The 56,969-nt window shown below is 29.8% G+C and carries 63 protein-coding genes (1 of these 63 running past the window's edge); 35 read left to right on the top strand and 28 right to left on the bottom strand.

Annotated features, from left to right (window positions below; genetic code table 11):
* The 8 genes from L1S33_RS12710 to L1S33_RS12675 form a co-directional block, all read left to right on the top strand.
* A protein-coding gene (locus tag L1S33_RS12710; protein ID WP_240552533.1) for a DUF1573 domain-containing protein crosses the window boundary here: on the top strand, positions 1–42 show its final stretch. The gene continues 432 nt to the left of window position 1, outside the view; the window shows 42 of its 474 coding nt (coding positions 433–474); its start codon lies beyond the left edge, outside the window; it ends in the stop codon at positions 40–42.
* Entirely contained in the window at positions 42–356 is a 315-nt protein-coding gene (yajC, locus tag L1S33_RS12705) for a preprotein translocase subunit YajC (RefSeq protein WP_072554625.1), read from the top strand. The genes L1S33_RS12710 and yajC overlap by 1 nt, the downstream gene beginning before the upstream one ends.
* Before the next feature lie 71 nt (positions 357–427).
* Positions 428–1,366, top strand: coding sequence for a CdaR family protein (locus L1S33_RS12700; protein WP_240552532.1), 939 nt, complete (start codon positions 428–430; stop codon positions 1,364–1,366).
* Complete coding sequence (gene coaE, locus L1S33_RS12695; protein WP_262914360.1) at positions 1,366–1,956, top strand: dephospho-CoA kinase; 591 nt, start codon at positions 1,366–1,368, stop codon at positions 1,954–1,956. The genes L1S33_RS12700 and coaE overlap by 1 nt, the downstream gene beginning before the upstream one ends.
* A gap of 109 nt (positions 1,957–2,065) precedes the next feature.
* Positions 2,066–3,637 (top strand): sensor histidine kinase, encoded by a 1,572-nt coding sequence (locus L1S33_RS12690; protein WP_240562607.1) that lies wholly within the window; start codon positions 2,066–2,068, stop codon positions 3,635–3,637.
* 9 nt (positions 3,638–3,646) lie between these two features.
* Positions 3,647–4,348 (top strand): response regulator transcription factor, encoded by a 702-nt coding sequence (locus L1S33_RS12685; RefSeq protein ID WP_240552530.1) that lies wholly within the window; start codon positions 3,647–3,649, stop codon positions 4,346–4,348.
* Positions 4,349–4,517: 169 nt separating this feature from the next.
* Positions 4,518–5,138 carry an L-threonylcarbamoyladenylate synthase gene (locus L1S33_RS12680; RefSeq protein ID WP_240552529.1) on the top strand — a complete coding sequence of 207 codons (621 nt, stop codon included), beginning with the start codon at positions 4,518–4,520 and terminating at the stop codon, positions 5,136–5,138.
* A complete protein-coding gene (locus L1S33_RS12675; protein WP_240562606.1) occupies positions 5,138–5,617 on the top strand; it encodes an SRPBCC family protein in 480 nt (159 codons plus the stop codon). Before L1S33_RS12680 ends, L1S33_RS12675 begins: the two co-directional genes overlap by 1 nt.
* Here the strand turns inward: L1S33_RS12675 and L1S33_RS12670 are convergent, their stop codons facing one another.
* Together L1S33_RS12670 and L1S33_RS12665 are read right to left on the bottom strand one after the other, a co-directional pair.
* Positions 5,618–6,616 (bottom strand): glycosyltransferase family 2 protein, encoded by a 999-nt coding sequence (locus L1S33_RS12670; RefSeq protein WP_240562605.1) that lies wholly within the window; start codon positions 6,614–6,616, stop codon positions 5,618–5,620.
* Positions 6,617–6,927: 311 nt separating this feature from the next.
* Positions 6,928–7,371 carry a type I restriction enzyme HsdR N-terminal domain-containing protein gene (locus tag L1S33_RS12665; RefSeq protein WP_240562604.1) on the bottom strand — a complete coding sequence of 148 codons (444 nt, stop codon included), beginning with the start codon at positions 7,369–7,371 and terminating at the stop codon, positions 6,928–6,930.
* 26 nt (positions 7,372–7,397) lie between these two features.
* Between L1S33_RS12665 and L1S33_RS12660 the strand changes: the two genes are divergently transcribed.
* Both L1S33_RS12660 and holA read left to right on the top strand, forming a co-directional pair.
* A complete protein-coding gene (locus L1S33_RS12660) occupies positions 7,398–7,886 on the top strand; it encodes an AAA family ATPase (RefSeq protein ID WP_240562603.1) in 489 nt (162 codons plus the stop codon).
* The gene (holA, locus tag L1S33_RS12655; RefSeq protein ID WP_240562602.1) at positions 7,886–8,887 is read left to right on the top strand and encodes a DNA polymerase III subunit delta; all 1,002 of its coding nucleotides are present in this window, start codon (positions 7,886–7,888) and stop codon (positions 8,885–8,887) included. Before L1S33_RS12660 ends, holA begins: the two co-directional genes overlap by 1 nt.
* 200 nt (positions 8,888–9,087) lie before the next feature.
* Here the strand turns inward: holA and L1S33_RS12650 are convergent, their stop codons facing one another.
* The 10 genes from L1S33_RS12650 to rlmH form a co-directional block, all read right to left on the bottom strand.
* The gene (locus tag L1S33_RS12650; RefSeq protein WP_240562601.1) at positions 9,088–9,456 is read right to left on the bottom strand and encodes a hypothetical protein; all 369 of its coding nucleotides are present in this window, start codon (positions 9,454–9,456) and stop codon (positions 9,088–9,090) included.
* On the bottom strand, positions 9,446–9,811 hold the full coding sequence (locus L1S33_RS12645; RefSeq protein WP_240562600.1) for a DUF6864 domain-containing function: 366 nt from the start codon (positions 9,809–9,811) through the stop codon (positions 9,446–9,448). Before L1S33_RS12645 ends, L1S33_RS12650 begins: the two co-directional genes overlap by 11 nt.
* A gap of 184 nt (positions 9,812–9,995) precedes the next feature.
* Positions 9,996–11,036 carry a M28 family metallopeptidase gene (locus L1S33_RS12640; protein ID WP_240552523.1) on the bottom strand — a complete coding sequence of 347 codons (1,041 nt, stop codon included), beginning with the start codon at positions 11,034–11,036 and terminating at the stop codon, positions 9,996–9,998.
* 68 nt (positions 11,037–11,104) lie between these two features.
* Positions 11,105–11,902: an ABC transporter ATP-binding protein gene (locus L1S33_RS12635; RefSeq protein ID WP_240562616.1), complete on the bottom strand. Its 798-nt coding sequence runs from the start codon at positions 11,900–11,902 to the stop codon at positions 11,105–11,107.
* Between the two features lie 17 nt (positions 11,903–11,919).
* A complete protein-coding gene (locus L1S33_RS12630; protein ID WP_240562599.1) occupies positions 11,920–12,948 on the bottom strand; it encodes a FecCD family ABC transporter permease in 1,029 nt (342 codons plus the stop codon).
* Between the two features lie 72 nt (positions 12,949–13,020).
* A complete protein-coding gene (locus L1S33_RS12625) occupies positions 13,021–13,602 on the bottom strand; it encodes a non-canonical purine NTP diphosphatase (RefSeq protein WP_240562598.1) in 582 nt (193 codons plus the stop codon).
* A gap of 2 nt (positions 13,603–13,604) precedes the next feature.
* A complete protein-coding gene (locus tag L1S33_RS12620) occupies positions 13,605–15,929 on the bottom strand; it encodes a type IA DNA topoisomerase (protein ID WP_240562597.1) in 2,325 nt (774 codons plus the stop codon).
* A gap of 170 nt (positions 15,930–16,099) precedes the next feature.
* Complete coding sequence (locus L1S33_RS12615) at positions 16,100–16,246, bottom strand: hypothetical protein (RefSeq protein ID WP_240552519.1); 147 nt, start codon at positions 16,244–16,246, stop codon at positions 16,100–16,102.
* Between the two features lie 25 nt (positions 16,247–16,271).
* Positions 16,272–18,395, bottom strand: coding sequence for a Tex family protein (locus tag L1S33_RS12610; protein WP_240552518.1), 2,124 nt, complete (start codon positions 18,393–18,395; stop codon positions 16,272–16,274).
* 13 nt (positions 18,396–18,408) lie between these two features.
* Complete coding sequence (gene rlmH, locus L1S33_RS12605; protein WP_240552517.1) at positions 18,409–18,882, bottom strand: 23S rRNA (pseudouridine(1915)-N(3))-methyltransferase RlmH; 474 nt, start codon at positions 18,880–18,882, stop codon at positions 18,409–18,411.
* A gap of 64 nt (positions 18,883–18,946) precedes the next feature.
* On the opposite strand from rlmH, the gene nadC reads away from it, so the two are divergent.
* The 8 genes from nadC (at position 18,947) to L1S33_RS12565 (ending at position 26,561) form a co-directional block, all read left to right on the top strand.
* On the top strand, positions 18,947–19,807 hold the full coding sequence (nadC, locus tag L1S33_RS12600; RefSeq protein WP_240552516.1) for a carboxylating nicotinate-nucleotide diphosphorylase: 861 nt from the start codon (positions 18,947–18,949) through the stop codon (positions 19,805–19,807).
* Between the two features lie 22 nt (positions 19,808–19,829).
* On the top strand, positions 19,830–21,929 hold the full coding sequence (locus L1S33_RS12595; RefSeq protein WP_240552515.1) for a M3 family metallopeptidase: 2,100 nt from the start codon (positions 19,830–19,832) through the stop codon (positions 21,927–21,929).
* Positions 21,930–22,502 carry a pentapeptide repeat-containing protein gene (locus L1S33_RS12590; RefSeq protein WP_240552514.1) on the top strand — a complete coding sequence of 191 codons (573 nt, stop codon included), beginning with the start codon at positions 21,930–21,932 and terminating at the stop codon, positions 22,500–22,502.
* Between the two features lie 10 nt (positions 22,503–22,512).
* Positions 22,513–23,460, top strand: a complete 948-nt coding sequence (locus tag L1S33_RS12585; RefSeq protein WP_240552513.1) for a YihY/virulence factor BrkB family protein — start codon at positions 22,513–22,515, stop codon at positions 23,458–23,460.
* 110 nt (positions 23,461–23,570) lie between these two features.
* Positions 23,571–24,929 (top strand): histidine--tRNA ligase, encoded by a 1,359-nt coding sequence (gene hisS, locus L1S33_RS12580; protein WP_240552512.1) that lies wholly within the window; start codon positions 23,571–23,573, stop codon positions 24,927–24,929.
* Positions 24,930–25,171: 242 nt separating this feature from the next.
* Positions 25,172–25,864: a GTP cyclohydrolase I FolE gene (gene folE / locus L1S33_RS12575; RefSeq protein WP_240552511.1), complete on the top strand. Its 693-nt coding sequence runs from the start codon at positions 25,172–25,174 to the stop codon at positions 25,862–25,864.
* A 204-nt stretch (positions 25,865–26,068) separates the two neighbouring features.
* Positions 26,069–26,260, top strand: coding sequence for a cold-shock protein (locus L1S33_RS12570; RefSeq protein ID WP_091892668.1), 192 nt, complete (start codon positions 26,069–26,071; stop codon positions 26,258–26,260).
* A 97-nt stretch (positions 26,261–26,357) separates the two neighbouring features.
* Positions 26,358–26,561, top strand: coding sequence for a YwbE family protein (locus tag L1S33_RS12565; RefSeq protein ID WP_240552510.1), 204 nt, complete (start codon positions 26,358–26,360; stop codon positions 26,559–26,561).
* A 202-nt stretch (positions 26,562–26,763) separates the two neighbouring features.
* On the opposite strand, the gene L1S33_RS12560 is transcribed toward L1S33_RS12565, so the two are convergent.
* From L1S33_RS12560 to mtaB, 4 genes are read right to left on the bottom strand one after another with little or no spacing between them, the layout of a single operon-like run.
* Positions 26,764–27,672, bottom strand: coding sequence for a lytic transglycosylase domain-containing protein (locus L1S33_RS12560; RefSeq protein ID WP_240552509.1), 909 nt, complete (start codon positions 27,670–27,672; stop codon positions 26,764–26,766).
* 51 nt (positions 27,673–27,723) lie between these two features.
* Positions 27,724–28,380, bottom strand: a complete 657-nt coding sequence (locus L1S33_RS12555; protein WP_240552508.1) for an alpha/beta hydrolase family protein — start codon at positions 28,378–28,380, stop codon at positions 27,724–27,726.
* Complete coding sequence (locus L1S33_RS12550) at positions 28,370–29,110, bottom strand: DUF6438 domain-containing protein (RefSeq protein ID WP_240552507.1); 741 nt, start codon at positions 29,108–29,110, stop codon at positions 28,370–28,372. The genes L1S33_RS12555 and L1S33_RS12550 overlap by 11 nt, the downstream gene beginning before the upstream one ends.
* 35 nt (positions 29,111–29,145) lie before the next feature.
* Entirely contained in the window at positions 29,146–30,480 is a 1,335-nt protein-coding gene (mtaB, locus tag L1S33_RS12545; RefSeq protein ID WP_240562596.1) for a tRNA (N(6)-L-threonylcarbamoyladenosine(37)-C(2))-methylthiotransferase MtaB, read from the bottom strand.
* Positions 30,481–30,518: 38 nt separating this feature from the next.
* On the opposite strand from mtaB, the gene L1S33_RS12540 reads away from it, so the two are divergent.
* From L1S33_RS12540 to L1S33_RS12530, 3 genes are read left to right on the top strand one after another with little or no spacing between them, the layout of a single operon-like run.
* Positions 30,519–31,016, top strand: a complete 498-nt coding sequence (locus L1S33_RS12540) for a GNAT family N-acetyltransferase (RefSeq protein ID WP_240552506.1) — start codon at positions 30,519–30,521, stop codon at positions 31,014–31,016.
* Positions 31,013–31,330 (top strand): antibiotic biosynthesis monooxygenase family protein, encoded by a 318-nt coding sequence (locus L1S33_RS12535; protein ID WP_240552505.1) that lies wholly within the window; start codon positions 31,013–31,015, stop codon positions 31,328–31,330. Before L1S33_RS12540 ends, L1S33_RS12535 begins: the two co-directional genes overlap by 4 nt.
* Complete coding sequence (locus L1S33_RS12530) at positions 31,314–32,933, top strand: ABC transporter substrate-binding protein (RefSeq protein WP_240562595.1); 1,620 nt, start codon at positions 31,314–31,316, stop codon at positions 32,931–32,933. Before L1S33_RS12535 ends, L1S33_RS12530 begins: the two co-directional genes overlap by 17 nt.
* Positions 32,934–32,939: 6 nt before the next feature.
* On the opposite strand, the gene L1S33_RS12525 is transcribed toward L1S33_RS12530, so the two are convergent.
* The 7 genes from L1S33_RS12525 to L1S33_RS12495 all read right to left on the bottom strand — a co-directional run bounded on the left by L1S33_RS12525 (position 32,940) and on the right by L1S33_RS12495 (position 39,133).
* On the bottom strand, positions 32,940–33,956 hold the full coding sequence (locus tag L1S33_RS12525) for an endonuclease/exonuclease/phosphatase family protein (RefSeq protein WP_240562594.1): 1,017 nt from the start codon (positions 33,954–33,956) through the stop codon (positions 32,940–32,942).
* Positions 33,957–34,817: a rhomboid family intramembrane serine protease gene (locus L1S33_RS12520; protein WP_240562593.1), complete on the bottom strand. Its 861-nt coding sequence runs from the start codon at positions 34,815–34,817 to the stop codon at positions 33,957–33,959. It abuts the gene before it with no gap.
* Complete coding sequence (locus tag L1S33_RS12515) at positions 34,817–35,542, bottom strand: rhomboid family intramembrane serine protease (RefSeq protein WP_240562615.1); 726 nt, start codon at positions 35,540–35,542, stop codon at positions 34,817–34,819. The genes L1S33_RS12520 and L1S33_RS12515 overlap by 1 nt, the downstream gene beginning before the upstream one ends.
* A 13-nt stretch (positions 35,543–35,555) precedes the next feature.
* The gene (gene mutL, locus L1S33_RS12510) at positions 35,556–37,379 is read right to left on the bottom strand and encodes a DNA mismatch repair endonuclease MutL (protein WP_240562592.1); all 1,824 of its coding nucleotides are present in this window, start codon (positions 37,377–37,379) and stop codon (positions 35,556–35,558) included.
* Complete coding sequence (locus L1S33_RS12505; protein ID WP_240552500.1) at positions 37,379–37,660, bottom strand: riboflavin synthase subunit beta; 282 nt, start codon at positions 37,658–37,660, stop codon at positions 37,379–37,381. The genes mutL and L1S33_RS12505 overlap by 1 nt, the downstream gene beginning before the upstream one ends.
* Before the next feature lie 126 nt (positions 37,661–37,786).
* Positions 37,787–38,293 carry a 6,7-dimethyl-8-ribityllumazine synthase gene (ribH, locus tag L1S33_RS12500; protein WP_072554665.1) on the bottom strand — a complete coding sequence of 169 codons (507 nt, stop codon included), beginning with the start codon at positions 38,291–38,293 and terminating at the stop codon, positions 37,787–37,789.
* Between the two features lie 72 nt (positions 38,294–38,365).
* Complete coding sequence (locus tag L1S33_RS12495) at positions 38,366–39,133, bottom strand: tetratricopeptide repeat protein (protein ID WP_240562591.1); 768 nt, start codon at positions 39,131–39,133, stop codon at positions 38,366–38,368.
* 114 nt (positions 39,134–39,247) lie between these two features.
* Here L1S33_RS12495 and recF point away from each other — a divergent pair, with 114 nt between their 5' ends.
* Both recF and L1S33_RS12485 read left to right on the top strand, forming a co-directional pair.
* Positions 39,248–40,327, top strand: coding sequence for a DNA replication/repair protein RecF (gene recF, locus L1S33_RS12490; protein ID WP_240562590.1), 1,080 nt, complete (start codon positions 39,248–39,250; stop codon positions 40,325–40,327).
* Positions 40,327–40,623 carry a DUF721 domain-containing protein gene (locus L1S33_RS12485; protein WP_072554668.1) on the top strand — a complete coding sequence of 99 codons (297 nt, stop codon included), beginning with the start codon at positions 40,327–40,329 and terminating at the stop codon, positions 40,621–40,623. Before recF ends, L1S33_RS12485 begins: the two co-directional genes overlap by 1 nt.
* A gap of 22 nt (positions 40,624–40,645) precedes the next feature.
* Here the strand turns inward: L1S33_RS12485 and L1S33_RS12480 are convergent, their stop codons facing one another.
* The 3 genes from L1S33_RS12480 to L1S33_RS12470 form a co-directional block, all read right to left on the bottom strand.
* Entirely contained in the window at positions 40,646–41,497 is an 852-nt protein-coding gene (locus L1S33_RS12480) for a hypothetical protein (RefSeq protein WP_240562589.1), read from the bottom strand.
* A gap of 2 nt (positions 41,498–41,499) precedes the next feature.
* The gene (locus L1S33_RS12475; RefSeq protein ID WP_240562588.1) at positions 41,500–42,936 is read right to left on the bottom strand and encodes an MBOAT family O-acyltransferase; all 1,437 of its coding nucleotides are present in this window, start codon (positions 42,934–42,936) and stop codon (positions 41,500–41,502) included.
* A gap of 176 nt (positions 42,937–43,112) precedes the next feature.
* The gene (locus L1S33_RS12470) at positions 43,113–43,532 is read right to left on the bottom strand and encodes a nucleoside-diphosphate kinase (protein WP_072554671.1); all 420 of its coding nucleotides are present in this window, start codon (positions 43,530–43,532) and stop codon (positions 43,113–43,115) included.
* Positions 43,533–43,631: 99 nt separating this feature from the next.
* Between L1S33_RS12470 and L1S33_RS12465 the strand changes: the two genes are divergently transcribed.
* Genes L1S33_RS12465 through L1S33_RS12445 form a run of 5 tightly spaced genes read left to right on the top strand, consistent with a single transcriptional unit; the run spans position 43,632 to position 47,526 of the window.
* Positions 43,632–44,660, top strand: a complete 1,029-nt coding sequence (locus L1S33_RS12465; protein WP_240562587.1) for a DHH family phosphoesterase — start codon at positions 43,632–43,634, stop codon at positions 44,658–44,660.
* Positions 44,650–45,180: a gliding motility-associated peptidyl-prolyl isomerase GldI gene (gldI, locus tag L1S33_RS12460; RefSeq protein ID WP_240562586.1), complete on the top strand. Its 531-nt coding sequence runs from the start codon at positions 44,650–44,652 to the stop codon at positions 45,178–45,180. The genes L1S33_RS12465 and gldI overlap by 11 nt, the downstream gene beginning before the upstream one ends.
* Before the next feature lies 1 nt (position 45,181).
* Positions 45,182–45,907 carry an FKBP-type peptidyl-prolyl cis-trans isomerase gene (locus L1S33_RS12455; RefSeq protein ID WP_240562585.1) on the top strand — a complete coding sequence of 242 codons (726 nt, stop codon included), beginning with the start codon at positions 45,182–45,184 and terminating at the stop codon, positions 45,905–45,907.
* 4 nt (positions 45,908–45,911) lie between these two features.
* Positions 45,912–46,949 carry a peptidylprolyl isomerase gene (locus tag L1S33_RS12450; RefSeq protein ID WP_240562584.1) on the top strand — a complete coding sequence of 346 codons (1,038 nt, stop codon included), beginning with the start codon at positions 45,912–45,914 and terminating at the stop codon, positions 46,947–46,949.
* Between the two features lie 4 nt (positions 46,950–46,953).
* Positions 46,954–47,526 carry a phosphatase PAP2 family protein gene (locus tag L1S33_RS12445; protein ID WP_240562583.1) on the top strand — a complete coding sequence of 191 codons (573 nt, stop codon included), beginning with the start codon at positions 46,954–46,956 and terminating at the stop codon, positions 47,524–47,526.
* Here L1S33_RS12445 and L1S33_RS12440 read toward each other — a convergent pair.
* On the bottom strand, positions 47,518–49,203 hold the full coding sequence (locus L1S33_RS12440; RefSeq protein WP_240562582.1) for an ArnT family glycosyltransferase: 1,686 nt from the start codon (positions 49,201–49,203) through the stop codon (positions 47,518–47,520). The two genes, L1S33_RS12445 and L1S33_RS12440, sit on opposite strands and share 9 nt — an antisense overlap.
* Entirely contained in the window at positions 49,200–50,270 is a 1,071-nt protein-coding gene (meaB, locus tag L1S33_RS12435) for a methylmalonyl Co-A mutase-associated GTPase MeaB (protein WP_240552490.1), read from the bottom strand. The genes L1S33_RS12440 and meaB overlap by 4 nt, the downstream gene beginning before the upstream one ends.
* 186 nt (positions 50,271–50,456) lie before the next feature.
* Between meaB and L1S33_RS12430 the strand changes: the two genes are divergently transcribed.
* The 7 genes from L1S33_RS12430 (at position 50,457) to L1S33_RS12400 (ending at position 56,694) form a co-directional block, all read left to right on the top strand.
* Positions 50,457–50,906, top strand: coding sequence for an RNA polymerase sigma factor (locus L1S33_RS12430; protein ID WP_394801775.1), 450 nt, complete (start codon positions 50,457–50,459; stop codon positions 50,904–50,906).
* Complete coding sequence (locus L1S33_RS12425; protein ID WP_240562580.1) at positions 50,899–51,444, top strand: DUF3379 domain-containing protein; 546 nt, start codon at positions 50,899–50,901, stop codon at positions 51,442–51,444. Before L1S33_RS12430 ends, L1S33_RS12425 begins: the two co-directional genes overlap by 8 nt.
* Positions 51,425–52,891 (top strand): hypothetical protein, encoded by a 1,467-nt coding sequence (locus L1S33_RS12420; RefSeq protein ID WP_240562579.1) that lies wholly within the window; start codon positions 51,425–51,427, stop codon positions 52,889–52,891. Before L1S33_RS12425 ends, L1S33_RS12420 begins: the two co-directional genes overlap by 20 nt.
* Before the next feature lie 98 nt (positions 52,892–52,989).
* Complete coding sequence (gene cysS, locus L1S33_RS12415; RefSeq protein WP_240562578.1) at positions 52,990–54,468, top strand: cysteine--tRNA ligase; 1,479 nt, start codon at positions 52,990–52,992, stop codon at positions 54,466–54,468.
* Positions 54,469–54,591: 123 nt separating this feature from the next.
* Positions 54,592–54,834 carry a membrane protein insertion efficiency factor YidD gene (yidD, locus tag L1S33_RS12410; protein WP_240562577.1) on the top strand — a complete coding sequence of 81 codons (243 nt, stop codon included), beginning with the start codon at positions 54,592–54,594 and terminating at the stop codon, positions 54,832–54,834.
* Between the two features lie 152 nt (positions 54,835–54,986).
* A complete protein-coding gene (gene lgt / locus L1S33_RS12405; RefSeq protein WP_240562576.1) occupies positions 54,987–55,817 on the top strand; it encodes a prolipoprotein diacylglyceryl transferase in 831 nt (276 codons plus the stop codon).
* Positions 55,818–55,944: 127 nt separating this feature from the next.
* Positions 55,945–56,694, top strand: a complete 750-nt coding sequence (locus L1S33_RS12400; RefSeq protein ID WP_240562575.1) for a DUF4294 domain-containing protein — start codon at positions 55,945–55,947, stop codon at positions 56,692–56,694.
* Positions 56,695–56,969: the final 275 nt, after the last annotated feature.

Raw genomic sequence — 56,969 nt, 5'->3', positions numbered from 1 at the left:
GTAGGAATGGTTACACCTAAAGCTAAAACACCAAGCGTATAATGATAGCAAGTATATTTTTACAAGCAAATGGTGGTTTAATGAGTATGTTGCCATTTGTAGCAATGATTGGTGTTTTATATTTCTTTATGATTCGTCCACAGATGAATAAAGCAAAAAAAGAGAAAACATTTCAAGCAGAAATAAGAAGAGGAGCTAAAGTTGTAACTTCTAGTGGAATTCACGGTAAAATAGTGGATTTAAACGACGCAGAAGGTACAGTAACTATAGAAACTGGAGCAGGGAAAATTAAGTTTGAACGTTCAGCAATTTCTATGGAATTAAGCAAACGCTTTTCTGGAGCTGTTAAAAAATAAATCAATTTTTAAATTGATAAAAAAGTGAGCTTTTTGCTCACTTTTTTGTTTTTATGTAGATTGCACTATAAATGGAAAATTTAAGAAACATACCCAAAGCATTTTTTGGATTTTTAGTAGCTTCATTATTAATTTGGCTTCTTATTAACATGTCTAAAGAATACAGTTCTTCAGTTTCTTATAATGTAATTTACCAAGAATTACCTCAAAACAAATTGCTAGAAGAACAACCACAAGAAAACATAAATCTAGCAGTTAAAGCAACAGGTTTTAAATTATTTTCCGCAAATATTTCATCAAAAAAGATAGTACTTAAGACCGATAAGTTGCGTCAAAAAAATGCAACAGATTTTTATCTTTTACCTGAGAGTCAAAAGTTAGCGATACAAAAACAATTGGCTTCTGGCCTTACTTTAGAAGGTGTTTTACAAGACACAATATTTTTAAGAATTGGAAGTCTAGCCACAAAGAAAGTTCCGGTTATAGCAAATTTAAATTTGCAATTTTTACCAGGTTATAATTTGTCTGAAAAAGTGGAAATTAAACCTGATAGTATTTCTGTTTCTGGACCAGAATTTCAGTTAAAGAGTATTCAGGATATTGCAATAAATTCATTTGAAATAGAAAATTTAAATACAGATTTTTCTAAAAAGGTATCGTTAAAATTACCTACAAACGTTGTAAATACTAAATTTAGTGCTACATCAGTTACTATATCTGGAAAAGTAGATAAATTTACTGAAGGTAGTTTTGAAGTTCCTTTTAAAGTTGAAAATGTTCCGTTTGGCACTACATTAAATACATTTCCCAAAACAGTAAAAGTTACTTATATAGTTGGACTTAAAAACTTTGGAAAAGTAACAGCAAGTTCCTTTGAAGTTGTTTGTGATTATAAACAAGCAATAGAAAATGAGCTATCTTATTTAATTCCGAAGGTCCATATAAAATCAAGTGAAGTTTCTTCGGTAAAAGTTACGCCAGATAAAATTGAATATCTAATACATAAATAATGGTAGTTGGTATAACAGGCGGAATTGGAAGTGGTAAATCTACCGTTTTAAAACTTTTTAAAGAGTTAGGTAACATTGCAACCTATATTGCAGACAAAGAAGCTAAAGACTTAATGAACACTTCCAAAGTGATACAAGAAAAACTTGTTTTAGAATTTGGAGAAGAAGTTTATCTAAATAATAAATTAAACAGACCTTTTTTAGCTAATATTGTTTTTAAGAACAAAGAAAAATTAGCAGTTTTAAATGAAATTGTACATCCGGTTGTATACAATCATTTAGAAAATTTCATTAAAAATAATATAGACAAAGATTATATTTTATATGAAAATGCAATTCTTTTTGAAAATGGAAGCGATGTATTTTGCGATAAAATAATTACAGTAACTGCGCCAGAAGAAGTAAAGATAAATCGAGTTATTTCTAGAGATAAAACTTCTGAAAAAGAAGTGAGAAATAGAATGAAAAATCAATGGAAAGACAGTAAGAAAATACTACAATCAAATTACATTATTTGTAATGTTTCTTTAGAAGAAACTAAAGGAAAAGTCTTAAAAATCCATAATAAATTAACACAAAACCTACTTTAGGTTAGAAAATATGTATTTTTTTTGTTAAAATACTCTTAAAACTACAGTATTTTTGTTAATCAACGTTAAAAACCATTTTTGTTAATTTTTAATGCCCTAATTTTGAATAATGAGTAAGAAAATCTTCATTCTTATTGTTGCTTTAATGAGCATATCTTTAATAGGTATTATTGCTGTCCAGGTTTATTGGATTAATGATGCAATTGCTAGTAAGCAAAAGCAATTTAAGAGTGATGTTACAGTTGCTTTGGCAGGAGTTTCTGAAAGTATAAAAGAAAGGGAAGAGTCATTATTTATTCAGGAAAATAATATGCTTCTTAAAAACTATAAGTTTTTTACCGATGCAGAAATGAAAAGTTTTCTATTTGAAAAAATAGATACAATGGGTCGAGAAAAAATTACTTTTGGAGCTACAATTTTAGAAGAGAATTTTAAAATACCAGCAGGTTTTTTAGGAGATGATGAAGTAATTTTAAAAAGATATTCTGGCAAAGAAGATACATTTCATTCTAAATTGGTTAAAAGTGAAAACGGTAAAGAGTTTAAACCTATATTAGATGAGAAGAGGTTTAGTGTATTTAAAGATTATTCAAGTTTACAAAGACAACAATTTGTAAATATTTTTAGTCAAATGAAGAATCTAAAGCCTATTCATCAAAGGATAAGAAATAGGGAACTTAATACAATTATTCAAGAAGAATTAGCAAAACGTAATATATTACAAGGATTTAAGTATGGAGTTTATGATAATGGTTTAGCAACACCTTTAAAATCAGGTTATTTTAAAATTCAGCCAAATGAAGGTTTTTATTATCCACTTTTTGAAGATGAAAATGGAAACAGTAACTATAAGTTATACGTAACGTTTCCAGAAGGTAAGAAAGAGTTGTTATCTGGCTTAATGTCAATTTTATTGCTCTCAATATTTTTTATATTTATTATTATAGTAGCATTTTCAAGTTCATTATATCAATTAATACGTCAAAAGAAAATATCAGAAATAAAAACTGATTTTATAAATAACATGACGCATGAGTTTAAAACACCTATTGCAACCATAAATTTAGCATTAGACGCCATTAAAAATCCAAAGATTATTAATGACGAAGACAAGGTTAAAAGGTATGTTAACATGATTCGTGAAGAGAACAAAAGAATGCACGGTCAGGTAGAAAGCGTTTTAAGAATATCTAGATTAGAAAAAAATCAGTTAGATATTAGTAAGGAAGCAGTAGATGTAACAGACATAATAGAAGACGCAATAGAGCATGTAAATTTATTATTGCAAGATAGAAAAGGTTCAATTAAAACAACATTCAAAGCCATATCAACAGAAGCGTTGGGTAACGAATTTCATTTAACAAATGTTGTAGTAAATATGTTAGAGAATGCATTAAAATATTCCGAAGACAAACCTAAAATAGAAGTAATAACAGAAAGCACTAATAAATTCTTTATTTTTAAAATAAAAGATGAAGGAATAGGAATGAGTAAACAAGCACAAAAAAATGTGTTTAATAAATTTTATAGAGAACAAAAAGGTAATATACACGACGTAAAAGGCCATGGTTTAGGTTTAGCCTACGTAAAAGAAATAGTAGAAAACCATCACGGAACAGTTTTTGTGGAAAGTGAGAAAGGAAAAGGAAGCACGTTTACAGTAAAACTACCATTAATTTAAACAAATATTATGGGCATTAAAAAAATATTATTAGTAGAAGACGATCCAAACTTTGGAACAGTTTTAAAAGATTATTTAGCATTAAATGATTACAATGTAACACATGCTAAAGATGGTATTGAAGGATTAATTATGTTTAAAAACTCAGATTACGATTTGTGTATTTTAGATGTAATGATGCCTCGTAAAGATGGTTTTTCATTAGCAAAAGACATTAGAGTAACCAATAAAGAAGTGCCAATTATTTTCTTAACTGCAAAAACGCTAAAAGAAGATGTACTAAAAGGTTACCAAGCAGGAGCAGACGATTATTTAAATAAACCGTTCGATTCTGAAGTTTTATTACACAAAATTAAAGCAATTTTACAACGTAAAGAAAACGAAACAAGTACAGATACTGAGCAGTTTGAGTTCAATATTGGTAAATTTTTCTTTAATTCTAAATTGCGTCATTTATCTGTTGGAGAAACTGCAGAACCGCAAAAACTATCACCAAAAGAAAGTAAATTGTTACGTATGTTGGCAATCCATAAAAACGATTTAATGCCAAGAGAATTAGCATTAACAAAGATTTGGAGAGATGATAACTACTTTACTTCTAGGAGTATGGATGTTTACATTGCTAAACTACGTAAGTATTTAAAACTAGACGAAAATGTGGAGATTTTAAACATTCACGGAGAAGGATTTAGATTAGTAGAAAAAGCTTAAAACACTTTTTTTAGAAGCTATTTCCCGCTTTTCGTTATATCTTTTGCAAAAAAAGCAAAAGGATGCCACTACAATCGGGGCTAAGCAATTTTACTGTCAATAATAATAAAAGAAACTTTCAGCTTGTATATAAGGCTGAAAGTTTTTACTTTTAACTAAAACCTAGAACTTGGCAGAATTTATAAAAATATACAACGACAATCCTAACCCTAAGGAAATAGAAAAAGTAGTAAAAGTGCTACAAAAAGGCGGATTAGTAATTTATCCAACCGATACGGTTTACGGTTTAGGTTGCGATATTACAAGTACAAAAGCCTTAGAAAAGATTGCTAAAATTAAAGGAGTAAAGCTAGAAAAAGCAAACTTTTCATTTATTTGCAACGATTTAAGTCACCTTTCAGACTACGTAAAGCAAATAGATACAGCAACGTATAAAATTTTAAAACGTGCCTTACCTGGACCTTATACTTTTATTTTACCAGGAAGTAATTCGTTGCCAAAAGTATTCAAAAAAAGAAAAACAGTAGGAATTAGAATTCCAGATAATAACATTGCACGTGCAATTGTTGAAGCTTTAGGAAACCCAATTGTATCAACATCTATACATGATGAAGATGAAGTGTTGGAATACACAACAGATCCAGAATTAATTTTCGAAAAATGGCAAAAGCAAGTAGATTTGGTTGTTGATGGTGGTTTTGGAGATAATTACGCATCTACAGTTATAGATTTAACTACAGATGAACCCGAAGTTATAAGAGAAGGAAAGGGTAGTTTAGATATTTTATAATGCCAAAGATTGAATTAGAAACGTTAATAAAAACTGATAATATCGAAGTTGTTTTCGATTTAATTAGAAGTATAGATTTACATAAAATATCAACTAAAAATTCTAATGAGCAAGCAATAGCAGGTAAAACATCTGGTTTAATTTCTTTAGGCGAAACAGTTACTTGGAGAGCAAAACATTTAGGTGTTACTCAAGAATTAACATCTATTATTACAGATTATCAATCACCAACTTTTTTTGCAGATGAAATGGTTAAAGGAGCTTTTAAAAGTTTTAGACATGAACATTATTTAAAAATAGTTGATAGTAATGTAATAGTTAAAGATGTCTTTGAATACAAATCACCTTTTGGTTTTTTAGGAAAACTAGCCGATTTTCTATTTCTAAAAAAATACATGACAAATTTTTTAATTGAAAGAAACGAGGTAATAAAAGAATTTGCGGAAACTGAAAAGTGGAAATTAGTTTTAAAAGAATAATTACTTTAAATCTTTAAATTTCTTTCTTCCCAATCCAAAGTATTGCCAAACCACAGAAGTATGTAAGTTATACTCATAACGACGTTGTAATTTTCTACGTTTATTAAAGAATTTAAAAAAGTTTTTGTAGAAACTAAAATGCGCTTTTATAATTGCCCAAGTGTGTATTGGTCTTAGTTCAAATAAGAATTTTATTCCTGCAATTCCGTCTAAAATTAAACGAGAAAAAACCACAAATAAAAACCATTGTGTAGGTACATTTTTTACAACAGTTAGTAAACTATTTCTGAAATTTAAGTAGGTTTTATGCGGATTACTTTCTTGTAAAGTTGCGCCACCAACATGATAAACACTTGAAGTTCCAACATATTTAATGTTAAAACCTTCGTTTTGTGTACGCCAACATAAATCAATTTCTTCTTGGTGTGCAAAATAATCTTCATCGAAACCACCTAATTGATGATATACTTTAGAGCGTATGAAAAAACAAGCTCCAGAAGCCCAGAAAATTTCTGAAACATCATTGAATTGTCCGTTGTCGGTTTCTAAATCATTAAAAACTCTACCACGACAATACGGATAACCATATAAATCTACAAAACCGCCACCTGCGCCAGCATATTCAAATTTAGATTTGTCTTTAAAATCTAATAATTTTGGCTGAATAATAGCCGTTTTTTCTTCTTCTTTAAAAACTTGTAGAATAGGAGCAAGCCAATTTTTGGTAACTTCTACATCTGAGTTTATTAAGCAATAAATATCTGCATCTATATGTTGTAAAGCATCGTTGTAACCTTTTGCATAACCTGTATTTGTTGGGTTTTGTACAATTTTTACGGTTGGGTAATTTTCTCTTACAAAAGAAATTGAATTATCGGTAGATGCATTGTCGGCAACATAAATAGTAGCTTCTGGTGAATTAAAATTCACAATTGAAGGTAAAAACTGTTCTAGTAGTTTTTCTCCATTCCAATTTAATATGACTATTGCTGTTTTCAAGGTTGCAAAATTAAGCTTTTAAGTCGGTTTAAAAGTTTAAATTTTTCATAATAATTGAATAGCTTTTTAGCGTATGTAATTGCTGTGGAGGTAGTAATCTTTATTAGAATTCTTTAGGTAAAAAGAAATAGTACCAAGCAATTGCAAGTACACGCGTTAGCGATTGAAACGGCATCCTTTTTATGCTAAACTTGTTTAAATGTCTATCATAAATAATAAAAACACCTATAAATAATAACAGATACTGAAATAAATTCGGCATAAAAAGATATAGTGGAAAGCGCGACCCTTGTGGTAACGCCCAAAAAAAATTATTTGTAATTAGGTATTTCCTTTAGAAAGATATAAGTTTCGTTTTCAAAATCCATTTTGCAGTAAAAATGCTCCAATCCGTTGGTTACAATTAAGTAATTGGCATTTAATTTTAAGTTATAACGCGCAATTTGATCAAAAGTATCTTGTGTTATTTTAATTTTTGGCGCCTTGCATTCTACAATAATATCTGGTTTTCCTTGGGCATTAAAAATTAAAATATCGGTTCTTTTTTTACGATTGTTAATGGTTAACTGTTTTTCTATGGCAATTAAAGAAATTGGATACTTCTTTTCTTCAATTAGATACATAACAAAATGTTGACGCACCCATTCTTCTGGAGTTAAAACCACATTTTTTTTTCTCAATTTATCAAAAATAAGCGTCTTATTTTCGTTACTTTTGAGCTTAAACGGATATGTAGGAAGATTGAGTTTTTGCATTAATCAAAAGTACTTAAAAATCAGTTATGATACATTTATTAGTTGGCAATACTGGCGCAGGTAAATCTACGTATGCCAATGCGTTAAAACTTGAAATAAATGGCGTGGTTTTTACTTTAGATAAATGGAATAAAATATTGTTTTTTCCTGATAAAACGGATAAAGATGGTTTGGAATGGTTTTTAGAACGAATTGATAGAGCAGAGTTTTTAATGCAAGATTTAATTTTACAGTTAGAAAGAACTGGTGTAGATGCTATTTTAGATGTTGGTCTTTCTAAATTTAAACATAGAGAAAAGTTTAGGCAATTTGCTAAAGAAAATAATATTGAAGTTAAAACTCATTTTTTAGACATTCCAAAAGAGGTAAGAAGAGAGCGTATAGTACAACGTAATTTAGAAAAAGGGGCAACTTTTGAGTTTGAAGTAAGCGAAGATAATTTTGAGTTTATGGAGAATTGGTTTGAAACTCTTACAGAAAAAGAGTTGTTAAACGCTTTAATTATAAAAGAATAATGAACGAAGTAAAACATATAGTTTCTGATATAAAAAATGGAAACATTAAACCCATTTATTTTTTAATGGGAGACGAAGCTTATTATATTGATAAGATTTCTGAATATATTGAAAAAAACGTGTTAGATGAGTCTGAAAAAGGCTTTAATCAGGTAGTTATGTACGGAAGAGATGTTACTGTAGAAGAGATAGTTTCTTCTGCAAAACGCTATCCGATGATGGCAGAACGCCAAGTTTTAATTGTAAAAGAAGCACAAGATTTAGCGCGTACAATTGATAAGTTAGAGAGTTATGCTGCCAATCCGCAACCTACAACGGTCTTAGTTTTAAACTACAAATACAAGAAATTAGACAAACGTAAAAAAGCTTACAAAGCTATTGCTAAAAATGGACTGATTTACGAAAGTAAGAAGTTGTATGAAAATCAGGTTTCTGATTGGATCCGTAGAGTTTTAAGCGGAAAAAAATATCAAATTGAGCCAAAAGCGTCTCACATGTTGGTGGAGTTTTTAGGAAACGATTTGAGTAAAATTTCTAATGAATTGGATAAATTAACGTCGGTTTTACCAGTTGAAACGATAATTACACCAATTCATATTGAAGAAAATATTGGGATTTCTAAAGACTTTAATAATTTTGAATTACTAAAAGCAATTGGCGATAAAAATGTGGTAAAAGTGAACAGAATAATTAATTATTTCTGTGAAAACCCAAAGAAGAATCCAACTATTGTAACTATTTCTACGTTAAATGGTTTTTTTACAAAGCTATTATTATATCACGGTTTAAAAGATAAATCGAAAGCAAATATAGCACGAAGTTTAGGCGTAAATCCTTATTTTGTTGGGGATTATACAACAGCTGCTAAAAGTTTTCCTATGCGAAAAGTAGCACAAGTTATTGCAATGTTACGTGATGCAGATGTTAAAAGTAAAGGTGTTGGCGCAAACCAAAGTCAAAGTGATATTTTAAAAGAGTTATTATTTAAGATTTTACATTAAAAGGAAATAATTATTTCTGCTAATATTTAATCTAATTTTTAAGTATAATTAAATCACTTTCGCTAACGTTGTTGTATATGGTTTGTTGCGTGTTTCAAGCAACTAAATTAGTAAATAATTACCGACCAAGAAAGTCCGCGAGGACTTTCGTAAGTAGGGAAGAAGCCAGCAATAAATTATATACGGTGTTGTAAGTAGTTTTAATTCTTATTTTTTATTTCATTAATTAAAAATGTAACTGTCGAACTTTTAGAGCATTTTATTGCGTTAATTATTGTTATAATTGACCAGATAATTGTTGCAACTAAACCTAAAATAAAAATTGCTTTCCAAACTTCTTTTTCAACTCCCCAAAACAACTTAAATTCTGCTGTTAATAATACTATCAGAATTGTAAGTAACAATGAAACGGGCGTTAACCATCCTTTTATTTTATTCAGTTTTGATAAATGTTTTAATAAAATATTTTCCAATTTATCTTCAGTAATTTCTATAAGTTCAGATTGAGTATTAATTCTAACTTGGCTCACAAATTTATCTATAGGATTGAATCCGCTGTTATTTTCCATCTTCAACCTCCTCTCCTAAATAAAATGTATAATTAATAGACTTACTTAATTCATTAACAGAGTAAACTCTATAGTTCAAATAAAGCTTTCGATTTTCTAAATGTCCTAAATGTAGCAATTCAACATTTCCTACTCCCAAATTAGTTTTGGCATTAACTAGGGTAATTGTCATAGTTTTATCTTCAGGAAACCCAAATTCCATATTTGGGTCTTTAACTTTTTCATCATCTCTAAAATTTATTATAAGTTTTAAAGAGGAATGATGTTCAGGAAATTGAAATTCAATAGGCTCTCCTATAATTCCAACTACTGTTCCTGAATATAAAACATCATAAATTCCGGATTTAATTTTCATTTTTCATAGTTTTTTGTAAATTACTTACAATGTTAGTCTGACATATGCGTCGTTTTAATGACTTATATTCAACGTTAGCGAAGTTATCGTTTTTAATTGAAAATATCAACAGTTAAAACCACCTTATTGTATAAAAAAAAACCTCGCAAATTGCGAGGTTTTTTATAGGATTTAAAGAAATATATTATCTGTTTTCAACTCCATCTACAACAATACGAGCTTCTCTGTTAGCAACTTCCCAAGCAGTATGGAAAACCAAACGCGTACGTTTTTCTAACATTTCGTAGTTAATTTTGTCTGGAGTATCACTTGGTCTGTGATAATCTGCATGTGTTCCGTTAAAGTAAAAAATAATTGGAATACCATGTTTTGCAAAGTTATAATGGTCAGAACGGTAATAGAATCTATTTGGTTCGTCTTCAGCATTATACTTGTAATCTAAATCTATATTTGTGTATTTTTTATTTACAGCCTCAGAGATGTTGTGTAAGTCTGTACTTAACTTATCTGAACCAATTAAATATACATAATTAGGATTTCCTTTGTGATCTGCATCAACTCTACCAATCATATCAATATTTAAATCGGTAACTGTATTTGCTAAAGGGAAAAGTGGGTTTTCAGAATAGTATTTAGAACCTAATAATCCTTTTTCTTCACCTGTTACGTGTAAAAATAACATAGAACGTTTTGGACCTTTTCCTGCGTCAGCAGCTTTTTTAAATGCTTCAGCAATTTCTAACATGGCAACTGTTCCAGAACCATCATCATCTGCTCCGTTATAAATTTCTCCATCTTTTATACCTTCATGATCTAAATGAGCAGAAATAACTACAATTTCATCAGGCTTTTCTGTTCCTTTAATAAAAGCAACAACATTTTCTGAGTCTTTTAATTTTCCTCTTCTTGCGTTTTTGTTCAACCATTCTGCAGGAACTTCTTGAAAATAATCGTCTCCACCAATTGGAGATTTAATTCCTTGGTTTACGTAGAAGTTTTTTAAATACTCAACAGCTTTTTTCTGTCCAGGTTCACCTGTATTTCTTCCTTCAAATTCATCAGAAGCATATATAAATAGGTGATTTCCTAAATCTTTTGCTGTAATTGTAGCTGCGTATTTTTGTGCTTGATCTACGTTTGCATCATTGTCAGAATTTGATGCTTCTTTACCAGATCCACATGCCATAAAAGCGAATGCGCAAGCTGAGTATAATAATTTTTTCATGCTGTTTTGTTGCGTTTAATTTACTTGGTTAAATGTAAATGTAACTTTTAGTTACATAAGTTTCAAATTTAATTCTTCTTAATGACGAATTGTTCTAAATTTTTGTTAAAATGAATTAAATTTTTAGGGAATAATGTATCAAATGCATTTTTATTTATCAATTCCTCAGAAGTTCCGCTATAGATTGTGTCTTCCGTTAGTAAAATACATTCATCTGCTAATTGAATAGCTAGGTTTACTTCATGTGTAGAAATTACAATTGTTTTTTGTGTAGTTTCCACTAACTTCTTTAAAAGTGAAAATATTTTTATGGTATGATGAATATCTAAATGTGCAGTTGGTTCATCTAAGATGATAATTTCTGTGTCTTGCGCCAAAGCTCTAGCAATTAAAACACGTTGTAATTGTCCGTCACTTAATTCGTAAAAACGTTTGTTTTTTAAATGCTCAATTTCAGTTTGTTCAATTGCTGTGTTTACTTTTTTAATATCTGTTTCCGATAAAGTATCAATCCAATTTGTATACGGTTGTCTTCCAAGTGCAATAAGTTCAAATACTGTTAATTGACTTTCTGGTAAACGTTCTGTTAAAACTAAACTTAGTGTAGTTGCTAATTCTTGATTTGTAAAATTTAATATATTCTTTTGGTTGATAAAAACATTTCCACTTAACGGATTCTGAACTTTAGAAAGTGTTCTTAATAAAGTAGATTTTCCGATTCCGTTTTTACCTAAAAGCGCAACAAATTTGCCTTTTTCTACAGATAAATTAATTTCTGAAGCAATAACAGTTTGTTGCTTTTTTGTTTGATAACCTATAGCTAAGTTTTCAGTTTTAAGAACGATATGTTTTTTTAATTCTTTAATTTTTGAATCTTTTAATATTACACAAATATTTTCTTTTTTCGAACTAACAACCAAATAACAACTGGCGCGCCAAATAATGAGGTAATTGCGTTAATTGGAAGCGTAAATTCACTTGTTGGTAATTGCGCAATTAAATCGCAAATTAACAAGGCAATTGCACCAATTAAAGCTGTTGCTGGTAATAATATTTTATGATTAGATGTTGAAAACACCATTTTTGCAATATGAGGAACCGCCAAGCCAACAAATGCAATTGGTCCAGAAAAAGCAGTGATAACTCCTGTTAATAAACTTGTAATCATTAAAATGATATTTCTACTTTTCTTGATATTGATTCCTAAACTCTTCGCATAATTTTCACCTAATAAATAACTGTTTAAAGGTTTTATAATTGAAAATGTTGCTGTAATTCCGATGAAATAAATGATGGCAAAAACAAGTATTTCATTCCAAGTTAGGTTGCCTAAACTTCCAAAACTCCAAAACATGTATTGTTGAATTTGAGCAGCTTCGCTAAAGTAGGCGAGTACTGATATAACTGCGGAAGTTAGTGAGCCAAACATTAATCCGATTATTAGAATTGACATGGTATTTCTAACTCTATTTGCTGTAATTATTACTGCGGAAAGCACTAAAAAAGCACCTAAACTTGCAGCAATTGCAATTGCCCAATTAGAAAATGCAATAGATAAAAAGACGCCACCAAAAAGACTTGAACCTAAAATTAATATTGCAACACCTAAACTTGCGCCAGATGAAATACCTAAAACAAAAGGTCCCGCAAGCGGATTTCTAAACAAGGTTTGCATTAATAAACCGCAAATAGATAAGCCAGAACCTACTAAGATTGCGGTAATTGCTTTTGGTAATCTAAAATTTAAAATGATTGTTTGCCAACTTTCTTTGGCTGGGTTTCCGCCAGACAAACTTTTTAAAATATCCTCAAACGGAATAGAAACTGACCCCAAACTGAGATTCACAAAGAAAAATACTAACAGTAAAACTGCTAATAAAATAAAGTGTTTTGTGTGTTTTTGTTGTTTCATTTTGTCATTCCTGCGCAAGCAGGAATCTATTTTAAGTTTGTTTGGATTCCTGCCTGCGCAGGAATGACAAGTTTACGAATAATTTTCTTCCAAAAATTCTACCAACTCTTTAATTGCAATTCCTCGATGCGAAATTTTATTTTTTTCTTCTGAAGACATTTCTGCAAAAGAACTTGTAAATCCGTTTGGTTTAAAAATAGGATCATATCCAAAACCTTTTTCGCCTTGTTTCTCTGATAGAATTTCACCTTTACAAATTCCGTTAAATAAAAACTGTTTGCCACTTAAATTTAAACAAACCGAAGTTCTAAATTGTGCTTTTCTATTGGTGTTGTTTTCTAATTCAGTCAATAATTTTTGCATGTTATTTTCTGAATTTGTTGGTTCTCCAGCATAACGAGCAGAATACACGCCAGGTTTATTGTCTAAACTTTCAACTTCTAAACCAGTATCATCAGCAAAACAATTATAGCCAAATTTTTGTGTAATATAATCGGCTTTAATTTTTGCGTTTCCGTCTAAAGTTGTTGCAGTTTCTTCAATTTCATCAAAACAATTAATGTCTTTTAAGCTCAATAGTTCTATTGAGTTTGGGAGCATTTTTTGAACTTCAGAAAGTTTATTTGTATTGTTTGTGGCGAAAACTAATTTCATATTTAACTCGATATAATTTTTAAAACCAATTCTTTGGTTAAAGGCTGCCCATTTGCCATTTTTTTAATGTTTTCAAAGGTGAAAACAAAATCGCAACCTGTTTTATAAGCAGAACAACCATAAGCAGTTTTTCCTTTTAAAATAGTTCCTTTTTTACACTTTGGACATGGAATTTTATTAGAAGAATTCTCTACTGCGCTCGAGGTGATAGTTTGCTTTTGTTCTAATTTTAGGTTGAAGTTTTCATCAAAACGAATCAATCCTTCAACTTTACCAGCATCGGTTTTAAAACCTTTTAAATTGGTTGTACAACCTTTGTCTATCAAACGTATAATTTGATTTTCAGATACTTTCTTTCCGTAAACTTCAAACGGAATTTTTAAATCGCAATTGTTTTTATATTCAGAACAACCAAAAGCAGAAGAACCTTTTAAAATGTGTCCTTTTTTACATTTCGGACAGGTTTTACCTGCAACTTGCTTAGATTTTGTTTTTTTAGTTTTTGGAGAAATCTTTTGAGACTTCTCGACTGCGCTCGAAGTAACAGCAGAAATTCTCTTTTTAGAAGTGTTAGAACGCACTTCATAGACCAATTCATCTACCATCTTCTTCATGTTCTTAATGAAGGTTCCCGCGTTAAAATCTCCTCTTTCAATTTCCTTTAAACGTTTTTCCCAACGTCCAGTTAACTCGGCAGATTTTAATAATTCGTTGTCAATAATATTAATTAAGTCAATACCAGTTTGCGTTGGTAAAACCAATTTTTTCTTACGTTCTATATATTTTCTTCGGAACAAAGTTTCAATAATACTTGCTCTTGTAGAAGGTCTTCCAATTCCGTTTTCCTTCATCAATTCACGCATTTCATCATCATCAACTTGCTTTCCAGCAGTTTCCATGGCGCGTAATAAACTTGCTTCCGTAAAATTTCTTGGAGGTTTTGTTTCCTTTTCTAAAAACGAAGGTTCGTGCGTTCCTTTTTCACCTTTTACAAAAGAAGGCAAAGTTAATTGTTGATTTAATTCCTTTTTAATTTTACTTTCTTCGGTTTCAAAAACAACGCGCCAACCTTTATTTATAATCTCTTTTCCTGTTGTTTTAAACGGAACATCGGCAGCTTTACCAATTACGGAAGTATTAGAAACATCTGAATCTGGATAAAAAACACCAATAAAACGTTTTGTAATGATGTCGTAGACTTGTTGTTGATTGTACTGTAAATTACTTTGAATTCCCGTAGGAATAATTGCGTGGTGATCGGTTACTTTTTTATCATCAAAAACACGTTTCGATTTCTTTATTTTACTACCTAAAAGTGGTTCGGTAAGTTTGCTATAGTTGGTTAATTTAGATAAAATACCTGCAACTTTCGGATATACGTCATTTGGTAAGAAAGTAGTATCAACTCTTGGATAGGTTACAACTTTCATTTCGTATAACTTCTGAACCATTTTTAAGGTTTCATCCGCAGAAAAACCGAATTTATTATTACAATACACTTGTAAACCTGTTAAATCAAACAGTTTTGGTGCGTATTCTTTTCCTTTCTTTTTGGTTACAGAAACAATTTCAAAATCAGATTCAGCAACTTTATTCGCTAAAACTTGTCCGTCTTCTTGCTTTAAAAAACGACCATCTTCGTAATTAAAAAGTGTATTTCTGTAGGTGGTTTGTAATTCCCAATACGGCTGTGGTTTAAAATCTCTAATTTCTTTAAAACGATTTACCAACATTGCTAGGGTAGGAGTTTGCACTCTTCCAACGGATAAAACTTGTTTAAATCCGCCAAACTTTACAGTATATAAACGTGTTGCGTTTAAGCCTAAAAGCCAATCTCCAATAGCTCTCGAGAATCCTGCGTAATATAAATTATCATATTGTTCAGCCGGTTTTAAATTTTTAAAACCTTCTTTAATAGCTTCTTCAGTAAGCGAAGAAATCCATAAACGTTGTACTTCTCCTTTGTAATTACATTGGTTAATTACCCAACGCTGAATGAGTTCTCCTTCTGTTCCTGCATCCCCACAATTGATAACAACATCTGCTTTTTCGAATAAAGATTTTACAATATTGAATTGCTTTTTAATTCCTGCATCGCCAGTAACTTTGGTGTCAAAACGTTCTGGTAACATGGGTAAGTTGTTTAAATCCCAACTTTTCCAATGCGGTTTATAATCTTTAGGTTCTAAAAGTGTGCATAAATGTCCAAACGTATAAGTAACCGCATAACCGTTTCCTTCGTAAAAACCATCACGTTTTGTGTTGGCTCCTAGAATACTAGCAATTTCTCTTGCTACACTTGGTTTCTCGGCAATACAGACTTTCATTGATTATTTTTTCGAATTCGAAATTAGTGAATTATTATATATTTAAAGATGTTCTTTTTGCGATTGTTAATAAAATAGAAGTCCTTCAGGTTTTAAAACATGAAGGACTAAAATTAGTATTTATATATTGTTAATTAAGTAGTTTTTTTAATTTATAAGCAGGGTTTATATTATTTTAATTTTGAAAGATTTTCTTTAACATCATCCCAGGTGGTTTTTTTCTTTTTGTTTGATTCTTTAACTTCTTTTTGTATTTGTTCCTTTTGAGAATCACTTAAGTCATCCCAAGAATCATTTTTATCTGTTTTAGTACTCATTTTATAAAGATAAGAAATTATTAATTTATTTCACCAAAGCTAATTGAATTCGTTTTCTAACCACATCAACTTCTAAAACTTTTACAATAATTTGTTGTTGCAAAGTAACAATGGCGTTTACATCTTTTACAAAAGTATCTGATAAGTTTGAAACGTGTATTAATCCACTTTCTTTAATTCCAAGATCAACAAAACAGCCAAAATTTGTAATGTTATTTACAATTCCGGGTAACAATTGCCCAATTCTTAAATCTGATATTGTTTTAATAGTTGCATCAAAAGAAAACACTTTTGCTTTTTCTCTTGGATCTAAACCGGGTTTTTCTAATTCTTTTACAATATCTTCTAGTGTAGGTAAACCAATAGTTTCCGTTATATAATTTTTTAGGTTTATTTTCTGGATTAGTTCTTTATTACCAATAAATTCAGCAACTTTTTTATTGTTGTCTTTGGCAATTTTATCAACCAAATTATAACTTTCTGGGTGAACTCCAGAATCATCTAACGGATTCTTACCATTTTTAATTCGTAAAAAACCAGCAGCTTGTTCATATGCTTTTCCGCCTAAACGAGGAACTTTTTTTATTTCATTTCTTGAAGAAAAAGAACCGTTTTCGTTTCTATAATTCACAATGTTTTCTGCCAATTTTGGTCCAATTCCAGAAACGTAACTCAACAAAGATTCACTTGCCGTATTTATGTTTACGCCAATAGTATTTACACAACTTTCTACAGTTGTATCAAGTGATTTTTTCAATTTTGTTTGATCTACATCGTGCTGATATTGTCCAACACCAATCGATTTTGCATCAATCTTTACCAATTCTGCCAAAGGATCCTGTAAACGTCTACCAATTGAAACCGAACCACGAACGGTAACATCATAATTAGGGAATTCGTCTCTGGCAATTTTAGAAGCCGAATAAATAGAAGCGCCAGCTTCACTTACCACAAAAACATCAATAGTATTTTTAAACTGAATTTTTTGTACCAATTGTTCGGTTTCTCTAGAAGCAGTTCCGTTTCCAATTGCAATGGCTTCAATTTTATAAGATTCTGCTAAAGAACTTATTTTTTTTATGGCTTCAATAGTTTGATTTTGTGGTGCATGCGGAAAAATAGTTTCGTTATGTTCTAATTCTCCTTGTTCATTTAAGCAAACAATTTTACAACCAGATTTAAATCCAGGATCGATGGCTAAAATTCTTTTTTCACCTAAAGGAGCACCTAAAAGTAACTGTTTTAGGTTTTTAGAAAATACGGTAATTGCATCTTCATCTGCTTTTTCTTTGGCTAATGATAATCTTTCATTTGACAAAGACGGATATAACAAACGTTTAAAAGCATCCTTTATAGCGAGTTCTATTTGAGGAGTACATTCATTTTGAGTTCTAATGATTCTGTTCTCAACTCTTTGCAATAATCTATCAGAATCAATTTCAATTTTAACTCTAATAAAACCCTCGCTTTCTGCTCTTAAAATAGCTAATAATCTGTGGGAAGGAATTCGGCTTAAAGACTCGCTCCAATCAAAATAATCTTTAAATTTCTGTGCTTTTTCATCATCCTTTTTACTCTTTATTATTTTTGATGAAATTGTAGCATGTCTTTCTAATTCTCTTCTAATATTATTTCTAATATCGGTTCTTTCATTAATCCATTCAGCAATAATAAAACGTGCACCTTCTAAAGCGTCTTCAATGGTTTCAACTTCGTTATTTGTATATTTAGAAGCAGTAGATTCTAAATCATTTACACGCTGACTCATTATCATTTTTGCCAACGGTTCTAAACCTTGTAAACGGGCAGTTTCTGCTTTTGTTTTTCGTTTTTTCTTAAACGGTAAATACAAGTCTTCTAATGCAATTAAATCTTTAGAATTGTTAACTTTTTGTTCTAATTCAGCAGTTAAAACGTCTTGTTCTTCCAACGCTTTTAAAATAGCTTTTTTACGCTTTTCTAAAGCTTCAAAAAGTTCTTTAAATTTTACAATTTCACCAATTTCAACTTCATCTAAATTACCTGTCATTTCTTTTCTATATCTAGAAATAAATGGAATTGTAGCATCTTCATTTAATAATGAAATGGTGTTTTTTACAGACTTTTCGGTTAATTGTGTCTGTTGAATTATATATTGAAGTAATTGCATGTTTGTCTAAGAGTTATTCGTGATGATAAGGTTCATTCTTCAAAATTGTAAAACCTCTGTAGAGTTGTTCAACAATAAATAAACGAATCATTTGGTGAGAAAAAGTCATTTTTGATAATGATATTTTTCCGACTGATTTTTTATAAACAGCTTCCGAAAATCCATAAGGACCTCCAATAACCAACACTAGTTGCTTAATGCCCGAATTCATTTTTTTCTGAAGATATTTAGAAAACTCAATAGAAGTAAAGTGCTTGCCTTTATCATCTAATAAAACTAAATTATCAGTATTTTGAAGCTTGCTTAAAATTAAATTCCCTTCTTTTTCTTTTTGCTGAATTTCACTCAGATTCTTCACATTTTTAATGTCAGGAATTATTTCCAATTCAAACTTTATATAATGCTTTAATCTATTTTGATAGTTATCAATAAGTTGAATTAAATTTTTATCATCGGTTTTACCAATAGCAAGTAACTTGATTTTCATAATTCAAAATTACAATTAATCATTAAAAATTGTCTTATTTTAGCACATATAATTAAAGTAAAAAATGATTTCAAAAGAACAATTTAATAAAGAACTCGATTTAATAATTACAAACGCATTAAGAGAAGACATTGGAGATGGCGATCATACATCACTTTCTTGTATTCCTGCAGATGCGCAAGGAAAAGCAAAGTTATTGGTTAAAGATGAAGGAATTATTGCTGGTGTGGAGTTTGCAAAGCAAGTTTTTTCTTATGTTGACAAAGATTTACAAGTAGAAACCTTTATAAATGATGGCGAAAAAGTAAAGTATGGAGACATTGTTTTTCATGTTTCAGGAAAATCTCAATCTATATTAATGGCAGAGCGTTTGGTTTTAAACGCAATGCAACGTATGTCTGCAATAGCAACTAAAACTGCTTTTTTTATGGGCTTGTTAGAAGGCACCAAAACCAAAGTTTTAGATACTAGAAAAACGACTCCAGGAATTAGAGCTTTAGAAAAATGGGCTGTAAAAATTGGAGGTGGAGAAAACCACAGATTTGCATTGTACGATATGGTGATGATTAAAGATAATCACATTGATTTTGCTGGCGGAATTACAGCTGCAATAACCAAAACAAAACAATATTTAGCTGAAAAAGGTTTAGATATTAAGATAATTGTAGAAGCTAGAAGTTTAGAAGAAATCAAAGAAATTTTGTCTAATGAAGGTGTTTACAGAATTCTAATTGATAATTTTAATTACGAAGATACGCGTAAAGCAGTTGCCTTAATTGGCGATACATGTTTAACAGAATCTTCTGGAGGAATTAACGAAAAAACGATTAGAAAATATGCGCATTGTGGTGTAGATTTTATTTCTTCTGGTGCATTAACACATTCGGTTTATAACTTAGATTTAAGCTTAAAAGCGATTGACTAACTAATAATAAAAATCATAGATAATGAAAAAATATATACTAATTGCAACGGTTGTATTATTTGCAAGTTGTACTTCTAAAGAGTCAAAAAAAGAGGTAAATATGAATTTAGCTGAAAATCCTTTATTAATTGGTAGTACGTTAGAATACGGAACGCCAGATTTCACTAAAATTGAAAATGAGCATTTTATGCCTGCAATTTTGGAAGGAATGCGTTTGCAAAATGAAGCAATTACTAAAATAGTTGAGAATACAGAAGCACCAACTTTTGAAAACACCATTTTAGCCTTAGAAGAAAGTAGCAAAACCTTAGATAATGTTACTGCTGTATTTTTTGGGTTAGCTGGTGCACATACAAATGATGTAATTAAAGCAAACCAAAAAGAATTAGCGCCAAAATTTTCTAATCATTCAGATAATATTGTTTTAAATACTAAGCTATTCGCTAAAATTAAAACCATCTATTCTAATTTAGAAACCTTAAAATTAGATGCTGAGTCTAAACATTTAGTTGGAGAATACTATAAGAATTTTGCAAAAGCAGGAGCTAATTTATCAGAAGATAAAAAAGAGCAGTTAAAAGAGATTAATTCTGAATTGGCTAGTTTATCTAACGACTTTGGTAAAAAACTTTTAGATGCTTCTAAAAAAGGCGGTGTTGTAGTTGCTGATAAAGAGAAATTAAAAGGTTTTTCAGATGAAAAAATAAAAGCGATTGAGAAAGACGGTGAGTTTGAAATTCAGTTAATTAATACTACGCAACAACCCGCTTTACAAACGTTAGAAAATAGAGAAGTTCGTAAAGAATTGTTTGAAAAATCGATTCACAGATCTGATGCTGGCGAATACAATACAAGTGAATTAGTTCAGAAAATGGTTACTTTAAGAGCTAAAAAGGCACAGATTTTAGGTTTTGATAATTATGCAAGTTGGAGTTTACAAGGAACAATGGCTTCAACACCTGATAAAGTTTTTGACATGTTTACAAACTTAATTCCGGGTTCTTTAGAAAAAGCAGCATCTGAAGTAAAAGAAATTCAAGCTGAAATAAACAAAGAAGGAAAAGACTTTAAATTAGCGCCTTACGATTGGAATCATTACGCAGAAAAAGTAAGAAAATCTAAGTACGATTTAAATGAAGAGGAAGTAAAGCCATATTTCGAAGTAACAAATGTTCTTGAAAAAGGAGTTTTTTATGCTGCAACAAAACTATACGGAATCACTTTTAAAAAGCGTACAGATATACCAGTATATCATCCAGATGTTGTTGTGTATGAGTTGTTTGAAGAAGACGGAAGTAAATTAGGTTTATACTTCGGAGATTTCTTTGCAAGAGATAGTAAAAGAGGTGGCGCTTGGATGTCTGCTTTTGTAAAGCAATCTAAATTACGCAAACAAAAACCAGTTATCTATAATGTGTGTAACTCTCCAAAGCCAGCTGAAGGAGAACCAGCATTAATCAGTTTTGGTGAAGTAGAAACGATGTTTCATGAGTTTGGACACGCGTTACACGGTTTATTTGGAAATCAAAAATATGCATCAATTTCTGGTACAAGTACAGCAAGAGATTTTGTAGAATTTCCATCTCAGTTTAACGAGAATTGGTCTACACATCCTGAAGTTTTAAATAATTATGCAATTCATTATAAAACAGGAGAAGTTATTCCTGCTTCATTATTGAAAAAAATAAAAGATGCAGGAACTTTTAACCAAGGATATTCTATGATTGAAAACTTATGTTCTTCTAGTTTAGATATGAAATGGCACACAATTTCTGCAGATGAAAAAATTACAGATGTTGCTAAGTTTGAATTAGAAGCATTGGCAAAAATGAAATTAAATGTAGATGAAGTTCCACCAAGATATCGCTCTACTTACTTTGCACATATTTTTAGCGGAGGTTACGCAGCAGGTTATTATTCGTATTTATGGACAGAAATGTTAAGTCATGATGCGTATGATTGGTTTAAAGATAACGGATTATTAACTCGTGAAAACGGACAAAAATTCCGTGAGCAAGTTTTATCTAAAGGAAACACCATGGATTATGCAGAAATGTATAAAGTCTTTGCAGGAAGAAACCCAGAAGCAACACCAATGTTAAAAGCCAGAGGTTTAAAGTAAATGACAGATAACTATTTCGATAGCAAAGAATACTCAAAAGTTGATTTTACTACAACTACATTCATAAAAGGAGAGTATGATAATTGTACCTTTAAGAACTGTAATTTCGAAAAAGCACATATTTCTAATATTGAATTTTTAGAATGTGAGTTTATAGATTGTAATTTTAGTAATGCAATTATTAAAGGCTCTGCTTTTAAAGATGTACAATTTTTCAACTGTAAGTTATTAGGCGTAAAATTTAATGAATGTGACGCTTTCTTATTACAGTTTTATTTTAAAGATTGTCAATTGAATTTATCATCTTTTTATCAATTAAAAATGCCTAAAACAAAATTTATAAATTGTAATTTACAAGAAGTAGATTTTACGGAAGCAGATGCAACAAGTACAATTTTTGACAAATCAGATTTAAAACTGGCCATTTTTAGTCGAACTAATTTAGAGAAATCAGATTTTAGGAATGCAATAAATTTTTTAATAGATCCTCAAGAAAATCGCTTAAAAGGAGCAAGGTTTAGTAGAGAAAGCTTAGAAGGACTGTTAAATAAATTTAAGATTATTATTGAGTAACTGTAATAAAATGACAAAAGAATTAGAAGACAAACTTGAGAAAATACCAATCGTAAATTTATTGGTGAAATTTGGGAAGAAAATTAAAATTCCTGGTTTAGAAGGTATGTCTTTGTATGATGTTATAGAAATGTACATTATTGGTATTGTAAAAGGAGCATTAACAACACGTGCAGGCGGAATTGCATTTAGCTTTTTTATGGCAATTTTTCCGTTTATGCTGTTTGTTTTATCGTTAATTCCTTACATACCAATTGAAGGATTTCAAGACAATCTTTTTAGTTTAATTCAAGAAATGTTACCGCCAAAAACTTTTGAAGCTGTAGATGTAGTTATTAAAGATATTATAAACAATCAATATGGAGGTTTGTTATCTTTTGGTTTTTTAGCTTCCATGTTTTTAATGACAAACGGCGTGAATGCCATTTTTGGAGGTTTTGAATATTCGTATCATGTAAAAGAATTTAGAAACGTTTTTAAATCTTATTTTGTTTCGTTAGGCGTGTCTTTGTTAATGGTTTTGTTTTTAATTGTTACGGTGGTTTTAATTATATATTATCAAATTGCATTAACAAGAATAGATAAAATTGGTTGGTTAGACACTGTTGATTTAAACCTATTTTATTGGGGAAGAGGTTTGCTCTTTTTATTAATGATTTTTACCATTGTATCTTTATTATTTCGTTTTGGAACCAAACAAGGTAAAGAGATTAAATTCTTTTCGGCCGGAGCAATATTAACTACAGTTTTATCATTATTTACCTTTTATATATTCGGAATATATGTTGTAAAATTTGCAACTTACAATCAATTATATGGTTCTATTGGTACGCTTTTAATACTAATGTTATTTGTGTGGTTAAATGCAATAATTCTGCTATTAGGTTTCGAATTAAACGCTTCTTTGTATAGTTTAAGACGAAGAAATAAAACCTTTACAACTCCTAAAAAATTATAACTTTTTCACGATATTTGCAGGCGCAATTAAGAATTACAAATTAACAATTACGAATTTTAGTTTGGGTCAATAGACTCATAATTTAGAATTCGTAATTCATAATTAATTATATGAAACCAAGCATTCCAAAAGGAACAAGAGATTTTTCTCCAACAGAAGTAGCAAATCGTACCTATATAATGAATACGATTAAAACGGCTTTTGAAACATTCGGATTTCAACCCATTGAAACTCCAAGTTTTGAAAATTCAGCTACCCTTATGGGAAAATATGGTGAAGAAGGAGATCGTTTGATTTTTAAAATATTAAATTCTGGAGATTTTCTTAAAAAAGCTGATGAAAAACTTTTGTCTGAGAAGAATAGTATAAAAGTTACTTCTCAAATCTCAGAAAAAGCATTGCGTTACGATTTAACTGTGCCATTTGCACGTTATGTTGTACAACACCAAAACGACATTACGTTTCCTTTTAAAAGATATCAAGTGCAACCAGTTTGGAGAGCAGATAGACCGCAAAAAGGACGTTTTAGGGAGTTTTTTCAGTGTGATGCTGATGTTGTTGGTAGTAAGTCTTTAGTACAAGAAGTGGAGTTTATTCAGTTGTATGATACTGTTTTTACCAATCTTGGTTTAGCAGGAACAACTATTAAAATGAACAATCGTAAAATTTTATCTGGAATTGCAGCCGTTATTGGCGCATCTGATAAATTGATAGATTTTACTGTTGCTTTAGATAAATTAGATAAAATTGGTAAAGAAGGTGTTGTAACAGAAATGCTTTCTAAAGGAATTACGGAAGCAGCTATTGAAAAAGTACAGCCATTATTCGATTTTAACGGAAGTAATTTAGACAAATTAGCATCGTTAGAAAACATGCTTTCAACTTCGGAAGAAGGTTTACAAGGTGTAAACGATTTACGTTTTGTAATCAATACAATTGCCGAGTTAGGTTTACAAACAGCCGACTTAGAAATTGATGTTACGTTAGCACGTGGATTAAATTATTACACAGGCGCAATTTTTGAAGTTGCTGCTCCAGAAGGTGTGAAAATGGGTTCTATTGGTGGCGGTGGAAGATATGACGATTTAACAGGAATCTTTGGATTAAAAGATGTTTCTGGTGTTGGAATTTCTTTTGGTTTGGATAGAATTTACTTGGTTTTAGAAGAACTAGGTTTGTTTAAATCGGTAGATTTACCAAAACCTAAAGTGTTGTTTTTGAATTTTAACGAAGCAGAAATTTTGTTAAAAATGAAAGCTATTAAAACTTTGCGCGACAACAATATAAAAAGTGAATTATATCCTGATGTTGCTACAAGTAATAAGCAACAAAAGAAACAGTTTAAATACGCTACAACTAGAGCAATAGAATTTGTAGTTACTGAAATTGAAAACGATAAGTTTGTGGTTAAAAATAATGGCGAGCAGTTTTTACTTTCTGTTGATGAGTTAGTTGAAAAGACTAAATAAGTTAAGTTTGTCATTCCTGCGGAGGCAGGAATCCAGAAAAACGATAATTTAGATTCCTGCCTACGCAGGAATGACAGGGATTTTGCAAGTACGCCCGCGTTAGGGATTGCAGCATTTGTTTGAGCTCTTTTTGTTTTTTGTAAAAACAAAAAAGCGAGTGTGGAAATCCCGCTCGAACGCCCTAAAAATAATTAGAATTAAAACAATAAAGTTGTAACTTTGCAACTTAAATATAGTACGAAATGTTTGAAGTGAATAACAACAAAATGAATGACGAGAGAAGTGAAGAAATAGGAGAGAACCACGTTGGTACATCGGCTAAAACGCCGTTACGTGCTGATGCTTTTGATATTTCTGACGAAGAAAAAATTGAAAGAATCCAAGAAAGTGTTAAAGATATTTTAACCACTTTAGGAATGGATTTAACAGACGATAGTTTACAAGGTACTCCAAAACGAGTTGCAAAATCTTTTGTAAATGAGATTTTTATGGGGCTTGATCCTAAAAATATGCCAAAAGCATCTACGTTTGATAATAATTATAACTACGGAGAAATGTTGGTTGAGAAAAATATCGTTGTATATTCTACCTGTGAGCATCATTTATTACCAATTATTGGTAGAGCACATGTTGCATACATTTCTGATGGAAAAGTAATTGGTTTGTCTAAAATGAATAGAATTGTTGAATATTTTTCTAAAAGACCACAAGTGCAAGAGCGTTTAACAATGCAAGTTGTACAAGCAATGCAAGAAGCTTTAGGTGTACAAGATGTTGCTTGTGTTATAGATGCGAAGCACTTATGTGTAAATTCTAGAGGAATTAAAGACATTGAAAGTTCTACAGTTACTGCCGAATTTGGTGGAAAATTTAAAGAAAGAGAGACTAAAAGAGAGTTTTTAGACTATTTAAAGATGAATACAGACTTTGATTGATATAATATAGATTTTTATTTTATATTAAAAAACGTTGTAAACAGTAAGTGTACAACGTTTTTTTTGGTGCTAAAAATCAGCTATATAGATATTTATGAAAGAAATTTAACATTTTTTTGCTTAATATGAATTTTTGGCACTACATTTGCAATTCAATAAAACGTTGTTAGTAACTAAACGAGCAACACATTAAATTATATTACAATGAATAAAGGTACCGTAAAATTCTTCAACGAATCTAAAGGATTCGGATTTATTACTGAAGAAGGAAACAACAAAGAACATTTTGTACACGTGTCAGGATTAATCGATGAAATTCGTGAGAACGATGAAGTTGAATTTGACTTACAAGATGGAAGAAAAGGATTAAACGCAGTAAACGTAAGAGTATTATAATATATATTTTATTACACTAGTTAATTTTTAAAAGCAAAGCCTATCATTTAATGATAGGCTTTCTTTATTTTTACACTTTATTTTAAAAAAAGATAAAATGTTAGACGCAAGAAAAAGAAGTAATGTTACAGTTGGTTTATTTGTTGAGGTTGTTCAAAAACAGCATCAAAGAAGTGGAGAACTTACTGAAGGTGTTGTAAGTAAACTTTTAACTAAATCTCCGAATCATCCGCACGGAATTAAAGTACAACTAGAATCTGGTATTGTTGGTAGAGTAAAAAATATTATTGAGGAAGAGTAAGTTTACTTTTTAAACTTTTTCAGACCTCCATAAAGTATTATACAAGCAAATAGCACTTTAATACCTAAAAAGAGATATTTACTTTCCGTTGTCCAGTTAAAGATAATTCTATAGATATCGCTATTTTGAAAGAATTGTCTAAATGCATCAATTAAAATAAATAGTGCAAAAATTATGTAGATATATGGAATTATTTTTTTCATTATCTAGGTATTTTTATTTCGTATAATTTTCTACTTTTATTATTCAGTTTTCCTTCTCTTAACCAAGGATTGTGTCTTTTTAATTCTTTATAAGTAATTCCAAAACCTTTAGCAAAAGATGCAATGTTAGTAATTGCAGTATCTACTTTTACAGTATAAGTTTCTTCTGGTTGATATAAATCTTCTTGATCAAACACAAAACCGTACTTTTCTGGATTGCTCATAACTTCTTTTAAAGCTAAAATTCTGAAAACATAACGCTCAGTTTCATCAGGTAATAACGCATCATAATAACTAGTTACATCTTGATTTCTTAATCGTTCAGAAACTCTTCCCATACCGCAGTTATAAGAAGCTGCAGCTAATGTCCAAGAACCAAACTTTTCTTTTGCTCTTTTTAAGTAAATTGCTGCTGCTGCTGTAGATTTTTCTATGTTATAACGTTCATCAACATTTTTGTTAACTTCTAACTTAAATCTTTTTTCTCTTGCTGTACTTGGTAAAAAATGCCACAAACCAGAAGCTCTTGCATGAGATGGATTGTTTACCAACAATGCACTTTCTGCAACTGCTAAATATTTAAAATCGTCTGGTAAACCGTGTTTTGCTAATAAAGGTTCTAAGATTGGAAATATTTTATTAGCTCTTTTTATAACTAACAACCCGTTAGATTGCCAATAGGTGTTTACCAATAATTCTCTGTCCATTTTTTCTCTAACATCTGCTCTTTCTATCGGAACACGTTCTCCAGCTAATTCTAAATAAGCAGGTATTTTAACTGCTTTAATTTCATATGATTCACTTACATTTTTTAAAAACGGAATGTTTTCTTTTCCAATAACATTTAGTAGTAAAAATGCTAAAGCACTTATTGTAATTATGCTTAAAAAGCGTACAGATTTATTCATAACAAACAGGTTTATTTTTTTTTTTTAATTTACGGAATTCAAATGTGAATATTAAGCTAAATTTTCTTCAATTATTTTTGATATTGCTTTAGCTTTATTTAAAATCATAACATGAGTTCCTTTTTCAATTTTAATACAGTTTTTAATATGTTTTATAGGAAAAACACCATCATCTGTACCATGTATATGGATAATATTGTCAGATGATTCTTCTTGTTGCCAGTGTAAAACATTGTAAATAGCCCAAGTAATATATCTTGGATCTCTAACAGACATATAAGTCTTATATAATTCTTTTCTTTTTTGAAGATTATCTCCTAAAAAATATTTTTCATAAGCTTCAAAATTTGCAACTACATTAGTTGGAAATAATTTATAAGCTTTAGTTGCTTTTGCTAATTGTAATCTTTTTGGAAGTTCTCTATTATTTTTAATACTAGAAACAAGAAAAACTTTTTTGGTAGAGATAATTTTACTCATTTCTTGAACCATAACGCCACCAAAAGAAACACCAACTAAAACCGGATTTTCATGTGTAATTTTTGCACACATTCTTTTAGCGTAATTACTAATGCTTTCTTCTTTTTCTGACGGAATTTCCCATTCTAAAAAATGGGTTTCAAATTCCTCTGGTAATTTAATATTATCAAATATTTTAGTGTTAGCACCTAAACCAGGAACAAAATAAATTGGAATTTTAGAGTTCATAGAATTTTTTGGCTAATAAAATATCTTCAATATATTCAGTTACTTGTACTAATTCTGTTGGTACTTTTCCCCAAACTCGCATTTGAATTTCTTTATTGTTATGAGAAATATATGTGCTTGGTAAATCCTTGATATTAGAGTTGTTGTAGGTTTTTCTATATTTTGAAAAACTAGTTTTATCAAGCATTTTTTTCAATTTTGTAAATTGGTTATCAGTAAGTTTAAACGTTCTTTTACCTTTTACTAATACATTTTTTATTCCTCTATAAGTAACATTTCCTTTTTTTGTTATTGATACGTTAAACTCTGGGCAATGACCATAACAAGGAGTTTTACGTAATGTAACTAAAGGACTTTTAATTTCTGCGATAATCTTATTTAATGTTATTTCTTTGTTTAACTCAACAGATTTAAACTCACCAGAATTGTTCAAATTTTCCATCCAAAAAGCACGCTTATCAGCAGGAACTTTTAATAAAGCTATTTTTGAGTCTTCTTGATCAAAGATTAACTTATCCCAAATAAGTCCATTGTTTTCAATTAATTGTTTAACATCATCAACTTTACTAGGATCTTTTAAAACAACAATTATTTCTTCATTTACAACTTCAGGAATTTCTATAATTTCTTCAACTTTAATTTCCTCTTCAACTTTTGTTTCTTTTGTTGGTGCTTTAGGAGCACTACAGCTCATTATTAATAATAGTATAGAAAGTAATATCGTTTTCATAATAATAAGTTTTAAATTACAATTTTAATGCCAAGTTATGCTATTACTTCACTTTCTACAAAATTAAAACGAACTAAACCATCTTCGTCTATATTTGTAAGTGTAACCGTGTGTAATGTGTTTACTAAAGCTGGATTCCACGGAGTTTTAACTTTAACGTAATTCTCTGTAAAACCATGTATATAGCCTTCCTTATTTTCACTTTCGAAAAGTACAGTTAATGTATTTCCAATTTGCGTTTCATAAAAAGCTCTTCGTTTTTTTACAGATAAACCGCGTAACATTTTACTACGTTTTGCTCTAACTTTTTTAGGAACTACACCATCTAATAAAACCGCTTCTGTATTTGGTCTTTCCGAATAGGTAAAAACATGCAAATAAGAAATATTCATTTCGTTTAAATAGTTGTAAGTTTCTAGAAATAATTCATCTGTTTCTCCAGGAAAACCAACAATAACATCAACACCTATACAAGCGTTAGGCATTACTTCTTTTATTTTTGAAACTCTATTTGTGTAGGTTTTTGTTAAATATCTACGTTTCATTCTCTTTAATAATTCATCACTACCAGATTGTAACGGAATATGAAAATGCGGAACAAATGTTTCTGAATTTGAAACAAAATCTATTGTTTCATCTTTTAATAGATTTGGTTCTATTGATGAAATTCGTAAACGATTAATTCCTTCAACAGTGTCTAATTCCTTTACCAATTCTAAAAAAGTATGTTCGTGTTTTTTATTTCCGAATTCTCCTTTTCCGTAATCACCAATATTAACACCCGTTAAAACAATCTCTTTAATACCTTTTTCTGAAATCTCTTTGGCGTTTTTCAATACATTTTCTACAGTATCGCTTCGCGAAATTCCACGCGCCAACGGAATTGTACAATACGTACATTTATAATCGCAACCATCTTGTACTTTTAAGAAAGCACGAGTTCTATCTCCAATTGAATAGGCACCAACATAAGAATCTGCTTCTTCAATTTCACAAGAATGCACTTGTCCTATATCATTTTTTGTTAAATCGTTTATATAACTTGTAACGTTAAATTTTTCGGTTGCACCTAAAACTAAATCAACTCCATCTACTGCAGCTAATTCCTCTGGTTTTAATTGTGCGTAACAACCAACACCAATAATAAAAGCGTCTTCATTTTGCTTTAAAGCCGATTTTACAACGCTTTTAAAACGTTTATCTGCATTGTCGGTAACAGAACATGTGTTAATTACATAAACATCTGCTTGGGTATCAAACTCAACACGCTCAAACCCTTCATTAACAAAACTACGTGCTATAGTTGATGTTTCTGAGAAATTAAGTTTACAACCTAATGTATAAAAAGCTACTTTTTTATCTGCGTTCATTTGGGTACATTTGAAAACACAAAAGTACAATTTTAAAGATGATTTTTGAAACAGAGAGGTTGCTAGTTCGTAAATTAACAATTTCTGATAAAGATGCTTTTTTTCAACTAGAAAGTAACCCGAAAGTATTGCAATACGCAACTGGTGAGGTAAAAACATTTGTTGAAGCAGAAAACGATCTTAATAATCTAATTAAAAAATATAAAACTCCTAAAAATGATTTTTGGATTTATGCTATAGAACAGAAGTCTGATAGTAATTTTATTGGAACTTTGGCGTTGGTAAAAGATGATGAAGATGATGAAATTGGATATCGTTTTATTGAGGATTACTGGGGAAAAGGTTTTGCTACCGAAATTTGTGAAGCTTTAATTCCGTATTGTAAATCACTTGGAATGAAAAAGATTATTGGTTATGTTGTTGATGAAAACCATGCTTCTGCAAAGATTTTAGAACGTTTTAATTTTAAAATTGTAAAGAAATTTATTTCTGAAGATATTAAATTACCAGAAACAAAATACGAATTATACTTATGATTGCAAACACGCCACAAGCGCCATATTATGCGGTAATTTTTACTAGTTTACGCACTAAAGGCGATAATGATTACAATTTAACTGCGGAACAAATGGAAGATTTAGCCGAAAAACAAGAAGGTTATTTAGGTATTGAATCTGCTAGAAGTGAAGTAGGAATTACAGTTTCTTATTGGAAAAGTTTAGAGGCTATTAAAAAATGGAAATTACAATTAGATCATACAGAAGCTAGAGAAAAGGGTAGAAGCACTTGGTACAAACAATTTAAAGTGAGAATTTGCAAAGTAGAAAGAGATTATGAGTTTGAGAAATAAATTTTTAGTTTTTAGTTTTCAGTTTTTAGTAACATGTTTTGCTTTTTTTTCTTGTGTAAAAAAGGAGCATAAATTTAAAGATACTCAGGTTTTTAGATATAACGAACATTCTAATATTACATCGTTAGATCCTGCATTTGCTAAAGATCAACGTAATATTTGGGCGGTAAATCAGTTGTATAACGGTTTGGTTCAACTAGATGATTCTTTACAAGTAAAACCAGATATTGCTAAAAGTTGGTCGATTTCTGAGGACGGAAAAACCTATACATTTTTACTTCGCAAAGATGTGAAATTTCATAAACATAAATTATTTGGAAAAGATTCTATAAAAACTGTAAATGCCACAGATTTTGAGTATTCATTTAACAGATTATTAGATAAAAAGGTAGCTTCTCCTGGAGGTTGGGTTTTACAAAATGTTGCTAATTTTAAAGCTGAAAACGATTCCACTTTTGTAATTCAATTAAAGCAACCTTTTCCACCATTTTTAGGCTTATTAGCAATGAAATATTGTTCTGTTGTTCCTAAAGAAGCTGTTGAGTATTTCGGAAATACTTTTAGAGCAAATCCAATTGGAACTGGACCTTTTCAGTTTAAATTATGGGTAGAAAACACCAAGTTAGTTTTGCGTAAAAATCAAATTTATTTTGAAAAAGATGAAAACGGAATTCAATTACCTTATTTAGAAGCTGTTGCAGTTACTTTTTTACCCGATAAGCAAAGTGAATTTTTACAATTTATTCAAGGGAATTTGGACTTTATGAAAAGCTTAGATGCTTCTTATAAAGATGATATTCTAAATACAGACGGAACCTTAAAAGAGAAATATACGTCTTCAATTTTTATGGAAACTGGTGCGTATTTAAATACTGAGTACTTAGGAATCTATTTAGAAGGTGAAGAAAATTATCCGACAAAGTCAAAATTAATTAGACAAGCAATTAATTATGGATTTGACAGAGAAAAAATGATTAAATTCTTACGAAACGGAATTGGAACTCCTGCGCTAAATGGTTTTATTCCAAAAGGATTGCCTTCATTTAACAATCAAAAAGGATATTCTTATCAGCCTAAAAAAGCAAAAGAGTTAGTTGCTCAATTTAAAAATGAAACAGGAAATACTGAGCCAGAAATTACCATTACAACCAATAGTAATTATTTAGATTTATGTGAATTTATTCAACGAGAATTACAAAATATTAGTTTAAAGACTAATGTAGATGTTATTCCGCCTTCAACCTTAAGACAAGGAAAAGCAAACGGGAAATTACCAATTTTTAGAGCAAGTTGGATTGCAGATTATCCTGATGCAGAAAATTATGTATCGTTATTTTACAGTAAGAATTTTACGCCAAACGGACCAAATTACACCCATTTTAAAAACGATTTGTTTGATACATTATACGAGCAATCTATTTCTGAAGTAAATAACAACAAGCGTTATAAACTCTATCAAAAAATGGATTCAATTATAATTGCTGAAGCTCCAATTGTTCCGTTATATTATGATGAAGTTATTCGTTTTTCTCAGAAGAATGTGAAAAACTTAGGTATAAATCCGATTGATTTGTTAAACTTAAAAAGAGTTTCTAAAAATTAGGAAATATTATTTTTCCCAATTAACACGTGCTAAAATAGGGAAGTGGTCTGAGTATTTTACGGCAAAGGTTTTACTCTGATTAATTTGAGTTGATTTATCTGTTAAAATAAAATCGATACGAGCAGGAAAAGGGTAGTTGTAGGTTTTTCCAAAACCGCTTCCAGCTTCTACAAATGCATCTTTTTTGTCTTTTACTATTTGATTATATACCCAAGAATAAGCAGTGTTGTTAAAGTCTCCGCAAATAATTTTCTTTCCTTTCCATTGTTGTTCATGTGTAAGAAATTGTTCGGTTTGTTTTGCTTGTTCTCTAAATGTGTTTTTTAATCTCAACAACAATTTTTCTGAGTTTTCTTCCCCAAAATTTTCTTTATTAGGATTTATTTTTAAAGATTGTAAATGAACATTGTATATTCTTAAAGTGTCTTTATCTCTAAGAACATCAACAAAAATGGCATTATTGGCACTTTTTTCAAAATTTAAAGAGCCAGAGTTTATAATTGGATATTTAGAAAATATTGCAGACCCAAATTTGTTTCTCTTAGATTTTAATTTAATGTATTTATAAGGATACGATAAGCTTAAATCTGTTTGCTTGTAAAACTCTTGAATAGCTAAAATATCAGGGCTTTTTTCTGTAATAAAGTCAACTATTTTTTGCGACGTTTGTTCGTCTTTATTCCATTTGTAATAATTAAATAAATGCACATTATAGCTCATTACTTTAACATCATCATTCAGTAAAACTTTTCTTTCTGAAAACTTATAAAAAGGAGATGCAAATAGCCAACCAATAGCCAATATTAATCCCGATAAAATAAAATGTTTTTTAAGTTTAATGAGCCAATAGACAAAGAAAATTACATTGATAACAATTAAAAAAGGTACACCTAAACTTAATATAGCAAACGTTGCAATAGATTTTGGAGAAATATATGGCAACAAGTAAGATAATAACAACACGGTAGCAAAAACAGCATTGATAAAATAGAGTAACTTGCTAAATATGGGGGACTTTTTCATTTATTTTTTTCCTTGTTTAAATAGGAATTCTTTTTCTGATTTGGTTAAAGTATCATATCCAGATTTACCAATTTTATCTAAAATTTTATCAATTTCTTCTTGAGTATGAGGTTTTATAACTTGCTTTTTAACCTTTTTATTGCCCGATTTATAAGCTGTTTTTAACGTTTTTTCTTTTTTGGTGAAGAGATTTTTAATCCCTTTAAAAATATCTATTTCTTTATTGCTTACTTGATTTACGTATAAAAAACCAAACAAAGCGCCACCAATATGTGCCAATCTTCCTCCAGCGTTTCCTGTAGGAATTTGTAAAACATCTAAAGCAACCCAAATTAATGCTAAGTGCCATAACTTTACAAAACCAATTAAAGGAAATTTAAGTTGATAATTTGGCATGTAAGCAGCAATACCAATAAATATAGCAGAAATTCCGGCAGAAGCTCCAATAAGAATGCTATTGTCTGCATCTTTAACTAAACCAGGAAAATAATTATAACTAATAATAAATACAATTCCTCCAAACAACGTTCCTAAAGTGTAAAAACTGATTAAACTTTTAGGTGTAAAATATTGCATAAACAAATTACCGATGTAATACAATGCTATTAAATTCATAAGAATATGAAGAAAACTGGCATGTAAGAAACCGTATGTTATTATTGTCCAAGGTTTGTATAGAAATTCATCGAAATTAGAAGGCAATGCAAACCATTCTATGATAAGGTTATTTGAAGATTGAAATAAAAATCCACCTGTATTAAATAGAAAAACAAGTAAAAACACAGCTAAGTTTATGTAGATTAATTTCTCTACAATAGACGCTGTGTTAAAGCGTAATTTTATGTTGTCAATAAAACTCATTAATTAAATTTAAATTGATCTTTTTTCCAATACCAGGCAATAATAAAACCAATAATTGCACCACCAATATGAGCAAAGTGAGCAACATTACCAATAGAATATTTAGTTACTCCAAAGAATAAATCTCCAACAATCATTAAAGGAATAAAATATTTTGCGGCAATTGGAACTGGGAAAAATATTAAGGCCAATTTTGCATTAGGAAATGCAATACCAAAGGCAACTAAAACTCCATAAATTGCTCCAGAAGCACCAACTGCTGGTGTATGATATAAACTGTAAAACTCAGTCATTTCCTCGTTAGTTAGACTAATAAGGCTTTCATTATAACTTCCTGTTGATAAAATATTTTGAATATCAGAAGCAGACAAACCAAAGCCTACTAATTGCTCATAAATTCCATTAAATTGATAATAGTTTACAAGCGTATAAATTATCCCCGCACCAATTCCTGCAGAGAAATAGAAGAATAAAAATTTCTTTTTTCCCCACATTTGCTCTAAAGGTGTTCCAAATGCCCATAAACCATACATGTTAAAAATTAAGTGCATTGGGCTACCATGCATAAACATGTGCGTTATATATTGCCAAACTCCAAAATGCTCATTTTTAGGAAAGTGTAAGGCAAAAATATTTGTTAAGTCCATTTTTAATAACATTGGACCAACAAAAAGAATAACATTTATAATAATAAGATGCTTTATTGCATCAGTTAATTTTTGCATCATAACAATAGTTTTAACTATTAAAAATTGAATCTATTTCGTTTAATGTTAGTGTTTTAAAAATAGGTTTTCCAAAAGGAGAAACGCTAGGTTCTTTACACATAAACAAGTCGTTTACCAACGTTTCTTGCTCTTTAAAATTTAAACTTGTTCCCGTTTTTATAGCTAATGATTTAGAAAATGATTTTGCTAACACATCAAAATGACTAAAACTTGCATCCGGAACTTCTAGTTTAATGTCGTCTAATAATTGTTCTAAAAGTTGCGTTATTTTACTTTCTGTTATAGAAGTTGGTATTCCACCAATTACAACACTTTCTTTGGTAAATTCAGCAAACATAAAACCTGCACTTTCCAATTCGGATTTTATGCCGTAAATAATTTCTATATCCGAAGAAGCAAAAGAAATACTAACCGGAAATAATAATTGTTGGCTACTTGCTTCTTCAACCGTAATTTTTGCTAAAAAATCTTCGTATAATACTCGTTGATGTGCTAATGATTGATGAATTAAAACAACACCAGATTTTATCGAACTTAATAAATATTTCTTCTGAATTTGAAACGTTTTGTGAGTTGTTTCTTGTTCACTTTCAAATAATTGTTCTTGATTTACTTTAGACTCTACTTGTGTAGTTGTGTATAAAGCATCCCAATTATCTGTTTGTTTTTTATACGATTCTTGATAATCCTTTTGAATTGGTTTATCATTCTGAATAGCATTGTCCTTAAATGGATTAAAATCTGGATCTACCGAAATTTTTGGAGTAGCACCAGTTTGTTTTTTACTATAATCGTAAGGTGTATCTAGATTAGCGTCTCTGTTAAAATCTAAAACAGGAGCAACATTATATTGCCCTAAACTATGTTTTACGGTAGCTCTTAAAATAGCATACAACGCTTTTTCGTTATCAAACTTTATTTCTGTTTTTGTAGGATGAATATTTATATCGATACTACTTGCAGGAACTGTTAAATATAAAAAATAAGAAGGATGCGAACCCGACTCTAATAAACCATCAAATGCATTAACTACAGCGTGATTTAAATAAGCACTTTTTATAAAACGATCGTTTACAAAAAAGAATTGTTCGCCACGTTTACGCTTAGCGAAGGCTGGTTTTGCAACAAATCCTTTAATTGATAGAATATCTGTTTGTTCATCAATAGGAACTAATTTCTCATTCATTTTACCACCAAAAATAGCTACAATTCGCTTACGTAAATTGCTCGATTTTAAATGATACACTTCGTTATCATTATGATGTAATAAAAATGAAATTGCAGGATGCGCTAAAGCAACACGTTGAAATTCATCAATAATATGACGTGTTTCAATAGTATCCGATTTTAAGAAATTTCTTCTTGCAGGAATATTATAAAACAAGTTTTTAACGGCAATACTTGTCCCTTTTGAAGTAGAAACAACTTCTTGAGAAGTAACTTTACTTCCTTCAATTTTTATTAATGTTCCAAGTTCTTCGTTTTCTTGTTTCGTTTTCAGTTCTACATGTGCAATTGCAGCAATAGAGGCTAAAGCTTCTCCACGAAATCCTTTGGTGTTTAGATTGAATAAATCTTGCGCATCTCTAATTTTAGAAGTTGCATGACGTTCAAAACACAAACGAGCATCTGTTGTAGACATTCCTTTACCGTCATCAATAACTTGAATTAACGTTTTACCGGCATCTTTTAATAATAATTTAATAGAAGTTGCACCAGCATCAATAGCATTTTCTAATAGTTCTTTAACTACAGATGCAGGTCTTTGAACCACCTCACCAGCAGCAATTTGGTTGGCAACGTGATCTGGTAAAAGTTGAATAATATCTGACATTAATCTTGGGGTAAAAATATAGAAATATCAAAATCGATGATCCATAAAAAAATCAATACTAATATTGCTATAATATAAAGTATGGTTTTGTTGATTCCACCGTTTTCTGAATCCTTAAATTCGTTTAAGGCACTGCTAAACTTTCCTTTTAAACTTTTGTTTTTTCCTGTAGTAGTACGGAATTCATCAAACTTTTGTTTTATTTCAAACGGATTCCCATCACCTTTATAGTAACGAGGTTTGTAATCAAACTTTTTAGGATCTCTTTTAAAAATTGCCATAGTATTAGGTTTTTGGTTCGATTAGTTTTAATCAAAAAGTAAACCAAAATCAAAGTTACTGAATAAAAAGTAGGGCATCAAAAAAATAATGCTAAAAGAAGTATAAAAAGTAGCTGATAATTTTACTTAAAAACCAATTTCTGAAGTAGCAGTTCCTGTACTTTTAATTGCTGCCATTTTAACGGCTGCAACGGCACATTCAATTCCTTTGTTGCCTAATTTACCTCCAGATCTATCTAAAGATTGTTGTTTTGTGTTATCAGTTAAAACACAGAAAATTACTGGAACGTCGTATTTAATATTTAAATCTACAATACCTTGTGTAACGCCTTCACAAACAAAATCGAAATGTTTTGTTTCTCCTTGAATTACATTTCCAATAGCTATTACAGCATCTACTTGTTGCGATTCAATCATCTTTTTACATCCAAAAACAAGTTCAAAACTTCCAGGAACGTCCCAAGAAATTATGTTTTCTTTTGTTGCTCCACAATCTAATAAAGCTTCAATTGCACCTTTGTGTAAGTTTTTTGTGATTTCAGGATTCCATTCTGAAACAACAATCCCAAATCGAAAAGACTTCGCATTTGGGATTGTTGCTTTATCGTAATAAGATAAATTAGTTGTTGCCATATTTTCAGTTGGCAGTTATCAGTTTTTCAGTTGGCAGTTACTGCTTACTGAATACTGGATACTGCACACTTATTATTGTGCGTATTTTGCACTATTAATGTACTTTTCAATATCTCTACCTTGGTCAGAAGTAGCGTATTTTTCTTTTATTTTAGTAAATAAACTTTCTGCTTTGCTATACTCTTTTAAACTCATTGCTGTTTGTGCAGCTTTGTATAAGAAAAGTGGCGCTGTAAAGTCATTATCTTTTTTACTAGCAGCTTGTTGGTAATAATCTAAAGCATCGTCTAATTGATCAATATCTGCAAAAGCATCTCCAATTGCACCTAAAGCAACAGGTCCTAATAACTCGTCATTAGAATCAAATTCACTTAAAGAAGCAATAGCTTCGTCGTATTTTTTTAATTTTAAGTAAGAAACACCAGCATAATAATTAGCTAAGTTTCCTGCTTTTGTTCCGCTGTAAGAAGAAGCGATGTCAATAAAACCATATTTTCCATCAGCACCTTCCAAACCTAAAGTTAATAAAGAGTCAATTGCTGCTCCAGAAGAAGTAACTGCTTGGTCAAAGTAATTTCTTGGAAAAGCTAACTCGTTTGTAGCTTCTTTTTCAGTAGGTTCAGCAACAAATTTAGTATAAGCTAAAGTACCTAAAATTAAGGCTGCAACAGCTATTAAACCTATAAATAAAGGTTTGCTGTTTTTCTCAATCCATTGCTCAGATTTGTTAGCAGTATCATCTAAAGTATTAAAAACTTCAGCAGTTGTGCTGTCCATTTCTTCAACTTGTTGTTGTTCTGCTTTGTTCTTTGCTTTGTATTTTTTCTTGTATGTTGCCATGTCTGCTTAAAAATTAATCGGTCGCAAATTTAGTTTTTTAAATTGGATTTTAAAAGGGTTTATTTGGTAAATTTTCAATATTTTGCGGTTCGTTTGTACAGATTTTAATAGCCAATGTATCTTCAAAAAATAACACTTGTAAATTTTAAGAATATTACTTCACAAACTTTTGATTTTCAGCAGAAAATAAATTGTTTTGTAGGAAATAATGGCGTTGGTAAAACCAATGTGTTGGACGCTATTTATTATTTATCTTTTGCTAAAAGTTATTTTAATCCGGTTGCTGGGCAGAATATTAAACACGGAGAAGAATTTTTTATGATTGAAGGAGATTACCTTCTAAATGATAGAAATGAAAAGATTTTATGCTCTTTAAAACGTGGACAAAAGAAAGTTTTAAAGCGAAATGGTAAAGCATATGATAAGTTTTCTGAACATATTGGGCAATTACCTTTGGTTATAATTTCGCCTGCGGATAGAGATTTAATTACGGAAGGAAGCGATACGCGCCGTAAATTTATGGACGGTGTAATTTCTCAGCAAGACAAACAATATTTAAAGAACCTAATTTCTTATAATAAAATATTAACGCAGCGTAATGCATTGTTAAAATATTTTGCAATAAACAGAACTTTTGATGCGTTAAATTTAAAGGTGTATGATGAGCAGTTAATTGAATACGGCGTTAAAATATACAACAAACGAAAGGAGTTTTTAACTCAGTTTGAACCTATTTTTAACGAAAAACATGCTATAATTTCTGGTAAAAAAGAAGAAGTAAAGCTAAATTATAAAAGCCAGTTGCATGAAATGTCTTTAGAAAACTTATTAACGCAAAGTTTAACTAAAGATAAAATGATCCAATATACAACGGTTGGTATACATAAAGACGATTTAAGTTTTGAAATTGATGAGTATCCGATAAAGAAATTTGGTTCTCAAGGACAGCAAAAATCTTACTTAATTGCGTTGAAATTAGCACAGTTTGAGTTTATAAAGCAACAAGCAAACGTTACACCAATTTTATTATTAGACGATATTTTTGATAAATTAGACGAGCAAAGAGTTTCGCAAATTATTGAATTGGTTAATAATAACGAGTTCGGGCAAATATTTATTACCGATACACATTCAGAAAGAACAGAACGTGTAATAAGTAAAACCAATAAAGAATACCAAATTTTTAAGTTATAATGGCAAAAAGAGAAAACGATTCATTTTCTATACAAGATTTAATGAAAACCTTTATTAAGGAGAATAACTTAACTAAAGGTATGCAAAAATTAAAAATAGATGAAGCCTGGACAAAATTAATGGGACAAGGTGTTGCTTCTTATACAACACGCGTTCAATTACAAAATAAAACCTTGGTTGTTAGTTTGTCTTCTTCTGTTTTGCGTGAAGAATTAAGCTACGGAAAAGACAAAATTGTAAAAATGCTTAACGAAGAAATGGGCGAAGAAGTTGTTAAGAAATTGTTGTTGGTGTAACGGTTTATTCCCTTTCTTGATTTTATTCGTACTTTTTTAAATATTCCATTACCAAAGAATCTCCTAGCTTGTTTAAATGCCCATAATCTTTAAAATACTTGTATTCTTTTGATATTGATAATTCTTTATTTAAATCCAATATTCGAACATTTTGGTTATTAGATAATTCATTTAATTTACTCTTTATGTCATTAGGAACATTGTTAATATAATAGTTTGTTAAAGGCATTTTTAATAAAACTACTTCACAATTATTCTTGTTCAATTCAGTTATAAGTTTTTTTAAATAAGTAATTTGTATTGAGTCATTTAATATATAATCAGGATGATTCCAGTGTCTTTGTATAGCTTTTGATATTGAGAGTGTATCATTATTTATGCTCTTTAAAGAGTTTTTACTTTTAAATTTTAAGTGTCTTTCATAAATAAAATTAGGAAGATTTTTTATATTAAACAATGAGCGATCTAAGTTCTTCGGAATTATGTTTATGTGTTTACGATTTAGAATTTGATAATCATCTAAATGACTATACATGGAAGATTTCCAACCTGGATAAAGTTGGTCGTTTTCTAATCTATTTTGGTAAAGTTTTGACAAATTATGGTAATTGCAAGCGATAAAAACTTTTTTACCTCTTAATTGCTCAATAAAGTCTTCAGAAAATTGAGAATGAACAAAAAATGGGCTACCTCCAATTGATTTATTTAAAATCCTTTCATCACTTATAAACTCCGTTTGGCTATCACCTAATAGTATTATAGGGTATTGAGATAGCTCATTCTTGAAATTTAGTCTTAAAAAATAAAAAATTCCGGTATAAATTATAATAGGAATTATAAAAAATAATATTGATTTAATTATAAAATTTTTCATTCTTAGAATTGAAAATAAATAAATTGTTGTTCTTTTCCACCAAGCCAAAATATAGCAATTATTATTGCATAATAAATAGTGTACCTTAAAGGACGTTTAAATTTGGTTTTTACTTCTTCTATTGCATATTGTCTATTTCTTCCAAGCCATTCTGCAATTACAAAAATTAGTAATATTATAATGATATTAATAGGAGCAATTTCTGGAATTGAAAAGAGAGAATTTGAAAATATGCCTTTGATATAATTTAATGCATGTTCTATGTTGTTTGCTCTAAAAAAAATCCAAGCAAATACAGTTAATCCAAAGGTTAATACAATAGAAATGAATTCTTTTAAGCTTGGTAGTTTTTTTCCTTGTGCTACAATTTCAATATTATTCCTGTTATTGTTTGTTAGAAATATTGGTAAAAAATAGAAAGCATTAAGAGCTCCCCAAACTATAAATGTCCAATTTGCACCATGCCAAAATCCGCTTACAATAAAAATTATAAAAACATTTCTAATTTTATTCCATATACTTCCTCGACTTCCACCTAATGGAATATATAGATAATCTCTAAACCAAGTTGATAGTGAAATGTGCCAGCGTCTCCAAAATTCTGCGATATCTCTTGAGAAATATGGAAAGTTAAAATTTTGCATTAAATTAAATCCAAACAATCTAGAAGTTCCAATTGCTATATCTGAGTACCCAGAAAAATCACCATAAATTTGAAACGTAAAAAATATTGCTCCTATAATTAGTGTGCTTCCTGAATAGTCAAGTGAATTATTGAAGATTAAATTAGCATAATGTGCACAATTATCTGCAATAACAATTTTTTTAAATAATCCCCAAAGTATTTGTTGCATTCCATCAACTGCATTTGAGTAGTTAAATTCTCTTTTTTTATAAAACTGAGGAAGTAGATTTGTTGCTCTTTCAATTGGTCCAGCAACTAATTGAGGAAAGAAACTAACAAAAGCAGCAAAAGCAATAAAGTCTTTAGTTGGATTTAGTTTTCTTCTATATACATCTATTGTGTAGCTTAAGGTTTGAAAAGTGTAAAAACTAATTCCAACCGGTAAAATTATATTTAGAGAACTTGCTTTTATTTCTGAGCCAAAAAATGAAAAAGCAGTAATAAAGTTGTCAAGAAAAAAATTATAGTATTTGAAAAAACCAAGAAATCCAAGGTTTATAATAACACTTATGTATAGCAGTATTTTCCTTTTAAGCTGATTGTCTTGCTTTTTTAAATTGATACCAATCGAATAATCTATTATAGTACTGAAAAGAATTAATGATAAAAAACGCCAATCCCACCAACCGTAAAAGATATAACTAGCTACTACAATTAAAGAGTTTTGTAATTTTAAATTTTTATTATTAATGAACCAATAAAGAATAAATATAATTGGTAAAAATATAGCAAAATCAATCGAGTTAAATAACATTATTTTCTCTTGTAATATTTATTTTAAAGTTGCTGAAAATTATTGTTTTTATAATAAGGTTTAGCGAATTTACCTAAAAATGAGTTAAGAATCAAAACTAAATTTAAAACACAAAAAACTCGCAACTTACGTTACGAGTTTTTTTACAAATATATTTTGTTTAAGAAAAAGAGTTCTTAGAACTGCTCTCTACCAGCAAAATGGAAGTTTCCTTCAATAGTAGCGTTTTCATCAGAATCAGAACCGTGTACAGCGTTTTCTCCAATAGAAGTAGCATACATTTTTCTAATTGTTCCTTCAGCAGCTTCAGCAGGATTTGTAGCACCAATTAAAGTTCTAAAATCTTCAACAGCGTTGTCTTTTTCTAAGATTGCAGCAATAATTGGTCCGCGAGTCATAAACTCAACTAATTCACCAAAAAACGGACGCTCATTATGTACAGCATAAAAAGCCTCAGCATCTGCTGTAGTCATTTGTGTTTTCTTTAATGCTACGATTCTAAAACCTGCAGCGTTAATTTTGTCTAAAATTGCACCTGTATGTCCGTTTTCTACGCCATCAGGTTTAATCATTGTAAAAGTTCTATTTGTTGCCATTTCTAAATAATTTCATTGTTAATAAATATGATTAAATGCTACGCACAAAATCGGCGCGAAATTACACATTTTTTTAATAAAATTGTATCTTCGCCACTTATGATTTTAAAAAACTTTGAAGACTTAACGGTTTATTTAAATTCGCCAAGGAATATTGTAATAATTGGACACAGAAATCCTGATGGAGATGCAGTTGGTTCAACCCTTGGTTTAAAGCATTATTTAGATAAAAAAGGACATACAGCAAACGTTGTAATGCCAAACGAATATCCAGATTTTTTACATTGGTTACCAGGTTCAGATACTGTAAAACGTTTTGATCACCAAAATAAGCAATCTGTAAGGGCTTTAGAAAAATCAGATATTGTCTTTCTACTAGACTTTAATGCGTTGCATAGAGTAGGAGACGATATGAAAAATACGCTAGAAAAGTATAAAAATGATTTTGCTTTAATAGATCATCATCAACAACCAGATGATTTTGCTTATATGTATTCAGACACAGCAATGTCTTCAACTTGCGAAATGGTGTACAACTTCATTGAAATGAATAATGATGTTGATTTAATTGATGAAAACATTGCAACCTGTATTTACACAGGAATAATGACCGATACAGGCTCGTTTCGTTTTAGATCAACTACAAGTAAAACGCACAATATTATTGCAACTTTAATAGATAAAGGAGCAAAAAACGACAGAATACATAATAATGTATACGATGCAAATTCTTATGGAAGGTTGCAGTTATTAGGACAAGCTTTAACTAATTTAAAAATTGTTGAAGATTGCCATACTGCGTTTATTACCTTAACACAAGAAGAAAAAAATAAATTCAATTTTGAAAAAGGAGATACTGAAGGCGTTGTAAATTATGCGCTTTCTGTAAAAGGAATTAATCTTGCAGCCATTTTTATTGAAGATGTAGAACAAGGAATTATTAAAATTTCTTTTAGATCTAAAGGAAAGTTTTCTGTAAATCAATTTGCAAGAAAATATTATAATGGCGGTGGTCATGATAACGCTGCAGGAGGAAGAAGCTTAGACAATATGCAAGAAACTGCAGAAAAGTTTATAGCTTTGGTAAAAAACTATAAACAAGAATTAGCAACTTCTTATGAAGCATAAAACACTTTATTTTTTATTGTTTTTTGTTCTAGCTTTTTCTTGTAAAGAACCAGAAGCAAGAAGACCAAAAACGCAGACTACAAAAAACTTTTATAAAGAATTAATTGCTAAAAATAAGCAGTTAATTAAAAAAGAAACCGAGTTTATTGAGCATTATATTTCTCTAGACACTGTAAACACTTACAAAGCTTCTTCTACAGGTTTTTGGTATACATATATTAATAAAGTAGAAGGAAATACTCCTAAACCAAAATCGGAAGATGTTGTAGCAATTGAATATACTATAACCGATTTAGAAGGAGAAGAATTATATCCGAAGCAAAAAAGAACCTATAAAATAGATAAAGAAGATTTTATTCCGGCGCTAGAAGATGGAATAAAGTTGATGAAAATAGGTGAAACTATTACATTTGTAATTCCGTCTCATAGAGGTTTTGGAATTGCCGGTGATGGAAATAATATTAAAGTAAACCAAACAATAAAAAGTACCCTAACATTAATAGATATTAAAACAAAGTAAAATGAAAATAAGTAAATTTTTGGCAGTTGCCATTTTAGGATTATCAATTGTATCTTGTGGTCAACAAGTTAAAACAGTTTCTTCTTTAGAAACAGAATTAGATTCAGTTAGTTATGCTATGGGATTAAACATGGCAAATCAATTTAAAAATAACTTTAGTGAAGTTAAAAAAGAAGTTTTCTTTCAAGGGTTAACTAACGGATTAGATTCTACAAATTTGTTAATGGAAGATAAAGACATCAGAAATACATTAAATATTTATTTCCAAAAACAGCAGCAAGAAAAAATGAAAGAACAGCAAGCTAAGGCTGCTGAAAAAGCTGAAAAAGAATTTGGTGAGTATAAAAAAGAAAATGTTGCATTTCTAGAAGCTAATAAAAATAAAGCGGGTGTAAAAACTACAGAAAGTGGTTTACAATACATCGTTATTAAAGAAGGATCTGGAGAATCTCCAAAAGCAACTGATGGAGTTTCTGTTCATTATAAAGGAACAAATATTGAAGGAGTAGAGTTTGATAGTTCTTATAAGAGAAATAAGCCTTATGAGTTAAAGGCAAACCAATTTGTAGCAGGTTTTTCTGAAGGTTTACAGCTAATGAAAACTGGAGCAAAATACAAGTTCTTTATTCCACAAGAGTTAGCATATAAAGCACAAGCTAGAGGAAAAGATATTAAGCCATTTTCTACGTTAATTTTTGAAGTAGAATTGTTAGAAGTAAAAAAATAATTAGATGAAATATTTAAAATTAATTCTTGTTTTTGCTGTATTATTTTCAGCATGTAAAGCAGCAAAATATCCAAATTTAGAAAACGGATTGTATGCTGATATTCAAACAAACAAAGGAGATATTCTTTTAAAGTTATACGGAGAAGAAGTACCAATGACGGTTGCAAACTTTATTTCCCTTGCTGAAGGTGATAATCCTAATTTAGCAGATTCTTTAAAAGGTAAAAAGTTTTATGACGGCTTAAAATTTCATAGAGTTATTAATAATTTTATGATACAAGGTGGAGATCCTTTAGGTAATGGAACAGGGAATGCAGGATATAAATTTGCAGATGAATTTCCAAGTGATTCTATTGGAGATCTAATTTATAAGCACGATAAAAAAGGAGTTTTATCTATGGCAAATGGAGGTCCAAATTCAAACTCAAGTCAATTTTTTATTACCCATAAAGATACACCTTGGTTAGACCGTAAACATTCTGTTTTTGGTCAAGTTGAATTAGGTTTAGATGTTGTAGATTCTATTAGAAAAGACGATGTAATTAATACTATTGACATAATACGTGTTGGGAAATTTGCAAAGAAGTTTGAAGCTCCAGAAGTTTTTAAAACTGAATTAGCAAATGTTGAAACGAAAGCGAAAGAATATCAAGAAAAATTAGCAAAGCTAAAAGAGGCTTATTTAAAAGAGAGAGGTATTGATAAGGCTATAAAAACTACTTCTGGTTTAAAGATTTTAGAACTGAAAAAAGGAACTGGTAAGAAATTTAATAGAGCAATACCAGCAACAATGCATTATACAGTTACTTTAGCTAACGGTAAATTAATTCAGTCAACTGAAGGTAAAGAGCCTTTTGGTTTTACTTTAGATAAACAACCAATGATTGGTGGAGTTACTGAAGCAATTTTAGAAATGAGAGAAGGAGATAAAAAACGTCTTTTCATTCCGTATTATTTAGGATATGGAGAAAAATTATATGGACCTTTTCCTGCAAAATCTGACATTGTTTTCGACTTAGAATTAATTAAAGTAGGTAAATAGTTTGTTGGAGAAACTTTTACAAAAAGATACTGAGTTACTTATTTATTTAAATAACTTAGGAAGCGAACAATGGGATTCATTTTGGTTGGCAATAACCAATCAGTTAAATTGGATTCCGTTGTTTGTTATTATTTTAGGTTTAGTTTTTGGGAAATTCGGCACAAAAAAAGGAATATTTATGCTGTTATTTATAACAGTTTTGGTTGCTTTTTCAGATCAATTTACAAACTTAATTAAAAACACTTTTCAACGAGTAAGGCCGTGTAATGTTACAGAAATACAAGAATATTTACGCCAATTTACTTATAGACCTGGCGGATACAGTTTTTGGTCAGGCCATGCGCATTTATCAACCACTTTTACGGTTTTTACAATACTGTTATTCGGTAAAAAAGTAAAACCTATTTACTTTATGGTTTTATTTCCATTACTTTTTGGTTATAGTAGAATTTACTTAAGAGTACATTATCCGCTAGATGTTTTTACGGGTTATGTAACTGGTATTGTAATGGGATTTGTATTTTATAAACTTCTTCAATATTTATACAAGAGAATTTTTAAAGAGCAATTAGTTTAAAGGCTCCATTTTACTTACACGAAATGATGGCATATCTTTATGTGTTTGCCCAATAATTTGAATAAAAGAAACAGCTGTGTCTATAGTTGTTTCTTTTGTTTTTATAGAAAGTTTAGCATTATTGTTTCCAATATTTATAGCTTCATTAAATGTAATTTCAGCAGGAAAGTTTGTTATTACTTTACTTTTTTTATCGAATAATACAACTTTATAAATTATATTATTTTCATCAAAATTAGTATAAGGGTTTTTTACAAATACGTCTAAAGTCTTAGTGTTTAAGTCAGCTAAAGAAATATTATCTTTAAATGTAATTTTTAATCCTTTGTGATTTTTGTAGTTACTAAGGTACTTTATATATAATTTTGTTTTGTTTCTTTTTATTATTGATGTGTCAGCAGTGTTTTTGATCTGTTTATTACCAATTAAAGCAATATTCTCATTTTCAGAGAAAGCATTGCTTTCTAATAAATCGTATTGATTTTTTCTTCTATTCCAAGAATTAAATTCCAAAGGTTGTTCTTGTGCATAAAACCAATAAGCAGAAGCATTTTGATAAGAATCTAGAAAAATAGGTTGTTTTCCTTTTATTACTGATTTAAGTTTCTGAACCCACGCTTTATTGCCATGCATATCTTGTTGTTTAGGCAAAATACCATCATTAGCCATCGCAATTCTAATAAATGCTACGCAAATTAATGTTGCTGAAGCTAAGTAGATAAACGTTTTTCGTTTTGCTTTTTTGTCAATTAAGTAATAAAAAGTAATTACTATTAAAGGAATAGAAATTGGAACAATCCATTGTGCTTGTACATGTCCTTTAAAAGACATTAAAAAGAAAAAAACGATAAAACCAATTACTATATAATTTAACGATTTGATGAATAACTCTTTGTTTTTTAGGTTTTTATAAAAAGCTAAATACACTATTGGAAATGTTAAACCAATAATAGCAATTATATTTACAAAATGTAATAAAGTATCTCCAACATTATATACAGATGTAGCTGTACGTTCGTATAAGTGATATCTAAAAGTTGGAAAATCATTTATAAATTGCCAATACAAATGAGGAGCAAATAATATAGTGCTTCCTAAAGATGCAATCCAGAATTTACCATCTTTTAAAATTTTTAAGTTTGAAAAAAGCACAAAAAGGATAACCAAAATTGCTTGGTATTTACTGTAAAGCATTCCTGCCATTCCAATAGAAATCAAAAAATAGCTTAAAGAAGATTTATTATCAACGTATTTTTTATAACCCAATAAGAAAAGTGCCATAAAAAACAATAAAGGCGTGTCTGGAACCGTAATAAAACCGTAAACATTAAAAAGTGTTGTAGATAAAACGATTAACAAAAAAAGCCAAGTAAATTCTTTTTTCTTTGGGTGTTCAATTAATTTCCAGCAGATAAATATGGTTGCAGATAAGGTAAAAGCGGCAAAAAAACGCACACTTAATTCGCCATTTGCAAAAAATAGGTTAGAAATATAAATCCATAAAGCTACCATTGGCGGATGATCAAAATAACCTAAATCTAATTTTTGACTATACACCCAATAATACGCTTCGTCTGAAAGTAGTTCTGTTGTATAACTCTGAACAATATTTATAATTGTCAATAATAATAAGGTAGAAAAAAGTAAGTTAGTAGGTTTCTTTAAAAACTTAATCATAAATCTAATAATTTTTTAGCGGCATTAAATGGCGTAGTTTTTCCATTTTCTAAATCTTTAATTGCTGTTTCTAGTTGGTTTTTCACAATATCTCTTCCAAAGAAATTATTTTTCAATTGCAAATTTATAGTTTCTAACAACCAATACTTGTTTTGCTCGTTTCTTTTTTGCTGAAAATAGCCACTTGTAGTAACTGTGGTAAAATATTCAGCAATCAATGAGAACACTTTGTCAATATTATCATTTGTTAAGGCACTTGCAGTTGCTACTTTTGGCAACCAACCACTTTCTTTTGGTGGATATAAATGTAGGGCTCTTGTAAATGCAACTTTCGCAATTTTGGCATTTTTTTCATTATCGCCATCAGCTTTATTAATAACAATTGCGTCTGCCATTTCTATAATTCCGCGTTTAATACCTTGCAATTCATCTCCAGCTCCAGCTAATTTCAGTAGTAAAAAGAAATCTACCATAGAATGTACGGCAGTTTCCGATTGCCCAACACCAACTGTTTCAATAATAATAGTATCAAAACCCGCAGCTTCACATAAAATTATACTTTCACGAGTTTTTTGTGCAACACCACCTAAAGAATCTCCAGAAGGAGAAGGTCTTATAAAAGCATTTTTATCGGTAACTAATTGTTCCATTCTCGTTTTATCACCTAAAATACTTCCTTTATTTACAGAACTACTTGGATCAACCGCTAAAACGGCAACTTTTTTACCTAAAGAAGTTATATGTTTACCAAAAGCTTCTATAAAAGTACTTTTACCAACGCCAGGAACACCTGTAATTCCAATTCGGATTGATTTATTTGCATGTGGCAAACAACGTTCAATAATTTCTGTAGCTTGTTTTTGGTGATTTGCATTTGTGCTTTCAACCAAAGTAATAGCACGACTTAAGTAGGTAATATTACCAGCTAAAATATTTGTAACAAACTCATCTGTAGAAATTTGCTTGCTTCTACGAAGTTTTATTTTTTCAGCAGAACTTTTACTGGTAGTTTCTGGTTGAGAAACTCCATCTTTTTCTGTTAAAGCAGATTTGTTTTTAGCTGTCATAAAATAATTTGTGTAAATTTAAAAAGAAAAATCATGCAAAATGCAACATAGCCGAAAATGTATCGTCTATAAGGTAAGAAATCATCGATGAAATCAACTAAACTACTACATCAAAATTTGATAGATTTATGCAAGTGTAATAACGCGAAGGCGCAAATGCAATTGTATAATTTATATAGCAAAGCTATGTTTTTAGTAGCAAAGCGTTATGTAAAAGATAGTGTTTTAGCGGAAGATGTAATGCAAGATGCGTTTATAAAAGCATTCAAGAATTTACATTCTTATAAAGCAGAAGTTAGTTTTGGAGCTTGGTTAAAAAGAATTGTAATTAACCAAAGTATAGATGAGTTAAAAAAGAAAAAATTAGAATTAGTAACTATAAATGAAGAAGTAGTTACCATAATTGAAGAGGATAATTGGGAAGTAGAGGAAGCAATTTCAACAAAAATGATAATAGAAACTATAAATAATTTAAAAGAGAAATATCGTGTTGTGCTCACTTTGTACTTATTAGAAGGTTATGACCACAGCGAAATTTCAGAAATTTTAAATATTGCTGAAGTTACCTCAAGAACACATTTAATGAGGGGGAAAAAACAACTTCAAGAACAGTTAAAAATTATTAGTTATGCGTAAAGATTTAAGAAATATATTAGAAGATTTTCAGGAGGAAAATGTTGATTTATCTGTAAATCATGAAGCAAAATTTCAAAAGAGGTTAACGCAAGAGTTACATCCGAAGAAAAAAACCTTTAAATGGTTGTATGTAGCCGCTTCAATTGTACTCTTAATAGGATTGTCAGTTACATTTTTATCTAAAAACACAACAGATGTTCCTGTAAAAAATGTGCCAGATTATATTAGCTTGGGTAATGTTTCACCTGAATTAAAAACCATAGAAACCTATTACAAAAATAGTATAAACACACAGTTAAGTCAGTTAGATTTAACAATAGAAAATAAAGAACTTTTTGATGGTTATTTTGCCAAAATAGGTGAGTTAACCAAAGAATACAAATCATTAACCGACGAGCTCAATACAAACGGTATTAATGACAATATAATCAATGCATTGATTGGAAACCTGCAACTGCGTTTACAGCTGTTAAAACGTCTGCAAAAACAATTAAATGAACTTAAAAATACAAATCAAAATGAAACGCAAACAGTTTAATATTAGTGTAGTTTTATTACTTTTTGTTGCTACAGTATTTGCACAAAAGTCTGATAAAAAAATTACGGAACAATTTACTACTAATAAAGATGTAGTTGTAGAAATTAATGCTTCAAATGCAGATATTAATGTAGAAACTTGGAACAAAAATAAAGTTGCCGTAGAAGCAACAATAGAAGTAGAAGGTTTGTCTAAAGAAGAAGCAGAAAAATATTTAGATAGTTGGAAATTTGAAGCTTTAGGAAATAAGAGTAAAGTTGTAATTAATGCGAATGCAAACAGTTTTCATTCTTTCGGGAGAAATAATTTTGTGCATTTTAATACAGATGAGCATAATTTTCCAATTGTAATTCCTGAGATTCCAGAAATTCCAGAATTTCCAGAAATAATGATGCTACCAGAATTAGCAGAAGATTTTGAAGTAATAGTTTTACCAGAGGAAGAATTAGAGCTTGCTTTTAAAGGTATAGAAGAAATTGATTTCGATTTTGATAAATATGCTAAAGATGGTGGAGATTATTTTTTTCAATGGAAAGATGGCGTAAATGATGTAACCATAAAATCTAAAAAAGAGTGGGAAGCTTTTAAGAAAACTAAAAAATATAAAAAGTTCCAGGAAAGCATGAAGAAGAGTCGTGAGACCATGAAGAAAAGTCATGCAACAATGCTTAAAAGTAGAGAAACTAGAGAAAAACATAGAAAAATAGCTGAGAAGTCAAGGAAAGAAGCTCACAAAAAAGCAAGAGAAGCTATTGAAAAATCTCGTTTAACTCAGAAAAAACATTCAAAAGAAATAAGAGAAGCTTTAGCAAAAGCACAAAAGTCTCTAAGGAAATCTAAATTAGATTTTATGTTTTTAAATGAATCAGGTGATATAACAATCAACGGTAAAAAAGTGAAAATCACTAAGAAAATCACCATAAAAGTGCCAAAGGATGCTACGTTCGATTTAAATACGCGTCATAGTAAAGTTAAATTACCTAAAGGAAAAACTTCAGGTAAAGTAAGTTATGGAACTTTTAATTCTGAAGGTTTAAACGGAGGAAAGTTGAATATTTCGTATTCTCCAGTAACTATAGCAGATTTAAATGCTTGTACTTTATTTTTAAACAACGTAACCGATGCAAAAATTGCATCGGTTACTAATTCTAAAGTAAATACGAGTTCATCTGGTTTAATAATTGAAAATATAGATAAAAATGTTTCTTTAAAAAATGAATTTGGAGAATTAACAATAGATAATTTTCAACCTAATTTTGGAGAATTTAATATTACACTAATGAATTCTGAAGCAATTTTGAATTTAGGAAAGACTAAAACTAATTTTAAATATCAGACAAACAAAATTAAATTAGATAATAAAAGAGTAAATACAATTACAAAGAATGCCCCAAAAGATAATATCATAAATGTTTTTGGAGGTTTTAGTAGCTTAGTAATTAAGTAATTATTCTTTCTCTTTTTTTATCAAACTTCTAACAAATTCCATTTCGCCATTCTTTTAAAAGTAGCTATATTTACATCTTGTAAATAGTACTTTTTTAAATGGAATTATACAAAGAAAATCAGCTTAAAATATACAATTCGCTTAGTAAAAGCAAAGAACTTTTTAAACCTGTAGAAGAAGGTTATGTTGGCATGTATGTTTGCGGCCCAACAGTATATAGCAATGCGCACTTAGGAAACGTAAGAACTTTTATGTTTTTTGATGTCGCTTTTCGCTATTTTTTGCATTTAGGTTATAAAGTACGCTACGTGCGTAATATTACAGATGCTGGTCATTTAGAAAATGATGCAGATGAAGGAGAGGATAGAATTGCAAAAAAAGCACGTTTAGAACAAATTGAACCAATGGAAGTTGTACAGCGTTATACTGTAGATTTTCATGATGTTTTAAAAAAATACAACTTTTTACCGCCAAGTATAGAGCCAACAGCAACAGGTCATATTGTAGAACAGATAGAAATGATTAAAGAAATCATTAAAAAAGGTTTTGCTTATGAAGTAAATGGATCTGTATATTTTGATGTTTTAGAATACAATAAAAAAGAAAACTACGGAATCCTTTCAGGAAGAAAAGTAGAAGACTTAATTCATAATACACGTTCTTTAGACGGACAATCAGACAAGAAAAATCCGCAAGATTTTGCACTTTGGAAAAAAGCAGACGAACGTCATATTATGCGTTGGCCTTCACCTTGGTCAGATGGTTTTCCTGGTTGGCATTTAGAATGTTCAGTAATGAGTACAAAATATTTAGGAGAACAATTTGATATTCATGGAGGCGGAATGGATTTAAAATTTCCCCATCACGAGTGTGAAATTGCACAGTCTAAAACATGTAGCGGTGTAAAACCCGTAAATTATTGGATGCACACTAACATGTTGTTGTTAAATAGCCAAAAAATGGCAAAATCAACTGGAAATTATATTCTTCCAGATGAAATTTTAACAGGAGAAAACGATATTTTACCAAAAGCATTTTCTGCAAGTGTAGTTCGTTTCTTTAACATGCAAGCTAATTATAGAAGTATATTAGATTTTTCTGGTGATGCTTTAGTAGCTTCAGAAAAAGGACATACTAAATTAATGGAAGCAGTAAGTCTTTTAGATAAGATTGAAGCAGGAAATGCATCAACATTTAATGTAGAAAATTGGAGAAAAGATTGCTACGCAGCAATGAATGACGATTTTAATACACCAATGTTAATTTCTAATCTGTTTGAAGCTGTAAAAGCAATCAATCAGATTAAAGATGGAAAATCTAGTTTAACTTCAGAAGATTTAGAATTGTTAAAAACTACATTAAACGCTTTTGTTTTTGATGTGTTAGGTTTACAAAATGAAGCAGAGCAAAATAGTTCTGACAAATTAGGCGGAGTAGTAGAGATGCTAATTAAAATGAGGAAAGATGCCAGAGAAAATAAAGACTGGGCTTTATCTGATGAAATTAGAGATAAGTTGTTGGATTTAGGAATTCAATTAAAAGACGGTAAAGACGGTACAACGTTTTCTGTAAATTAGATTTTTGTTGTTCTAAATTTGTTTCAGAATCTCATCAATAAAAGAAAATTTTTGTTACAAGTTTATCATTTCGAAAGAGGAACGATTGAGAAATCTCATAATTAATTTTTCAATAAATAATATTTGAAGAAAATTCTAACATATCCATTTATATTGTTAGTTCGTTTTTATCAAACGGCAATATCTCCATTTACACCAGCAACTTGTAGATATAGTCCTACATGTTCTCATTACACAATAGAAGCATTGCAAAAACATGGTATAATAAGTGGAGGCTGGTTAGCAATAAAAAGAATATTTAGTTGTCATCCTTGGGGCGGAAGCGGTTACGATCCTGTTCCAGAAAAACAAGAGAAAAGAAAATAGATATTAAGAGTTTGTCCGTTCGAGTGATTTTTTGAAGCAAGAAAAAATTGTATCATGAACTTTTTAATAGTATTAAAATAATAATTTAAAGATTGAAGAACTAAAAAGAGTAATCCTTTAATTTTTCAATAAGTAATTTTTAATAAAAATATATGAATTTTTTATCAATAGTTTGGGATCCTTCAATAGGTATCGATTTAGGTTTTTTTGTAATCCGTTGGTACAGTTTAATGTTTGTAGTAGCATTTTTATTAGGGTTACGCTTAATGAAAAAGATTTACGTTGAAGATAAAATACCAGTAGAAAAACTAGACTCACTTTTTATGTACGTATTTGTATCTATGTTAGTAGGTATGCGTTTTGGAGACGTGTTTTTTTATAGTTGGGACTATTATCAGAATCATTTATTAGAAATAATTTTACCAATGAAAAAATTAGCAGACGGATCTTGGAAGTTTGTTGGTTATGCCGGTTTTGCAAGTCATGGTGCTGCAATTGCAATTCCATTAGCAATGTACTTTTATGCAAAAAAGCAATTAAATAAGCCGTGGTTGTTTATTTTAGATAGATTAGGAATTATGGTTGCTTTGGCAGGTTTTTTCATTAGAATGGGGAATTTCTTCAATTCAGAAATCTACGGAAAACCAACAAATAGTAATTGGGGAGTAATATTTAAAGGAGACGGACAAACTATTCCACGTCACCCAACACAATTATACGAAGCAATAAGTTACCTAATTCTATTCTTTGCATTGTGGTATTTATATTGGAAAACAGATAAGAAAAACCAAACTGGATTCTTATTTGGCTTATTCATGGTTGTACTTTGGTCTTTAAGATTCTTTATAGAGTTTTTAAAAGAAGCACAAGTAGAAGGTAGAGAAGATTGGGTTTTAAACTCACTTAATACAGGTCAAATACTAAGTATTCCATTAGTTTTAATAGGATTTTGGTTAATGTTCAGAAAAACAAAAAAAGCATAATTAAAAAACGTGCCTCTAGTTTAGAGGTTTCAGAAGAATTGTCATTCCTGCGAAAACAGGAATCTAAAAGAAATATTTATTTAAAGTATTTCTTTACTTTGGAACTCTTTTTGCAATCAACTAAAAGATGAAAAAAATCCTATACATATATATAGTCTTATTTACGGTGGTTCTTTCAGCGCAAATAAAAGACAGTTTGCCTAATTTTAATGAAGAATACTTTCTAATTAAAGATGGCGATTCATTAATGATAGAACTTAATGAAATAACCTTACTTCCAAAACATAAATTTAAAAATAGAGAAGATGCACGTTATTACTTTTGGTTCAAACGAAAAGTATTCAAAGCCTATCCTTATGCAAAACTAGCATCAGAAAGATTAGACAGTTTAAATGTACGTTTAAGTAGAATCGAATCAAAAAGTAAACGACGTAAGTATACAAAACGAATTCAAAAATATGTAGAAGGAGAGTTTACGGATCAAATTAAAAAAATGACCAGGACAGAAGGTCGCATACTTATAAAATTAATCCACCGTCAAACAGGTAATACAGCATTCAGTAATATTAAAGAACTCCGAAGTGGTTGGCGCGCATTTTGGTACAATACTACAGCAAATCTTTTCAAGTTATCCTTAAAAAAAGAGTACCAACCAGCAATTAATAATGAAGACTATCTAATAGAAGACGTTTTGCAGCGAGCTTTTATGGACGATAAACTAAAACCACAGCCGTCAAAACTAAATTTCGATTTCTTTCAAATAGCTGCAAAGAAGAGAGGAGAAGTAAATGTCGAAGAATACAAGAAGATGTTTGCAAAGATGAAGAAGAAGAAAAAAAAGCCAAAGAAGAATAAGTTACAAAAAGAGAACAAGTAATTTCGTTTGTGCGTTACCCTTTGGGTCGGGCTTTTTGCTATATATTTTTGCGAAAAGCAAAAAGGATGCCGCTTCAATCCCTAACGCGTGCCTATTAATAAGAAGTAGTACATAATATAATAGTGTAGTTGTTTGTTTTGTTAAGGGGAAAAAGGTTTCCATCTAACCATTCAGAAAACTATGTCATTATATGGTAGCGTAGATTTAGTTTTAATATAAAAATGAAAAAACTTTAAATATAAAACACTCTTAATCAGTGTATGTAAAAAAAAGAT

The sequence above is a fragment of the Tenacibaculum aquimarinum genome, from assembly GCF_022478115.1.
GTDB lineage: Bacteria > Bacteroidota > Bacteroidia > Flavobacteriales > Flavobacteriaceae > Polaribacter > Polaribacter aquimarinum_A.
Note: the sequence above shows the minus strand (reverse complement) of the source record. Positions and strands in the feature narration are given on the sequence as shown.

What these genes read in the sequence shown, in the direction of transcription:
- L1S33_RS12440 (WP_240562582.1), bottom strand. Translation starts at nt 49,203, where the DNA reads ATGATTAAGTTTTTAAAGAAACCTACTAACTTACTTTTTTCTACCTTA.
- L1S33_RS12425 (WP_240562580.1), top strand. Translation starts at nt 50,899, where the DNA reads ATGCGTAAAGATTTAAGAAATATATTAGAAGATTTTCAGGAGGAAAAT.
- L1S33_RS12665 (WP_240562604.1), bottom strand. Translation starts at nt 7,371, where the DNA reads ATGCAAAAACTCAATCTTCCTACATATCCGTTTAAGCTCAAAAGTAAC.
- L1S33_RS12620 (WP_240562597.1), bottom strand. Translation starts at nt 15,929, where the DNA reads ATGAAAGTCTGTATTGCCGAGAAACCAAGTGTAGCAAGAGAAATTGCT.
- recF (WP_240562590.1), top strand. Translation starts at nt 39,248, where the DNA reads ATGTATCTTCAAAAAATAACACTTGTAAATTTTAAGAATATTACTTCA.
- hisS (WP_240552512.1), top strand. Translation starts at nt 23,571, where the DNA reads ATGAAACCAAGCATTCCAAAAGGAACAAGAGATTTTTCTCCAACAGAA.
- L1S33_RS12645 (WP_240562600.1), bottom strand. Translation starts at nt 9,811, where the DNA reads ATGAAAATTAAATCCGGAATTTATGATGTTTTATATTCAGGAACAGTA.
- L1S33_RS12590 (WP_240552514.1), top strand. Translation starts at nt 21,930, where the DNA reads ATGACAGATAACTATTTCGATAGCAAAGAATACTCAAAAGTTGATTTT.
- L1S33_RS12555 (WP_240552508.1), bottom strand. Translation starts at nt 28,380, where the DNA reads ATGAACTCTAAAATTCCAATTTATTTTGTTCCTGGTTTAGGTGCTAAC.
- L1S33_RS12570 (WP_091892668.1), top strand. Translation starts at nt 26,069, where the DNA reads ATGAATAAAGGTACCGTAAAATTCTTCAACGAATCTAAAGGATTCGGA.
- L1S33_RS12550 (WP_240552507.1), bottom strand. Translation starts at nt 29,110, where the DNA reads ATGAAAACGATATTACTTTCTATACTATTATTAATAATGAGCTGTAGT.
- L1S33_RS12525 (WP_240562594.1), bottom strand. Translation starts at nt 33,956, where the DNA reads ATGAAAAAGTCCCCCATATTTAGCAAGTTACTCTATTTTATCAATGCT.
- L1S33_RS12565 (WP_240552510.1), top strand. Translation starts at nt 26,358, where the DNA reads ATGTTAGACGCAAGAAAAAGAAGTAATGTTACAGTTGGTTTATTTGTT.
- L1S33_RS12520 (WP_240562593.1), bottom strand. Translation starts at nt 34,817, where the DNA reads ATGAGTTTTATTGACAACATAAAATTACGCTTTAACACAGCGTCTATT.
- nadC (WP_240552516.1), top strand. Translation starts at nt 18,947, where the DNA reads ATGATTTCAAAAGAACAATTTAATAAAGAACTCGATTTAATAATTACA.
- mtaB (WP_240562596.1), bottom strand. Translation starts at nt 30,480, where the DNA reads ATGAACGCAGATAAAAAAGTAGCTTTTTATACATTAGGTTGTAAACTT.
- L1S33_RS12420 (WP_240562579.1), top strand. Translation starts at nt 51,425, where the DNA reads ATGAAACGCAAACAGTTTAATATTAGTGTAGTTTTATTACTTTTTGTT.
- L1S33_RS12430 (WP_394801775.1), top strand. Translation starts at nt 50,457, where the DNA reads ATGTTTTTAGTAGCAAAGCGTTATGTAAAAGATAGTGTTTTAGCGGAA.
- L1S33_RS12610 (WP_240552518.1), bottom strand. Translation starts at nt 18,395, where the DNA reads ATGCAATTACTTCAATATATAATTCAACAGACACAATTAACCGAAAAG.
- L1S33_RS12505 (WP_240552500.1), bottom strand. Translation starts at nt 37,660, where the DNA reads ATGGCAATTTTTAAAAGAGATCCTAAAAAGTTTGATTACAAACCTCGT.
- lgt (WP_240562576.1), top strand. Translation starts at nt 54,987, where the DNA reads ATGAATTTTTTATCAATAGTTTGGGATCCTTCAATAGGTATCGATTTA.
- mutL (WP_240562592.1), bottom strand. Translation starts at nt 37,379, where the DNA reads ATGTCAGATATTATTCAACTTTTACCAGATCACGTTGCCAACCAAATT.
- L1S33_RS12640 (WP_240552523.1), bottom strand. Translation starts at nt 11,036, where the DNA reads ATGAAAAAATTATTATACTCAGCTTGCGCATTCGCTTTTATGGCATGT.
- L1S33_RS12480 (WP_240562589.1), bottom strand. Translation starts at nt 41,497, where the DNA reads ATGAAAAATTTTATAATTAAATCAATATTATTTTTTATAATTCCTATT.
- L1S33_RS12675 (WP_240562606.1), top strand. Translation starts at nt 5,138, where the DNA reads ATGCCAAAGATTGAATTAGAAACGTTAATAAAAACTGATAATATCGAA.
- rlmH (WP_240552517.1), bottom strand. Translation starts at nt 18,882, where the DNA reads ATGAAAATCAAGTTACTTGCTATTGGTAAAACCGATGATAAAAATTTA.
- folE (WP_240552511.1), top strand. Translation starts at nt 25,172, where the DNA reads ATGTTTGAAGTGAATAACAACAAAATGAATGACGAGAGAAGTGAAGAA.
- cysS (WP_240562578.1), top strand. Translation starts at nt 52,990, where the DNA reads ATGGAATTATACAAAGAAAATCAGCTTAAAATATACAATTCGCTTAGT.
- L1S33_RS12535 (WP_240552505.1), top strand. Translation starts at nt 31,013, where the DNA reads ATGATTGCAAACACGCCACAAGCGCCATATTATGCGGTAATTTTTACT.
- L1S33_RS12625 (WP_240562598.1), bottom strand. Translation starts at nt 13,602, where the DNA reads ATGAAATTAGTTTTCGCCACAAACAATACAAATAAACTTTCTGAAGTT.
- L1S33_RS12485 (WP_072554668.1), top strand. Translation starts at nt 40,327, where the DNA reads ATGGCAAAAAGAGAAAACGATTCATTTTCTATACAAGATTTAATGAAA.
- L1S33_RS12450 (WP_240562584.1), top strand. Translation starts at nt 45,912, where the DNA reads ATGAAATATTTAAAATTAATTCTTGTTTTTGCTGTATTATTTTCAGCA.
- L1S33_RS12690 (WP_240562607.1), top strand. Translation starts at nt 2,066, where the DNA reads ATGAGTAAGAAAATCTTCATTCTTATTGTTGCTTTAATGAGCATATCT.
- L1S33_RS12585 (WP_240552513.1), top strand. Translation starts at nt 22,513, where the DNA reads ATGACAAAAGAATTAGAAGACAAACTTGAGAAAATACCAATCGTAAAT.
- L1S33_RS12465 (WP_240562587.1), top strand. Translation starts at nt 43,632, where the DNA reads ATGATTTTAAAAAACTTTGAAGACTTAACGGTTTATTTAAATTCGCCA.
- L1S33_RS12595 (WP_240552515.1), top strand. Translation starts at nt 19,830, where the DNA reads ATGAAAAAATATATACTAATTGCAACGGTTGTATTATTTGCAAGTTGT.
- L1S33_RS12685 (WP_240552530.1), top strand. Translation starts at nt 3,647, where the DNA reads ATGGGCATTAAAAAAATATTATTAGTAGAAGACGATCCAAACTTTGGA.
- L1S33_RS12475 (WP_240562588.1), bottom strand. Translation starts at nt 42,936, where the DNA reads ATGTTATTTAACTCGATTGATTTTGCTATATTTTTACCAATTATATTT.
- yajC (WP_072554625.1), top strand. Translation starts at nt 42, where the DNA reads ATGATAGCAAGTATATTTTTACAAGCAAATGGTGGTTTAATGAGTATG.
- L1S33_RS12400 (WP_240562575.1), top strand. Translation starts at nt 55,945, where the DNA reads ATGAAAAAAATCCTATACATATATATAGTCTTATTTACGGTGGTTCTT.
- L1S33_RS12660 (WP_240562603.1), top strand. Translation starts at nt 7,398, where the DNA reads ATGATACATTTATTAGTTGGCAATACTGGCGCAGGTAAATCTACGTAT.
- holA (WP_240562602.1), top strand. Translation starts at nt 7,886, where the DNA reads ATGAACGAAGTAAAACATATAGTTTCTGATATAAAAAATGGAAACATT.
- L1S33_RS12630 (WP_240562599.1), bottom strand. Translation starts at nt 12,948, where the DNA reads ATGAAACAACAAAAACACACAAAACACTTTATTTTATTAGCAGTTTTA.
- L1S33_RS12540 (WP_240552506.1), top strand. Translation starts at nt 30,519, where the DNA reads ATGATTTTTGAAACAGAGAGGTTGCTAGTTCGTAAATTAACAATTTCT.
- L1S33_RS12515 (WP_240562615.1), bottom strand. Translation starts at nt 35,542, where the DNA reads ATGCAAAAATTAACTGATGCAATAAAGCATCTTATTATTATAAATGTT.
- L1S33_RS12455 (WP_240562585.1), top strand. Translation starts at nt 45,182, where the DNA reads ATGAAAATAAGTAAATTTTTGGCAGTTGCCATTTTAGGATTATCAATT.
- L1S33_RS12700 (WP_240552532.1), top strand. Translation starts at nt 428, where the DNA reads ATGGAAAATTTAAGAAACATACCCAAAGCATTTTTTGGATTTTTAGTA.
- gldI (WP_240562586.1), top strand. Translation starts at nt 44,650, where the DNA reads ATGAAGCATAAAACACTTTATTTTTTATTGTTTTTTGTTCTAGCTTTT.
- meaB (WP_240552490.1), bottom strand. Translation starts at nt 50,270, where the DNA reads ATGACAGCTAAAAACAAATCTGCTTTAACAGAAAAAGATGGAGTTTCT.
- L1S33_RS12470 (WP_072554671.1), bottom strand. Translation starts at nt 43,532, where the DNA reads ATGGCAACAAATAGAACTTTTACAATGATTAAACCTGATGGCGTAGAA.
- coaE (WP_262914360.1), top strand. Translation starts at nt 1,366, where the DNA reads ATGGTAGTTGGTATAACAGGCGGAATTGGAAGTGGTAAATCTACCGTT.
- L1S33_RS12560 (WP_240552509.1), bottom strand. Translation starts at nt 27,672, where the DNA reads ATGAATAAATCTGTACGCTTTTTAAGCATAATTACAATAAGTGCTTTA.
- L1S33_RS12615 (WP_240552519.1), bottom strand. Translation starts at nt 16,246, where the DNA reads ATGAGTACTAAAACAGATAAAAATGATTCTTGGGATGACTTAAGTGAT.
- ribH (WP_072554665.1), bottom strand. Translation starts at nt 38,293, where the DNA reads ATGGCAACAACTAATTTATCTTATTACGATAAAGCAACAATCCCAAAT.
- L1S33_RS12495 (WP_240562591.1), bottom strand. Translation starts at nt 39,133, where the DNA reads ATGGCAACATACAAGAAAAAATACAAAGCAAAGAACAAAGCAGAACAA.
- L1S33_RS12530 (WP_240562595.1), top strand. Translation starts at nt 31,314, where the DNA reads ATGAGTTTGAGAAATAAATTTTTAGTTTTTAGTTTTCAGTTTTTAGTA.
- L1S33_RS12650 (WP_240562601.1), bottom strand. Translation starts at nt 9,456, where the DNA reads ATGGAAAATAACAGCGGATTCAATCCTATAGATAAATTTGTGAGCCAA.